This is a genomic window from Nocardioides sp. NPDC000445, assembly GCF_040300245.1.
Taxonomy (GTDB): Bacteria; Actinomycetota; Actinomycetes; order Propionibacteriales; family Nocardioidaceae; genus Nocardioides.
In genome coordinates this window covers 111,514-168,368 of the sequence record NZ_JBEPDH010000009.1, presented here as the reverse complement: position 1 = coordinate 168,368, position 56,855 = coordinate 111,514, and the positions used below count along the sequence as shown (strand labels likewise).

Annotated in this window: 51 protein-coding genes (2 of these 51 only partly in view); 12 read left to right on the top strand and 39 right to left on the bottom strand. The window is 68.7% G+C overall.

Translation table 11 applies throughout. The features are described 5' to 3' along the window. The 4 genes in view from ABT304_RS14390 to ABT304_RS14375 are tightly spaced (at most 1 nt apart) and all read right to left on the bottom strand, a layout consistent with a single transcriptional unit that may run on beyond the window. Positions 1–652: the 5' portion of a branched-chain amino acid ABC transporter permease gene (locus tag ABT304_RS14390; RefSeq protein WP_040755028.1), read on the bottom strand. The gene continues 266 nt to the left of window position 1, outside the view; the window shows 652 of its 918 coding nt (coding positions 1–652); the start codon lies at positions 650–652; its stop codon lies off the left edge, out of view. Further along, positions 649–2,499 (bottom strand): AMP-dependent synthetase/ligase, encoded by a 1,851-nt coding sequence (locus tag ABT304_RS14385; RefSeq protein ID WP_008357866.1) that lies wholly within the window; start codon positions 2,497–2,499, stop codon positions 649–651. Before ABT304_RS14385 ends, ABT304_RS14390 begins: the two co-directional genes overlap by 4 nt. Continuing rightward, entirely contained in the window at positions 2,496–3,311 is an 816-nt protein-coding gene (locus tag ABT304_RS14380; RefSeq protein ID WP_179658593.1) for an ABC transporter ATP-binding protein, read from the bottom strand. The genes ABT304_RS14385 and ABT304_RS14380 overlap by 4 nt, the downstream gene beginning before the upstream one ends. A gap of 1 nt (position 3,312) precedes the next feature. Then, positions 3,313–4,158 (bottom strand): ABC transporter ATP-binding protein, encoded by an 846-nt coding sequence (locus ABT304_RS14375; protein ID WP_502890341.1) that lies wholly within the window; start codon positions 4,156–4,158, stop codon positions 3,313–3,315. A 207-nt stretch (positions 4,159–4,365) separates the two neighbouring features. Between ABT304_RS14375 and ABT304_RS14370 the strand changes: the two genes are divergently transcribed. After that, the gene (locus ABT304_RS14370) at positions 4,366–4,968 is read left to right on the top strand and encodes a TetR/AcrR family transcriptional regulator (protein ID WP_179658594.1); all 603 of its coding nucleotides are present in this window, start codon (positions 4,366–4,368) and stop codon (positions 4,966–4,968) included. A 667-nt stretch (positions 4,969–5,635) separates the two neighbouring features. Here ABT304_RS14370 and ABT304_RS14365 read toward each other — a convergent pair. The 3 genes from ABT304_RS14365 to ABT304_RS14355 form a co-directional block, all read right to left on the bottom strand. Then, positions 5,636–6,496 (bottom strand): alpha/beta fold hydrolase, encoded by an 861-nt coding sequence (locus tag ABT304_RS14365; RefSeq protein ID WP_179658595.1) that lies wholly within the window; start codon positions 6,494–6,496, stop codon positions 5,636–5,638. A gap of 160 nt (positions 6,497–6,656) precedes the next feature. Continuing rightward, complete coding sequence (gene icmF, locus ABT304_RS14360; protein ID WP_350716048.1) at positions 6,657–9,800, bottom strand: fused isobutyryl-CoA mutase/GTPase IcmF; 3,144 nt, start codon at positions 9,798–9,800, stop codon at positions 6,657–6,659. Positions 9,801–9,855: 55 nt separating this feature from the next. Further along, on the bottom strand, positions 9,856–10,344 hold the full coding sequence (locus ABT304_RS14355) for a MarR family winged helix-turn-helix transcriptional regulator (RefSeq protein WP_179658597.1): 489 nt from the start codon (positions 10,342–10,344) through the stop codon (positions 9,856–9,858). 286 nt (positions 10,345–10,630) lie between these two features. Between ABT304_RS14355 and ABT304_RS14350 the strand changes: the two genes are divergently transcribed. After that, positions 10,631–10,948, top strand: coding sequence for a DMT family transporter (locus ABT304_RS14350; protein ID WP_179658598.1), 318 nt, complete (start codon positions 10,631–10,633; stop codon positions 10,946–10,948). A gap of 130 nt (positions 10,949–11,078) precedes the next feature. Here ABT304_RS14350 and ABT304_RS14345 read toward each other — a convergent pair whose 3' ends face one another. The 4 genes from ABT304_RS14345 to ABT304_RS14330 form a co-directional block, all read right to left on the bottom strand. Continuing rightward, positions 11,079–11,591, bottom strand: a complete 513-nt coding sequence (locus ABT304_RS14345; RefSeq protein ID WP_350716046.1) for a PGPGW domain-containing protein — start codon at positions 11,589–11,591, stop codon at positions 11,079–11,081. Then, positions 11,588–12,820, bottom strand: a complete 1,233-nt coding sequence (locus ABT304_RS14340) for a lytic murein transglycosylase (RefSeq protein ID WP_179658600.1) — start codon at positions 12,818–12,820, stop codon at positions 11,588–11,590. The genes ABT304_RS14345 and ABT304_RS14340 overlap by 4 nt, the downstream gene beginning before the upstream one ends. A 109-nt stretch (positions 12,821–12,929) precedes the next feature. Further along, positions 12,930–14,078: a helix-turn-helix transcriptional regulator gene (locus ABT304_RS14335; protein ID WP_350716044.1), complete on the bottom strand. Its 1,149-nt coding sequence runs from the start codon at positions 14,076–14,078 to the stop codon at positions 12,930–12,932. Positions 14,079–14,154: 76 nt separating this feature from the next. After that, positions 14,155–15,321, bottom strand: a complete 1,167-nt coding sequence (locus tag ABT304_RS14330; RefSeq protein ID WP_350716043.1) for a LuxR C-terminal-related transcriptional regulator — start codon at positions 15,319–15,321, stop codon at positions 14,155–14,157. 200 nt (positions 15,322–15,521) lie between these two features. Here ABT304_RS14330 and ABT304_RS14325 point away from each other — a divergent pair, with 200 nt between their 5' ends. From ABT304_RS14325 to ABT304_RS14315, 3 genes are all read left to right on the top strand, one after another. Then, positions 15,522–16,109, top strand: a complete 588-nt coding sequence (locus tag ABT304_RS14325; RefSeq protein ID WP_179658602.1) for a hypothetical protein — start codon at positions 15,522–15,524, stop codon at positions 16,107–16,109. Then, positions 16,106–16,621 carry a hypothetical protein gene (locus ABT304_RS14320; protein WP_179658603.1) on the top strand — a complete coding sequence of 172 codons (516 nt, stop codon included), beginning with the start codon at positions 16,106–16,108 and terminating at the stop codon, positions 16,619–16,621. The genes ABT304_RS14325 and ABT304_RS14320 overlap by 4 nt, the downstream gene beginning before the upstream one ends. A gap of 198 nt (positions 16,622–16,819) precedes the next feature. Continuing rightward, positions 16,820–18,016 (top strand): TetR/AcrR family transcriptional regulator, encoded by a 1,197-nt coding sequence (locus tag ABT304_RS14315; RefSeq protein ID WP_350716041.1) that lies wholly within the window; start codon positions 16,820–16,822, stop codon positions 18,014–18,016. A 7-nt stretch (positions 18,017–18,023) separates the two neighbouring features. Here ABT304_RS14315 and ABT304_RS14310 read toward each other — a convergent pair whose 3' ends face one another. The 22 genes from ABT304_RS14310 to ABT304_RS14205 all read right to left on the bottom strand — a co-directional run bounded on the left by ABT304_RS14310 (position 18,024) and on the right by ABT304_RS14205 (position 41,321). Beyond that, entirely contained in the window at positions 18,024–18,791 is a 768-nt protein-coding gene (locus ABT304_RS14310) for an enoyl-CoA hydratase/isomerase family protein (protein WP_179658605.1), read from the bottom strand. Continuing rightward, positions 18,791–19,003: a hypothetical protein gene (locus ABT304_RS14305; RefSeq protein WP_008357891.1), complete on the bottom strand. Its 213-nt coding sequence runs from the start codon at positions 19,001–19,003 to the stop codon at positions 18,791–18,793. The genes ABT304_RS14310 and ABT304_RS14305 overlap by 1 nt, the downstream gene beginning before the upstream one ends. After that, positions 19,000–20,037: a peptidylprolyl isomerase gene (locus tag ABT304_RS14300; RefSeq protein WP_179658606.1), complete on the bottom strand. Its 1,038-nt coding sequence runs from the start codon at positions 20,035–20,037 to the stop codon at positions 19,000–19,002. The genes ABT304_RS14305 and ABT304_RS14300 overlap by 4 nt, the downstream gene beginning before the upstream one ends. After that, on the bottom strand, positions 20,034–22,322 hold the full coding sequence (locus ABT304_RS14295; protein WP_179658607.1) for an MMPL family transporter: 2,289 nt from the start codon (positions 22,320–22,322) through the stop codon (positions 20,034–20,036). Before ABT304_RS14295 ends, ABT304_RS14300 begins: the two co-directional genes overlap by 4 nt. A 2-nt stretch (positions 22,323–22,324) precedes the next feature. Then, positions 22,325–23,620 carry an MlaD family protein gene (locus ABT304_RS14290; RefSeq protein ID WP_246321483.1) on the bottom strand — a complete coding sequence of 432 codons (1,296 nt, stop codon included), beginning with the start codon at positions 23,618–23,620 and terminating at the stop codon, positions 22,325–22,327. Next, positions 23,620–24,873: an MlaD family protein gene (locus ABT304_RS14285; protein WP_179658609.1), complete on the bottom strand. Its 1,254-nt coding sequence runs from the start codon at positions 24,871–24,873 to the stop codon at positions 23,620–23,622. The genes ABT304_RS14290 and ABT304_RS14285 overlap by 1 nt, the downstream gene beginning before the upstream one ends. Then, on the bottom strand, positions 24,870–26,258 hold the full coding sequence (locus ABT304_RS14280; RefSeq protein WP_350716128.1) for an MlaD family protein: 1,389 nt from the start codon (positions 26,256–26,258) through the stop codon (positions 24,870–24,872). Before ABT304_RS14280 ends, ABT304_RS14285 begins: the two co-directional genes overlap by 4 nt. Positions 26,259–26,317: 59 nt before the next feature. Further along, positions 26,318–27,619, bottom strand: a complete 1,302-nt coding sequence (locus ABT304_RS14275; protein WP_179658611.1) for an MlaD family protein — start codon at positions 27,617–27,619, stop codon at positions 26,318–26,320. After that, complete coding sequence (locus ABT304_RS14270) at positions 27,616–28,986, bottom strand: MlaD family protein (protein ID WP_179658612.1); 1,371 nt, start codon at positions 28,984–28,986, stop codon at positions 27,616–27,618. Before ABT304_RS14270 ends, ABT304_RS14275 begins: the two co-directional genes overlap by 4 nt. Then, entirely contained in the window at positions 28,983–30,161 is a 1,179-nt protein-coding gene (locus tag ABT304_RS14265) for an MlaD family protein (RefSeq protein ID WP_246321484.1), read from the bottom strand. The genes ABT304_RS14270 and ABT304_RS14265 overlap by 4 nt, the downstream gene beginning before the upstream one ends. Before the next feature lie 51 nt (positions 30,162–30,212). After that, on the bottom strand, positions 30,213–31,055 hold the full coding sequence (locus tag ABT304_RS14260; RefSeq protein WP_179658614.1) for an ABC transporter ATP-binding protein: 843 nt from the start codon (positions 31,053–31,055) through the stop codon (positions 30,213–30,215). Between the two features lie 39 nt (positions 31,056–31,094). Continuing rightward, positions 31,095–31,958 carry an ABC transporter permease gene (locus ABT304_RS14255; protein WP_179658615.1) on the bottom strand — a complete coding sequence of 288 codons (864 nt, stop codon included), beginning with the start codon at positions 31,956–31,958 and terminating at the stop codon, positions 31,095–31,097. 9 nt (positions 31,959–31,967) lie between these two features. Beyond that, positions 31,968–32,831, bottom strand: a complete 864-nt coding sequence (locus tag ABT304_RS14250) for an MlaE family ABC transporter permease (protein ID WP_246321485.1) — start codon at positions 32,829–32,831, stop codon at positions 31,968–31,970. Further along, positions 32,831–33,349 carry a flavin reductase family protein gene (locus ABT304_RS14245; protein WP_008357912.1) on the bottom strand — a complete coding sequence of 173 codons (519 nt, stop codon included), beginning with the start codon at positions 33,347–33,349 and terminating at the stop codon, positions 32,831–32,833. Before ABT304_RS14245 ends, ABT304_RS14250 begins: the two co-directional genes overlap by 1 nt. Then, on the bottom strand, positions 33,346–34,068 hold the full coding sequence (ribB, locus tag ABT304_RS14240) for a 3,4-dihydroxy-2-butanone-4-phosphate synthase (protein WP_179658617.1): 723 nt from the start codon (positions 34,066–34,068) through the stop codon (positions 33,346–33,348). The genes ABT304_RS14245 and ribB overlap by 4 nt, the downstream gene beginning before the upstream one ends. A gap of 27 nt (positions 34,069–34,095) precedes the next feature. Continuing rightward, positions 34,096–35,601 carry an aldehyde dehydrogenase family protein gene (locus ABT304_RS14235; protein WP_350716036.1) on the bottom strand — a complete coding sequence of 502 codons (1,506 nt, stop codon included), beginning with the start codon at positions 35,599–35,601 and terminating at the stop codon, positions 34,096–34,098. Between the two features lie 27 nt (positions 35,602–35,628). Further along, positions 35,629–37,185: an AMP-binding protein gene (locus ABT304_RS14230; RefSeq protein ID WP_246321486.1), complete on the bottom strand. Its 1,557-nt coding sequence runs from the start codon at positions 37,183–37,185 to the stop codon at positions 35,629–35,631. A gap of 245 nt (positions 37,186–37,430) precedes the next feature. Further along, positions 37,431–37,916, bottom strand: a complete 486-nt coding sequence (locus ABT304_RS14225) for a nuclear transport factor 2 family protein (RefSeq protein ID WP_179658619.1) — start codon at positions 37,914–37,916, stop codon at positions 37,431–37,433. Between the two features lie 15 nt (positions 37,917–37,931). Next, positions 37,932–38,393 carry a nuclear transport factor 2 family protein gene (locus ABT304_RS14220; RefSeq protein ID WP_179658620.1) on the bottom strand — a complete coding sequence of 154 codons (462 nt, stop codon included), beginning with the start codon at positions 38,391–38,393 and terminating at the stop codon, positions 37,932–37,934. Positions 38,394–38,629: 236 nt separating this feature from the next. Then, entirely contained in the window at positions 38,630–39,865 is a 1,236-nt protein-coding gene (locus ABT304_RS14215; RefSeq protein ID WP_179658621.1) for an acyl-CoA dehydrogenase family protein, read from the bottom strand. 47 nt (positions 39,866–39,912) lie between these two features. Further along, the gene (locus ABT304_RS14210; RefSeq protein ID WP_179658622.1) at positions 39,913–40,326 is read right to left on the bottom strand and encodes an SCP2 sterol-binding domain-containing protein; all 414 of its coding nucleotides are present in this window, start codon (positions 40,324–40,326) and stop codon (positions 39,913–39,915) included. A gap of 167 nt (positions 40,327–40,493) precedes the next feature. Next, entirely contained in the window at positions 40,494–41,321 is an 828-nt protein-coding gene (locus ABT304_RS14205; protein WP_246321487.1) for a hypothetical protein, read from the bottom strand. 285 nt (positions 41,322–41,606) lie between these two features. On the opposite strand from ABT304_RS14205, the gene ABT304_RS14200 reads away from it, so the two are divergent. The 7 genes from ABT304_RS14200 (at position 41,607) to ABT304_RS14170 (ending at position 49,176) form a co-directional block, all read left to right on the top strand. Further along, entirely contained in the window at positions 41,607–42,449 is an 843-nt protein-coding gene (locus tag ABT304_RS14200) for a 3-hydroxybutyryl-CoA dehydrogenase (RefSeq protein WP_179658624.1), read from the top strand. Between the two features lie 12 nt (positions 42,450–42,461). Further along, entirely contained in the window at positions 42,462–43,628 is a 1,167-nt protein-coding gene (locus ABT304_RS14195; RefSeq protein ID WP_350716033.1) for an acyl-CoA dehydrogenase family protein, read from the top strand. 53 nt (positions 43,629–43,681) lie between these two features. Continuing rightward, the gene (locus tag ABT304_RS14190) at positions 43,682–44,719 is read left to right on the top strand and encodes an enoyl-CoA hydratase/isomerase family protein (RefSeq protein ID WP_350716032.1); all 1,038 of its coding nucleotides are present in this window, start codon (positions 43,682–43,684) and stop codon (positions 44,717–44,719) included. After that, on the top strand, positions 44,706–45,854 hold the full coding sequence (locus tag ABT304_RS14185) for a CoA transferase (protein ID WP_179658625.1): 1,149 nt from the start codon (positions 44,706–44,708) through the stop codon (positions 45,852–45,854). The genes ABT304_RS14190 and ABT304_RS14185 overlap by 14 nt, the downstream gene beginning before the upstream one ends. Beyond that, on the top strand, positions 45,851–47,251 hold the full coding sequence (locus ABT304_RS14180) for an amidohydrolase family protein (RefSeq protein WP_350716031.1): 1,401 nt from the start codon (positions 45,851–45,853) through the stop codon (positions 47,249–47,251). The genes ABT304_RS14185 and ABT304_RS14180 overlap by 4 nt, the downstream gene beginning before the upstream one ends. Positions 47,252–47,383: 132 nt before the next feature. Then, a complete protein-coding gene (locus tag ABT304_RS14175; protein WP_350716030.1) occupies positions 47,384–48,154 on the top strand; it encodes an enoyl-CoA hydratase-related protein in 771 nt (256 codons plus the stop codon). After that, positions 48,151–49,176, top strand: a complete 1,026-nt coding sequence (locus ABT304_RS14170) for an LLM class F420-dependent oxidoreductase (protein WP_350716029.1) — start codon at positions 48,151–48,153, stop codon at positions 49,174–49,176. The genes ABT304_RS14175 and ABT304_RS14170 overlap by 4 nt, the downstream gene beginning before the upstream one ends. 1 nt (position 49,177) lies before the next feature. Here ABT304_RS14170 and ABT304_RS14165 read toward each other — a convergent pair whose 3' ends face one another. The 6 genes from ABT304_RS14165 to ABT304_RS14140 all read right to left on the bottom strand — a co-directional run. Continuing rightward, a complete protein-coding gene (locus ABT304_RS14165; protein WP_350716028.1) occupies positions 49,178–50,689 on the bottom strand; it encodes an AMP-binding protein in 1,512 nt (503 codons plus the stop codon). After that, complete coding sequence (locus ABT304_RS14160) at positions 50,689–52,179, bottom strand: class I adenylate-forming enzyme family protein (protein ID WP_179658630.1); 1,491 nt, start codon at positions 52,177–52,179, stop codon at positions 50,689–50,691. Before ABT304_RS14160 ends, ABT304_RS14165 begins: the two co-directional genes overlap by 1 nt. Then, entirely contained in the window at positions 52,176–53,354 is a 1,179-nt protein-coding gene (locus ABT304_RS14155) for a CaiB/BaiF CoA transferase family protein (protein ID WP_350716027.1), read from the bottom strand. Before ABT304_RS14155 ends, ABT304_RS14160 begins: the two co-directional genes overlap by 4 nt. Before the next feature lies 1 nt (position 53,355). Then, positions 53,356–54,492 (bottom strand): NDMA-dependent alcohol dehydrogenase, encoded by a 1,137-nt coding sequence (locus tag ABT304_RS14150; protein WP_179658632.1) that lies wholly within the window; start codon positions 54,490–54,492, stop codon positions 53,356–53,358. Positions 54,493–54,506: 14 nt separating this feature from the next. Beyond that, positions 54,507–55,937 carry an aldehyde dehydrogenase family protein gene (locus ABT304_RS14145; RefSeq protein WP_179658633.1) on the bottom strand — a complete coding sequence of 477 codons (1,431 nt, stop codon included), beginning with the start codon at positions 55,935–55,937 and terminating at the stop codon, positions 54,507–54,509. An 82-nt stretch (positions 55,938–56,019) separates the two neighbouring features. After that, positions 56,020–56,855, bottom strand: partial view of a TIGR03857 family LLM class F420-dependent oxidoreductase gene (locus tag ABT304_RS14140; RefSeq protein ID WP_246321488.1) — the 3' portion only. 247 nt of this gene lie beyond the right edge of the window; only the last 836 of its 1,083 coding nucleotides appear in the window; its start codon lies off the right edge, out of view; it ends in the stop codon at positions 56,020–56,022.

Genomic DNA, 56,855 nt, shown 5'->3' with positions numbered 1-56,855 from the left:
CACCCGATGAGAGCATGGCGCCCGCCAGGGTGCCCAGAGCGCCCGCGGTGGCCCAGGCAGCCAGATGGACCCGGCGTGCGTCGATGCCGGTGGCCAGGGCGGCCTCCTGGTCGTCGGCCGTGGCCCGCATTCCGAGGCCGAGGCTGGAGTATCGGAAGAACAGGAAGAAGGCACCGACTGCAGCGGACGTCACGCCGATGGTCCACAGGTCCGCGACGGCGAGATTGACCGATCCGAGGTCGACCGTCTTGGAGCCCCACGGATCCGGCAGGTCCCGGTCCTCTGGCCCCCAGATCGCGGAGGTGACGTTGTCGAAGACGTACAGCACCCCGATCGTCATCATGATGATCGAGAACGGCCTCTCCCCCAAGAGGCGTTGCAGCAGGGCGGTTTGGAGTGCCGTGCCGATGAGTGCGCCGGCCACCATCGCGAGCGGAAGTGCCAGGTAGAAGTTAACGCCCCACTCAGCGGCGAGCTGCCAGGTGATGAACCCGCCGAGAAGGACGAAGCTCGCGTGGGCGAAGTTCAGGACGCGCGTCGCCTTGAAGACGATGACGAATCCGAGCGCTACAAGTGCGTACTTTGCGCCGACGGCGATCCCCGAGAACAGTGTCTCGATGAGGGCCTCGGTGCCCACGCCCGTCGTACTCATGTGTAGAGCTCCTCGATCAGGGAGGCGTAAGTCGCCTCGATGGACCGCCGCTTGACCTTCTGTGTCGCGGTCACCTCGCCCTCCTCGGTGTCCAGCTCCCTGGGGAGCATGGCGAAGCGCTTGACCGTCTCGACCTGCGCGAACGACTGGTTGACCTCCTCGACCCAATGGCCGACGAGCTCCACGACCGCAGGGTTGGCCGAGAGATCCGTGTAGGTGGTGAACGGGATACCTCGCGACTGCGCCCACGCGCCGACGGTGTCCAGCTCGATGCCGATCAGTGCGGTGAGGTACTTGCGACGGTCGCCGATGACGATCGCCTCCCGCACGTGGGGCGAGACCTTGAGCTTGTTCTCGATCTCGGACGGGCTGATGTTCTTCCCGCCGGCGGTGATGATGATGTCTTTCATCCGGTCGACGATCCGGATCATCCCGTCGTCATCGACCACACCGACGTCGCCGGTGTGCAGCCATCCGTCAGCGTCGATCGCAGCCGAGGTGGCCTCCTGATCCTTGAAGTAGCCGAGGAACGTCGCGGGCCCGCGCGTGAGGATCTCGCCGGTGCCGGGGTCCAGCCGCAGCTCGGTCTCGGGAACGGCACGACCGACAGTGCCGAGCCGCACGTTGTCGACGGCGACGATCGAGCCTTGGGCGGTGTTCTCGGTCTGGCCGTAGCCCTCGACGACCGGGATGCCGATCGACCAGAAGTATTCGAGGACCTCGGGGGCGATCGGGGCCGCACCCGACACCGCGCTGCGACAACGGCTGAGGCCGAGCTTCTCCCGCAGTGGCCGATAGAGCATCAGCCAGCCGAATCCGTACAGCATGCGGTCCACAGGACCGAGCCGGCCGCGCGCCCACCGCCGCCGCGCTATGCCGCGACCGATGCTGAGCCACAAGCGGTAGTTGCTTCGCTTCAGCAAGCCGGCGTCGCCGATCTTGATCGTCGCGGAGGCCATCATCTTCTCCCAGACGCGCGGCACACCCAAGAAGAAGGTCGGCTGGACCTCACGCAGGTCCTGGTTGAAGGTGTCGGAGTCCTCGCCGAAGTTCACGACGTAATCGGAGGCCAGCGCGCACACGACCGAGACCAGCCGTTCGGCGACGTGACACAGGGGCAGGTAGGAGAGGACCTCGTCCCCCGGCGCCACGCCGAAGGACGACTCCCCGTTGCGGGAAGCGGCGACGAGGTTGGCGTGGCTGAGCATGGCGCCCTTCGGCGGGCCGGTCGTCCCCGACGTGTAGACGATGGTCGCCGGCAGCGCCGGGTCGAGTTCTGCCACCGCTGCCGCCAGGTCCGTCAGCAGGTCGTCGGATGACCTCCGACCCTCGGCCTCGAGGTCGTCGAACGACATCAGCATCGAGTCGGCGAGATCCACTCCCCGCGGATCGATGATGACGATGTTGCGCAGGCTCACCAGCCCGGAACGTACGGCGGCGGTCTTGTCGTACTGCTCCTCGTCCTCGGCGATCAGGACGACCGACTCGGAGTGCTCCAAGAGGTAGGCGACCTCGTCCGCAGCAGCCGTGGGATACAGGCCGACGGTAACGGCTCCGATGGCCTGGATACCCATGTCGGCGATGACCCACGCCGGTCGGTTGCCGGCATGGACCGCCACTCGGTCACCGGGCTGCACGCCGAGGCGGCGCAACCCCATCCCGATGGCGGCGGCCCGCTCGGCGTACTCTCCCCACGTGTAGCTGCGCCACACGCCCAAGTGCTTCTTGCGGAGGGCGACCTGGCGCGGGGAGCGGAGCGCTCGATAGAGCAGCGCAGCGGGCAGCGTCGAGATCGTGTCCGGTTCGACAGCGGCGGCTGGAGGTCGAACGTGGGCGGACAGGCTCATGCCGCACCTCCGAGGTATGCGGCGACCACGCCCGGGTGCGACGTGACGTCATTCGGGACACCCGTGGTGATCGGGGTGCCGAAGTCGAGCACCATCACGCGGTCGGCAAGATCCATGACGAGCCGCATGTCGTGCTCGACCAGGATCATCGCGACGCCCAGAAGCCGACGCAGCTCGACGATGTAGCGAGCCATGTCCTCCGACTCCTCGAGGTTCATGCCGGCCACCGGCTCGTCGAGGAGCAACACCTTCGGTTGCATCGCAAGGGCCCGGCCCAGCTCGATCCGCTTCTGGACGCCGTATGGAAGCGTTCCGACCGCTTGCCGACGGAACGGCGTGAGCGCAAGAAGCTCGATGATCTCCTCGACCACCATCCGGTGTGCGAGCTCCTCGCCGCGGGCCCGGCCGAACCAGAGCGCACCACTCAGGAAGCCTGTGCGCATGAGCGAGTGGCGACCCAGCAGAAGGTTCTCGACGACATCGAGGTCTGGGAACAGTCCCAGGTTCTGGAAGGTGCGCCCGATGCCGTGTCGTACCGTCTGGGCCGGACGCATGCCGACGAGCTCGCGTCCGTCGATCTTGATGCTGCCGGCCTCGGGCCGGTAGGCCGCGGAGAGACAGTTGAAGATCGAGGTCTTCCCGGCGCCGTTGGGGCCGATGATCGCGAACAACTCACCGCGATTCACATCGAAGCTGACATCGTTGAGGACGGTGACACCACCGAACTTCAGCCGCAGATTGGCGACCTCGAGCAGCGGGCGTCCCTCCGTCGAGGGCGGCGTCATGAGCGTTTCGAGTCTCGTGGTGGGCATGTCAGGTTCCCCAGTTCTTGCGGCGTCGATAGGTCTTCACGTCGCGGTATGACCGCTCGGCGTGCTCGCCGCCGCCGAGATAGAAGTCCGCCACGTTGCGGTCGGACATGAGCGCGGCAGCAGAGCCCTCACTCACGATCCGGCCGTGCTCGAGGACGTAGGCGTGGTTGGCGATCGAGAGGGCCATGGTCGCGTTCTGCTCCACCAACAGAACGCTGGTCCCCTGCCCGTTGATGGAGACGATGGCGTCCCGGATCTGTTCGACCACGCGCGGCGCGAGACCCAGGGACGGCTCGTCGAGCAGGAGCAACGTGGGTTCGGACATCAGCGCTCGGCCGATGGCGAGCATCTGCTGCTCACCCCCGCTCAGATATCCCGCGATGTCGCGTCGGCGCTTGGCGAGAACCGGGAACATGTCGAGCAGCCGGTCGAAGGTCTCGCTCGCAGTGGTGCCCTTTGCTCCGATCGCCCCGGCCCGGAGGTTCTCCTCCACTGACAAGGACTGGAAGATGCGCCGTCCCTCCATCACTTGCGCCAGCCCCCGGGTGACACGGTGTGAAGGGCTCAGGCTCGTCACGTCTGCGCCTGCAAAGCCAACGCTCCCTTTGGTGATGTCGCCACGGTGGAAGTCCAGCAACCCGGAGATGGCCCGCAGGAGTGTCGTCTTGCCCGCGCCGTTGGCACCAAGGAGAGCCACCACGGAGCCGGTCGGAACCGAGACGGAGATACCGCGCAGCACCAGGACGGCGTCGTTGTAGACGACCTCGAGATTCGAGACCACCAGTTCCCCCGCCTCGGCGGCGATCGGCCTCTCGGACGGCGTAGCCATCGTGGTTCGGCGGGTCACGTCATCTCCCGATGAGCTGGCGGGCAACGAAGCCCTGACTGAGGCCCGAGCCCGGAGCATCAATGTAAACCGCCAATCACTAACTGACAAGACTCTCAAGGACAAATCGTGATTCCGGTCACTTTCGGATCTCTGCCTATCGCGACACCGACCACATCGCCGAGGGCACCCTCCCCACAACACCGCGCCGCGGTGCACACTGGCGCCATGACCAACGAGACCCGGCGGCAACGCGACCCCGACCGCAAGGCGCGCATCCTGGCCGCAGCCGCGGACCTGGCCGGACGCACGAGCTTCCATGACGTATCGATGGCCGACATCGGCGCGGAGGCCGGGATCGTGGGCTCGGGCATCTATAGGCACTTCGACAGCAAGACATCGATCCTCATCGCCTTGCTGGATCGCGTGATGAACCGAATCAGCTCCGGCGCCGAGGACATCGCCAAGGTCACCACCGACGACAGCGAGACACTGTCTGCGCTGGTCAGCGACCATATTCGGATCGCCATCGATGATCGCAACGTCTTGGCGGTCTACCACCGCGAGGTCGACAACCTCCCCGAGGAGGACCGTCGGAGACTGCGCCGGCTGCAACGGCTGTACATCGAGGAATGGGTCCACGTCCTCGCTCCGCTGCGATCCGATCTGACCGACCAGGAGGCGCGCCTCACGGTCCACGCCGCCATCGGCGCCATCCAGTCGATCTTGAACTTCAACCCCGAACTGCCGGATGACCGGCTCACCGAACTGCTCAGCCAGATGGCCCACGCCTGCCTCGGCGTGGATCCGGCCCGGACGCCTCGGGGCTGATCTGGCGAGCACCGGCCCCGGCGGAGTCACGTCCCGGCGCCTCTTCTGGTCACGGGCGGGCGTCCCAATCCAGTATGACCCTCGTCATCCCAAGTGATTGGCCTTTCACTCCAGAATCATGTAGGTCCTCCGGGCTCAGACGCCGGAGGAGCACACGCTCGACCACACCAACAGGACCGCAGCGGAAGGACATCGACGACGATCAAGGATGAAAGGCGCGAGAGCTTCGATGCCGCCGACCACCTCGATGACGTCGTGAGGTCGCCGGCCTCGTCGCCATCAATACCTTCGGCTGGACACTCCGCGGGATGGTCCGCCTAGCCTTGCTCGTCTTCGGATCACCCCTGATGCGTGAGACAACAACCCGCACCGGGCTCCTGGCCTGGGCCAGCGCCACACAAACCGCCTCGGGGCAGGCTGAGGCTCCAATCTCAGACCCCGGCCGCCGGGAAGAGCCCGTCCCACTCACCGAGTTCAGCGAAGGGGCGATGTGGCGGGGCACCCCAATGCCCCCGCTGACGCCGGAAGCGCGTCGCCGATTATGCGAGCGCGTGGACGCCGGACGTCCGATCTCGCATATCGCGGCGGAAGCCGGGATCTCTCGCCGCTGCCTGGTCACGTCGGTGAGCTCGCGGATCTCGATCGCACAGACCCTGAATGTGACGCCTCAGGAGTGGGCCTCGAGCCATTCGATCACGTCCGCGGTGATCGCGTCGCGATTGGTCTCGTTGAAGATCTCGTGGCGCGCCCCGGGGTAGAGCGTGACCGTCACGTCCGTCAGCCCGGCGTCGCGATAGCGCTGGCCCAGCAGCTCGACCAGGGCCCCACCTGCGGCAAGCGGGTCCGCGTCGCCGGAGACGATCGCGATCGGCAGATCGGAGCGGATGCCCTTCAGGGCCGCCGCGTCGCCCAGCCGCGCGGCACCGCCGAACAGCTGGGGCACGGCGGTGTCTGGGAGGTCGAACCCGGACAACGGGTCGGCGACGTACGCATCGACCTCGGCCTCGTCGCGCGAGAGCCACTCGTACCCGGTCCGGTGCTCGAACCCGGCGTTGAACGCCTCCAGTCCGATCGGGCCCTCGGCCTTCGAGAGCTCCGCGGCGAGCACGTCGAGTGCGGTCGAGCCGGACAGCACGACGCCATCGTAGAGCTCGGACCGGTCGAGGATCACCGTCTGTGCCGCGAAGGATCCCATCGAGTGCGCCACGAGGAACATCGGGACGCCGGGGAAGTCATCGCGCAGCGAGGCACCCACAGCAGCGACGTCGGCCACCAGTGCCTCGAAGTCGAAGTGCCCGAGCTGGTCGGCCGACGCGACGGACCCGCCGTGGCCACGGTGGTCGACGGCTCGGACGGCGTAGCCGGCCGCGACGAGGGCCCGGGCGAGACGGTCGTAGCGCTGCAGGTGCTCGGCGATGCCGTGGGCGACCTGCACGACGCCCCGCGGCGCGGGCAGTTCCTCCCCCCACGTCCGGACTGCGAGCGCCGTACCATCGGTCGGCGAGATGAATGTGGCGGTGCTGGACATGCGGCCTCCTGTGACTGGGTGCCCATGGTGCCACTTGCACGTCGGCCGGTCGCGTCATCGCGTGGCCCGGCGAATGGAGAAGTCACCATTCCTGGCGCTGCGCCCGAGGAAGGGCCACACGATGAGGAGCCGACCCGTGCCCGCCGACGGGACCGATCGCTCAGACGTTGCGGCGATACTGCCCGCCGGCCTCGAAGAACGCCTCGGTGACCTGGCCCAGGGTGCAGACCCGAGCGGCGTCCATGAGCACTGCGAAGACGTTCTCACCGCTCGCTGCCGCCTCCTTGAGCCGGGCCAGGGCCTCGGCAGCCTCGCTCCGGTGGGCGTCCTGGAAGTCGCGCACCCGGCGCAGCTGGGACTCCTTCTCCGAATCCGTGGCACGGGCCAGCTCGACGGTTACGTGGTCGGCCCCGTCCTCGGGGCGCCGGAAGGTGTTGACGCCGACGATCGGCAGCGTGCCGTCGTGCTTGCGGTGCTCGTAGAGCATCGACTCGTCCTGGATCTTGCCGCGCTGGTAGCCGGTCTCCATCGCGCCGAGCACGCCGCCGCGCTCGGAGATCCGCTCGAACTCGCGCAGCACCGCCTCCTCGACCAGGTCGGTCAGGTCGTCGATGATGAAGGAGCCCTGCAGCGGGTTCTCGTTCATCGCCAGGCCCCACTCGCGGTTGATGATCAGCTGGATCGCCAGCGCCCGACGCACCGAATCGGCGGACGGGGTCGTCACGGCTTCGTCGAAGGCGTTGGTGTGCAGCGAGTTGGCGTTGTCGTAGATCGCGATCAGCGCCTGCAGCGTGGTGCGGATGTCGTTGAAGTCCATCTCCTGCGCGTGCAGGGACCGACCGCTCGTCTGAACGTGGTACTTCAGCTTCTGCGAACGCTCCGAGGCGCCGTAGCGGTCCCGCATCGCGACCGCCCAGATCCTGCGGGCGACGCGGCCGATGACGGAGTACTCCGGGTCCATCCCGTTGGAGAAGAAGAAGGACAGGTTGGGCGCGAAGTCGTCGATGTCCATGCCACGGGCCAGGTAGGACTCCACGTAGGTGAAGCCGTTGGCCAGCGTGAAGGCGAGCTGGGAGATGGGGTTCGCCCCGGCCTCGGCGATGTGATAGCCCGAGATCGAGACCGAGTAGAAGTTGCGCACCCCCTGCTCGATGAACCACTCCTGGATGTCGGCCATGCAGCGCAAGCTGAACTCCGTGGAGAACAGGCAGGTGTTCTGCCCCTGGTCCTCCTTGAGGATGTCGGCCTGCACGGTCCCGCGGACCGTCTGCAGCGCCTTCGCCGGGTCGATCCCGCGCTCGCGCGCCTGGTCGATCACGGTGTTGAGGAAGAACGCCAGCACGGTCGGGGCCGGGCCGTTGATGGTCATGCTGACACTCGTGGTGGGAGCGAGGAGATCGAAGCCGTCGTACAGCTCCTTCATGTCCTCCAAGGTGGCCACCGAGACCCCCGAGGTGCCGACCTTGCCGTAGATGTCGGGGCGCTCATCAGGGTCGCGGCCGTAGAGCGTGACCGAGTCGAACGCGGTCGAGAGCCGTGCAGCGGGCTGGCCCTCGGAGAGCATCTTGAAACGGCGGTTCGTACGGGCGGGGTCGCCCTCGCCGGCGAACATGCGTGCCGGGTCCTCGTTGGCCCGCTTGTAGGGAAAGACGCCCGCGGTGAACGGGAAGTGACCCGGCAGGTTCTCCCGGCGCCAGAACCGGACCATCTCGCCGTGGTCCTCGTACCGGGGCAGCGCCACCCGCGGCACCCGGTTGCCGCTGAGTGAGATCCGGCCCGGATCCTCGGCGTACTCCTTCACGATGCCCGGCCAGGCAGCGATCCGGCTGGCGATCTCGGCGGGTACGTCTCGGCTGGTCGTCTCGGCCGCATCGCCGATCTCGGGGAGGTCGGCGGCCACCAGTGCGTACGCCTGGGCCCGGCGAGCCTGGGCCACCAGCTGCTCGGTGTCGGCGTGGTAGTCACGCACGGTCGCGGCGATATCGGCCAGGTAGTGCGCCCGGTCACCGGGGACCATCTCATGGGCGCCGCTGGAGTGCTTCACCGCGACCGGGGCGATGGTGCCCTCGGCGATGGCGAGTCCGTTCTTCGCCAACAGGCCACGGAGGTGCTGGTAAAGGGCCGTGACGCCGTCGTCGTTGAACGTCGCCGCAGAAGTGCCGAAGACCGGCATGTCCTCCCAGCTCGACCCGAAGTCCTCCCGGTTGCGGACCAGCTGACGGCCTACGTCACGCAGCGCGTCGTCGGCGCCGCGGCGCTCGAACTTGTTGATCGCGACGACGTCGGCGAAGTCGAGCATGTCGATCTTCTCGAGCTGGCTGGCGGCGCCGAACTCGGGCGTCATCACATACAGCGAGGTGCCGCGATCCTCCAGGAACGGGACGATTGCGGCGTCACCCTGGCCGATGCCGGGGGTCTCCACGATCACCAGGTCGAACCCGGCCGCGCGGACGATCGTCAGAACGTCCGCCAGGTGGTCGGGCACCTCGTGGGCGCCGCGGGTCGCCAGCGAACGGTAGTAGACCGGCCCCTCGACACCGTCCGAGGCCAGCGAGTTCATCCGGATCCGGTCACCCAGGAGCGCGCCCCCGCCGCGTCGCCGAGTGGGGTCGATCGCGACCACCGCGACGCGCAGCTTGTCCTCCTGGTCGACCCGCAGCCTCCGCACGAGCTCATCGGTCAGCGACGACTTGCCGGAGCCTCCGGTGCCGGTGATGCCGAGCATCGGCACGACACGGTCAGCCGCGGCGGCCTCGAGCCTGTCGAGTACGTCGGCCGGCAGCCGACCCTGCTCGGCGCCGGTGATCGCCCGGGCGACCGAGGTACGGTCGCCGGCGATCACCTCCTCGGCGCTCACCGGCCGCTGCGCCCACAGGTCGACGTCGAGGTCGGCGACGACCGAGTTGATCATGCCGGCCAGCCCCATCCGCTGGCCGTCCTCCGGGGAGAAGATGGTGACCCCGGAGGCGCGCAGCCGGGCGATCTCCTCCGGCACGATCACCCCGCCGCCACCGCCGACGACCTTGATGTGCCCGGCGCCGCGCTCGCGCAGCGACTCCACCAGGTATTCGAAGTACTCCACGTGGCCGCCCTGGTAGGAGGAGACCGCGATCCCTTGTGCGTCCTCCTCGATCGCCGCGTCGACGACCTCTTTCACCGAGCGGTTGTGGCCCAGGTGGATCACCTCGCAGCCCTGCGACTGGAAGATCCGGCGCATGATGTTGATCGCCGCGTCGTGGCCGTCGAACAGGGCGGCCGCGGTGACGATCCGGACGGGGTTTCGGGCGGTGTGGAGTTCGGTCACACCAAGATACTATGACGTCCAATCATTTTTCGGTAGTGGTTCGCTCACCAGTTGGTCAGCGGACCGGGTCCCCGGCATCCGCGCGCAGCAACGCCAGCTGCCGGGTCAACGTCTCGACGCCGTCGGGGTCGAGGCCGGGCGCCGTGAAGACCTCAGCGTTCAGCTCGGCCGTGGCGTCCTCGACCACGCGCACGGCAGCCGCGGTGAGGGTCGCCAGTACGACTCGGCCGTCCTCGGCACTACGGACTCGGGCGACGTACCCCTGTCTCTCCAGCCGGGCCACCGCGCTGGTCACGCTGGTCGGATGCACCTGGAGGAGCGACCCCAACCGGGTCATCGGCATCCGCCCGGCGCGCGAGAATGCCAGAACCCGGAGGATCTCGTAGCGGGCGAAGGTCAGGTCGTACGTCCTCAACACGGCGTCGATGCGCTCGATCATCAGCTGGTGAACGCGCACCAGAGAGGTCACCATCGCCATCCCGTCCGCAGCCTCGGCCCAGCCGTGCGCCACCCACTGACGGTGCGCTTCCTCGATCGGATCCATCTGCTCAACCTAGCGGCACGTGAAGCCGAACCCGAAAGAGCCCGCCCGCGAATTACCTGGATGTCCTCGTATCTGCCCGTAGGCACGGTCCTACCCGGAGGGAGGAGGACCTCACCCCCGCGAGGTGACGCTGGCCGACGACTTCGGTTCTACCGTCCATTGACAGACTCACGAGATGGAGTGAACGGATGAGCCGGACACGGCGCACAGCAGCACCTCGACGCGAGGCTCTCGCGTCCAAGCACGCGCGCCTGCGCGGGCACGAGCGACGCAAGGCACTGCGCTGATGTGGGGGTGGCTGGCACTGGCCATCGGCAGCGAGGTCACCGCGACCATGAGCCTGCGGAGCTCCCAGGGCTTCACCAATCTCGTGCCGTCGGTTGTCGTCGTCGTCGGCTACAGCTTTTCGTTCTATGCACTCTCTCAGGCGCTCGTGAGAGGGATGCCTGTCGCCACGGCGTACACGATCTGGTGCGGCATCGGGATCTCCCTCATCACTCTCCTGAGCGCAGTCCTGTTCGACGAGCGGCCGAGCCCTGTCCAACTGGCGGGGATCATCCTGGTCGCGATCGGCGTGGTCACACTTCAGGCCGGATCCGCCTGAGCCGCGTAGCTGACTCGACCGGCGCGTCCAAGTTCTCAAACCAACCCGCTGTTGACCCCGCTCGACCGAGCCGCCGGCCTCCAGGTCCGCAAGGCGCTGCCCGCGTTCACAACGTCACGGGGAAGTAGGTCTAGGCTGCCGCCTCCTCGACAGCAGTCTCTTGCCGCGTAGGGAGCCTGGGCGCGTCCAGCTGACCACGGAAGCGGCAGCAGGAGTATGCGATCGTGCCCAGTCCGATCATGCCCGCGACGATCTGCGTGACGGCCACAGCAACGCCGCCGGGCAGCCACCAGATCCCGGGGACCGGCCACCAGGACGGCGCCGGTGGACTCCAGGCCCAGAGAAACCCACATCCGATGATGCCGAGGGCCAGGGTCGCCGCGAGGACGATGCGCGGCCACGTCGCGACGCTGTGGGCGGCACCCTGGAGAGCGCGTCGTCGCACCGGGGCGAGCCAGCGCTCGGCCCAGGCGTGGTCTCGAGCCAGCAGCGTCAGGCCGGCGCACGTCATCAGCAGCCCGGGACCTGGGAGGACAAGGGCCGCGACGCCGGCTGCGACGAGCAGCCATGCCACCGTCTCGCGCAGCACCCGGCCGGTGCCGGAGCCCATGGCCGGTCCCAGGTCGCCGCGTGGCCGCCTCACTGCACCAGGTCGTCGATGCACTGGTTCCAGGCCAGCAGGTCGAGCCGGCTCACACCCTCCGCCGTGCACCGGGTGATGGCCTGGGTGAGGGTCAAGACCTGATCGACCGGTTCGTCGACAGGGCTCGGGAGCGGCTCGGCGACCTTCTCGAGAGTCCCCTCGACCTCTTCCTGCACCTGCTCGGGCGGCGATTCCGGAGCCTCCTGCGGAGCCGACGGCTCCGGCTTGGCCTCAGGCTGGCCTTCCGTGCCCGTCTGGTCACCAGCATCCGCCGGAGCAGAGCTCGGGTGATCGGTGGAACCGGCGCCGTGGCGGGCCGGCCGCCTTGGGCTCGGCACCTTCTGCCCATCAACAGACCCACCGCGACCCGACTGGTACGAGCCGTCCATGGCGGCCACAGCAGGCGCGATGTCGGTGGGAACAGCGGTGTAGCCGCCCTTGACGTACGCCCCCCGAGTGCGCAGCACCATGTCGGCGTAGGACTGCGAGTGGTTGTAGCGAAGAACCGCTGCACGACGACCGGCCTCGTCGCCAAGGTCACGGGGGCCCGAGCACAGGTACACCGCTGCCGCCAACGCAGCGTCATCGATGTCCTGGGGGTCCCGCCGCCCGTCCCCGTCGGCATCCACGCCGACGGACGACCACGTGGTGGGGATGAACTGCATCGGGCCGACAGCACGATCCCAGACCTCGTCACGGTCGTACTGCCCGGCATCGGTGTCCCCGATCGCCCGGGTCTTGTTCGTCCCGTCCAAAGGGATGCCGTAGATGCCCGGACGCGAGACACCGTCGGTGCCCAGCGTGTTGCCGTTGTAGCGGCCGTGGTCCGACTCCACGTGGCCCACCGCCGCGAGCAGCTGCCAGTCGAGGTTGCACGTCGCGTCGGCGGCATTGATGACCGTCTCGGCGCGCTGATAGGCAGCGAGCGCGGCGCTCGGGATGCCCTTGGCCGAAGAAGCCGCCACGACCTGCGCAGCACGCCTCTGCGGGACACCGACCCCGACGACAGCGGGTCGCGAGTAGCTCGCCGGGTCCTCGAGCGCCGCTGTCGGCACCGAGACATCCTCGGGATGCGCGGTCCGCGGCTCGTTCCCGCTGACGAACGCGTACGGGTTGGCCACATGGGCGGTCCATGCGACCGACAGGACGACCAGTGGGACCAGCGCGGCCACATGCCTCGGCACCTTCGTGGTCGACGCGTGGCTGGAACGGCGATCTGTGGTGGACATGGCGCCTCCGTAGGGGAATCTGCAGTCAGGTTCCGACCGTACGAAGGATGTGGCATCCGTCACATCACTCTGCGGGGGGTTACTCCACCCCCCGCAGGGGCAATCCACCTCAGGCGGGAGCGGTGCCCGCAGCGCGGGCGATCGCCTGTGCCCGGTTGGCTACGCCGAGCTTGCGGAGGATCTGTTTGACGTGCGACTTGACGGTGTCCTCCGCAATGACCAGGCGCTCGGCGATCACTCGGTTGGGCGCTCCCGCGACCATGAGCTGCAGGACTTCGGACTCACGAGCAGTCAGCTCCGACAGGAGCTCCAAGTGGTTGCCCGCGCCGAGCGAGCCGGTGCGCGGGACGACACCCAAGGACTCCGGCAGGGTGCGCAGCGCGGCATCCAGGATCGTGCCGACCTGTGCGCGCTGCGCATGGAACCGCTCCATGAGTACGAGCCGCTCATGGAGGCGGCCGAAGCCGTCGGCGAACGCCCAGACGAGGTCGCGGTCCACCTCGTCCGACGCCCGCGCGGTCGGGAAGTGGTCGCAGTGGATGAAGGCCACGACGGTTCCGCGCGAGCAGACGGGAGCCACGACGTAGGACCGGGACTGGCCCGCCTCCACGATGATGTCCTCGTGGACCTGGGTGCTGGCCGTATCCACGACGAGGGCTGGTCGCCGTTCGGTGAGCAGCCGGGCCTCAGGGGTGTGACCGTGAAGCGGGATCGTTTGGCCCACCCACTCGTCGAACCACGCCGCGTCGGCCTCGGCGAAGAACGCCTTGCGCGGCTTCCACGCGTTGTTCTCCACGCTGGAGATGGTGGCCCGACCGAACCCGCAGCGCGTAGCCAGCTCCTCGCACACCACGGCCACGAGGTCTTGTGCTGTGGGAAGGCCCCTCAGCCGGGCAAGGCCCTCGGCACAGTCCGCCAGGCGCCGGTTGCACTGGACCAGGTTCTCCTCGTGCAGATCAAGTGCCAGGACCTGCAGCTCCAGGGCGAGCCCGAACAGATCGCGGGCTCGGTTCTCGTCCCCCGACTCCTCGACCTGGGCCTCCTCCACGCACAGCCGTGCGAGCACAGTGAGCCGGTCCGGTGAGTAGTCGACACCAGGATCACCGACCACGAGGACGTCGGGCTCGACTCGGAGGGCCTCCGCCACCAGCTTCCGCAGATCGTTGGCACGAGCTCGGTGATAGCCGCTCAGCCGTGGGCGCCCGCTCCGTCCGCTGGAGGCGAAGACGGCGCTCTTCGCGGGGGCGACGACACTCATGCCACCGCCTCCGTACGAAAGGGCGAAGAATACGGACCCGGCGGCCTGAGGCCCGCGGTCGCTCGCTTGCGCTCGCTCATGACGCAACTCCGTTGAGGCCGCCACCGCGGACATACTTCGCGATCGCCTCCGCGCGGTTGCTGACCCGCAGCTTGCGCAGAATGTGTTTGACGTGCGACTTCACGGTCGTCTCCGACACCGTCAGCCGATCGGCGATCTCAGGGTTCGTTGCTCCGGAGACCAGCAACGCGAACACGTCCTGCTCGCGAGCGGTGAGCCCGCTCATCGCCCCGCGGGCAGCCGGCTGGCGCGGTGGCGGCAAGGTCGCGGTCGCCTCACTCGCAAGGATGAGCGGAGCGTCGCACAGATCTCCCACCGCCTGGCCGGCCCGGGCAAGTGCGGCCGAGATCTGCCGGCGCTGCTCGTCGAGCGCCCCGAGCAGCGCAAGACAGTCCAGGATCAACCCGAAACCGTCACCGAACGCACGCATGGTCACCCGGTCCGCCTCCACAAGGGGGGTGCCGGTGGCCCCGGTATCCGCGTGAAGCAAGCCGACCACCGCTCCCCCAGAGACGACCGGCGCGATCACGTATGAGTCACAGTGGGCGACCGTGATGAGTGGCGGGAACGTCCTCGTCTCGCTGGCGGCATCCGTCACGAGGGCCGTGACACGGCGGCGAACGATCTCAGCCTCGATCGACCCGCTGGCAAGTGGGAAGGTCGCACCACGGACCAGCTTGCCGAACGCCACGTCCACGGCAGACTCGGGATGGGCCGTGAACCACGCCTGGGGCGACCACGAGGAACTCTCCACACGCGAGAAGAGCACGCGGTCGAAGTCACCGGCCCAGCAGAGCTCGGAGGGGACGGCGCGCAGGACGTCGTCCAGCTCGGTCCCCGCCTGTAGGCGTTCCAGAGCAAGGCTCACCCGCCTGGCGGCCAAGAGCGGCGCCGGCCGAATGCGCTCACCGACGACGGCAGACGCGGCCTCGGTGGCCGCGAAGAGACTGGACTGTCGCTGGAGCACAGAACCGTCCAGCCCCAGCAGGCCAGGGCCCGACAGCGCCTCCAAGCCCGGAGTCGAGGCAGAAAGCGCGGCAGCAGCGGTCAGCGATCTGAGCCGCTCGGCGATCTCGCGCCGTTGCTCTTCCAGCTCGTCCCCCAAATGGTCGGAACTCGCGCCAGGGCAGCGCACAGAAGTCATCTTTGAATCTCCATCCCAACGTCGATGGAACTTGCGCACTATTTACTTCGCAGCCCATAGTGATGTCCGCCACATTGTTTCGTCAAGCCCTCGAATGCTTGAACTGGGGGAAACTCTCGATTCCAGCCACGTATTCGGCGCCCCGCAAGGATCACGCCGTGGTTACGGAACGTGATGCGTGGTTTACTTAGTGGATTGACACGCCGGACACACGCACGCGGACGGCTCGAGGAGGACTGGTGACGGGCACGAGAGAGACACCGCCAGCGGAGCAGGTCGACCCGGCCGAGGATCCGCCGCGGCTCGACTTCGACCCGCACACGCTCGGCCTCGCCCGAAGGACCGTCACGGCAGCGGTCGTCGCGACCGCAGTCGTGCTCGGGCTGCTCGCATGGTCCCCATGGAGCAGCAGCGGCATGACCGAGGCCGACAGCGACGCCGTTCGCGCCCGCGATCTCGCGATCGAGGCTGCCGCCGAGGCAGCCATCGCCCTCAACACGGTTGATCCCCAGAAGAGCAAGCAGACCGTAGGCGACTGGCTCGAGGTGTCGAGCGGTGCGCTTCATCGTGACTTGGCGCGGCATCCCGCGCAGATCGCGGCAGACATTCGTCGCAAGGGCACAGCGACGGCCACGAAGGTCCTCGAGACAGCCGTCTCGGCTCTCGACCCGAGCGCAGGCCGGGCGACCGTGTTGAGCGTCATCGAGGTCCGCACCACGCCGCGCCATGGAAAGCCCACCGTCGCCGTCCGACGCCTCCGCATGCTGATGCAGCACATCGACTCGGCGTGGCGTATCACCTATCTCGAGACAGTGAGCAGCACATGAGGATCACCGTCCCTCGGCCACGACGCGCCCACGCCGTCCTGATGCTGACGATGGTCGTCGTCATCGGCGTCGCCATCGCTTTGGCCACCGAGTCCGGCAGCTCCACCCCGGCATCAGGTCACAACGTCGCCTTCGTCTCCAGTACGGCCACCGATGAGGTCCTCGAGATCGGGAGAACGACGGCAGCCGAGGTCTTCACCATCCGACCTGGAAAGGTCGCCGCCACCCGGCGACGAGCACAAGAGGCCCTCGTGGGCGACGCGGTCGGTCAGTACGACCGGCTGTACGGATCACATCTACGTGCCGCGGGGGCCCAGCGCCTCACCCTCACCACCACCGTCCGCGACGTCGGAGTCGTGTGGCTGAGAGACGAACGGGCCAAGCTCCTGGTCTTCGCGGACCAAGCAGCCTCAACCCCCTCCGGCCAGTCGGCCGTCGGCCCGGCCCAGTTCGCCCTTGACCTGCGGAACACCGACGGGACCTGGAAGATCTCTTCGATCCGTCTGCTCTGAGACACCCGTCGACCTCTCGAGACACTGCATCGCTCAGGCGCCAAGACGACAGCAAGTAAACGCCTATCGTCTAGGCTGGTGGCTTCAGCACCTTGGATGTGCCGTAAACTGGCGGATAAGTAAACCATGCGCAACCATCAGGTCAGCGACCCTGATGCTGTGGGAAAGTGCGGCTCGGGAGCACTCAGGGAGAGGGCGATGACGGAGCAGTTGCGACGTGCACCACTGAAGAGCACCCCTCGGCCGCGGGACCGCAAGCAACGGATCGTCGAGGTGGCAGGCCATCTCTTCTACCGACATGGGTTTCACAATGTGAGCACCAGCCAGATCGCGGCGGAGGTCGGCATCACCGCAGGTGCCCTCTACCGACACTTCAAGGGCAAGCAGGACCTGCTGAGCCACGCGCTGACCGACGGGTTCGACCAGGCGACGAGATTCGTCCTCGAGGGCTCGCCCGAGGACCTGGGTGAGGTCATCACGGGCATTGCGACCACAGCTGGAGAGCGGCGCTACATGGGTGTCCTGTGGAACCGCGAGGCGCGCTTCCTCGATGACGAGGCCCGTACTGCCATGCGGGCCAGGTTCTTCACCTTCATCGACGAGTTCTCACGACAGCTCAGGTCTGCCCGGCCCGACCTGTCCGCCGGTCAGGCTGACCTGCTCACCTGGGCGGCCCTGGCCGTGCTGACCAGTCCGTCCTATCACAGCACGGAGCTGGAGCCGGACGACATCATCGACATGCTCGAGCGCATGGCGCTCGCCGTATGCACCACGAGCCTCACCGGGAGTGACGATGGCGCGGAGCCGCAGCCCGTCCCGACAGTCGTCGGGCTGCGCCCGCATGGCCGGCGAGAGGCCATCCTGGCGGCGGCGACCCCGCTCATCCACCAGTTCGGCTACCAGGCCGTCTCCATGGAGGACGTCGGAGAGAGCGTGGGCATCAGCGGTGCGGCGGTCTACAAGTACTTCGCCAAGAAGTCAGACCTGCTCTCCGCGGTGATCGCACGTGCGTCCGAACCGCTCCAGCTCGGCGCTTCACGGGCGCTCGGACGGGCCCGCGACAGCGCGGAGGGCGTCACGAACCTGCTCGACGCCTACATCGAGTTCGCTCTCGTCCACCACGACCTCGTCGGCATCCTGGTCGCAGAGGTCACCAACCTGCCCGAGGAACACCGCCGTCAGGTGCGCCGCTCGCAGCACGACTACGTGGCGGAGTGGATCCGACTGGTCCGCGAGACCCGGCCCCAAATCGAGGAGCGACGCGCCCGCTTCCTTGTGCACGCGGTCCTCACGGTGGTCAACGACGTCACTCGTACGGATCACCTGCGCAGGCGCCGCTCGGTCGAGCAGGACCTGCAAATCATGTGCCGGCGGATCCTCGACGTCACGCTGTGACTCACCCTCAGCGCTCCCGAAAGGCCTCGAACGCCGACCGTGCCTTGTCGGAGCCGAGCACCAACGTCTGACTCAAGGCCTCGAGCTCCAGCGCGGACGGGAACGACCCGCTGGCGCTCTGGTGAAGGAGCTTCTTCGTCAGGGAAACCGCCAACCGCGACTCGGCGGAGATCCGGTGCGCCAGCCCTTGGGCGTGACTTCGCGCCTGGTCGGGTGTGTCGACGACGACGTTGACGAACCCCAGGTCGTACGCCGCGACCGCGTCGATCTCGTCCGCCAGCAGTATCAGCTCCTTGGCGCGCTGCATCCCGACGATGCGAGGAAGTATGAACGCCCCACCGAAGTCCGGCACCAGCCCTCGCCGCAGGAACACCTGGCAGAACCGGGCGCTCCTGGAACAGACGACGAGGTCACACGCGATAGCGAGGTTGAAGGCACCACCGTAGGCAACTCCAGACACCGCAGCGATGATCGGCAGCGGGCTCTCCCACACGGCCCTGGCCGCGCGCTGGTACGCCCGCATGAACCGCAGGATCGCGTCGTCGTCCGACGGCCCGTGGGCGCTCAGCACCCCTTCCGCGTCGCCTCCCGCGGAGAAGTGCTCCCCCGCCCCGGTCAGGACGATGGCATGGATGTTCTCGTCGCGCTCCGCCATCTGGATCTGGTCGTGCAGTGCGTTAGCCGTCGACTCTGCCAGTGAGTTGAGGGACATCGGCCCGTTCATCACGAGGGTCCGCACGCAGCCGTCGTCCACCACGTCGACGGTCGTCGCCATCAGCGTGCCGCCAGAGGGACGACCGCGAGGACCGCGAACACCCCAGCCATCACCAGCATCGACCTCGCACCCCGGCGGATCCGGCGCTCATCGCGCGCACGGCGCTCCTCTGAGAGTCCTGGGGGGACCAGGCGGGCCGGGTTGTTGGATCCCCACAGCCCGAGCGCGAGGGAGATCAGGGCGATGGCTCCACTCACGAGCGTCGTGCTCATGGCTGCTCCGTGGCCACTGCCGGTGGCTCGTTCGGGTCCTCGGGGCGGTAGGAGTCGGCGTACTCGACGTCGGCTTTCTTGATGCGGCCCTCGAGCCAGTCGCGCCAGGCCTCGAGGGCGCGCTCGGACCGCACGACATCGAGGGCTTGGTCCTCGACCTGGTCGAACGTCGGCTCCTTGCCGGGCACGATGCGGACGACCTGGCCGACATTCCACCCGAACTGCGTACGTACCGGACCGAAGACCGCTCCGCTCCGGGCTCCGAAGGCCGCCTTCGCGTAGTCTCCGGCCAGCGACCTCGCGGGGACCACGCCCAGTGCTCCACCCTGGTCCCTGGTGGCGTCGTCCAGGCTGTTGGCACGGGCCAAGGCCGCGAAGTCCTCGCCCTTCCGAGCCCGCTGCACCACCGCCTGCGCGTCCTTGTCGGTCCGGACCACGATGTTGCGCAACTCCCTGCCTTCGGGGGTCATGAACCGGTCCGGGTGTGCCTCGTAGTAGTCGCGGGCGTCGGCGGCCGTCACGTCCGCGGCCGCATCCTTGGTGATCTTCTCGAACAGCAGCGCGACGGCCTGCTGGCGCTTCACCTCGTCGAGCACCGCCGCCTCGGTCACCCCGAAGTCCGCGAGCAGCTCGGTGAACGCCTCACGCGGATCCGCGCCCAGTTGCGACGCCACCATCTGGTCGAGGGTGTCGCGGGCACGCTTGTCAGAGACCGCGACGCCCTTGTCACGCGCCGCGTCGTCGAGCACCATGCTGACCGCGACTGCCTTGGCGGTGTCGCGCCGGAAGGCAGCTCGGCCGTCCTTCTTACCGGGTTCCTTGATGCCGTAGAGCGCTCCGAGCACCTCCACACGCTCATCGAGGTCATCCTTGGTGACGACGGTGCCGTCGTACTCGAAGGCCGCGTCGTCCGGGAGGTCGCGGAGCTCGCGCACGCCGAGAACGGCTCCCGCGACCAGCACGGCCAGGACGAGTACGACTCCGACGGTCTTGGTGCCGAGTGGCCGCTGGGTGAGGAATACGGGCAGTTTCATACGAGCACCTCTTCAGGGGATTTCGTGGGTTCGTTGGCGGGCAGGCTCTGTTCCGGCCCCGGGGCTGAGGGGAGCATTCGGACGACGTGGGCCGCGACGAAGGACAGGGCAACGGTCGCTGCGAGGAACAGACCGAAGTCACGGATGACCGCAAGTCCCGAGAACGCCAGCGCGAGGTATCCGCAGGCGGCCGCGACCGCTGCCACCATGACGGACCGCCCGAGCAGGACGGTGCGCGACGCCTTCGCGGCGCCGAGGAGAATGGTAAACTCGCACGCCGTGGCCGTGGCCAAGGACCCGAGCGCCACGGTGAGCGGAGTCAGTGGGACGCCCAGCAGCCATGCACCAGCAAAGCCCCAGCCCGTGGCGAGACCGGCGGCCACGACCGCGCGGAGAGCGTCGGAACGCCGCCGCAGCCCCACCAGGAGGACGAGCCCGGCGGCGGCGATCCCCGCCAGCGCGTCGAGGTAACGGTTCCCGGACACCAGCTCGTAGCTGCGAGACGTCACCACGGGCAGTCCCGCGAGGTCTGCCTCGACTCCCGAAGGAGGGTCGGGGATGGCCGAGCGGAGGTCGGCGAGCAGCGTACGTTGGGCCTCGACGTCCTCCAGCTCGATCCCGAAGCTGAGCACCGCCTGCCGGCCGTCGCTGCGCATCACCGAACCACGCAGGTACGGCGGCAGCTGCTCGAGCCCCGCCCGGATCTGCGCGGGGGTCGGATCGTCACCCAGGAAGCTCAGCAGGCTCGGGAGGCTCACGATCGGGTGCAGCCTGTCACTGAACCGGCGTACGACCACCTCCTGCACCTCCCGCATCCATGCCAGCGACTCCGGGGACGTCACGTCACTGCCCCGGACCAGCACCTGCACCTCGCCGGCCGACCCCACGAGCTCCTCGGCATGGCGTACGTCCTCGAGTGCGGGAAGGCCCGCAGCCAACTGGTCGGGCTGCGACTCCACGTCGAGACCGGGCAGCGCGATCCAGCCTCCGAGGGCACACGCGATGGCTGCACCGACGATCCCGACCCTGGTCGCAAAGCCGTTGCGACCGGAGGGTTTCCTCACGGGTTCGCCAGCATCGCCCCCCGGCGACGGGGCGTCGTCCGGAGACAGAGGTTTGGCCCTGCGGGCCAGGATCAGGCCGACACCTGTGGCTGCCACGACCCCCGAGGCCAGCGCGAGGCCGAGGTCGCGTACGAAGGGCACAGAGGAGACGGCCAGGGCGCCGAACCCCGCGGCGGCCGCCAGAGCAGTGACCACCACCTGACGGCGGTTGGCCCCTCGGACCAAGTATGCGGGGAAGTCGCTGCCTGTGCCCAGCACGATCGGCAGGAACGCCACGACACCGAGGGACAGTGGGTGGTCGAGCCAGCCGAAGGCAGCCAGGACGCCGGCAACCGCCACTGTGGTAGCTACCAGGGGCAGAAGTCGCGCACGTCGAGGCGACAGCCACGGCAGGAGCAGGTAGCAGGCGAGGATCAGGACCAGGCCGATGCCTCCGAGCAGCGGTATCTCCCGCGTCAGCACGTCGCCGAGTCCTGCCGCGACAACCGGCATGCCGGTCACGGTCACCCGACTCGTCTCGAGCCCGGCCTTGTCGACCGACTCTTCGACCTCTTCGACGAGGCGCTCGGTCGCGGCCTGGTCCAGGCTTTCGCGGGGGCGGACGATGATCGCGACGGCGTCCGCGCTGGGCACGACGAACCGCCACTGCTGCCGTGAACGACCGTCCTCGTCGAACACGACTGCCTGGACGAACCGTGGGTTGCGAAGGGTCGGCAGCCCCGCCGGAAGGGCCTTGACCAGAAGGCTGCCGTAGCGAACGTCGTACGCCTTGATGGCCTGCTCCCCGGCCTGCTTGACCTTCGCGGGCGACAGCCCAGCCTTCTCGGCGCGCTGCTCGGCACCCGCGCGCAGCGCGTTCCGCCGGCCGGCGATCGCGGCCATCATGTTCTGCGCTTGGCCCGCCACCTGGTTGAGCACCGTGCCGGGGCCGTAGACGACGGCCACGTCGGGAAGTTGCGCCAATCGGCCCTCGAGGCCGACGAGGCGCTCGATCTGGTCGCCCTGCAGCAACGACCGCGGTTCGTCGGTCTCGGCCAGGATGACGACGGGGTCGCCACCGAACGAGCGGGCAGCCTCCAGGGAAGCCTCCAGACCCGGGTCTTCCACAGGCAGCAGCGACTGCGTGGTCGTGTCGGTGCGGACCTGGGCGAGGCCCGCCACCACCACCGCTACCACGACGGCCATCAGGATGCCCCCACCCAGGAGCCGCACCTTCCCCATGGTTACCGAACCTGCCTCTCGACGCGCGGGTAATCACCCTTGAAGGGCCCGGGCCTCGCGCCGGAACCCGGCGCCGGGTAGGCGTTGGTGTAGTTGCCCAGCAGGTTGTTGGTCGAGAGCGGCAGCTGCGGCGAGTGGGTGTTCACCAGCGGGGTCAGCCGCAGGTAGTAGGAACCGTTCTCGTCGCGATAGTTGAGCACCGCGTTGAAGTTGGCGAAGTACGCGGCCAACTCCGGTCCGTAGGGCTTGATGTAGGAGAGCATCGGGTTGACGTCCGCCAGCGTCGCCTGTGCGGTCGGGATGGTCGCCCGGACGTCGTTGGAGAACGTGGGCACCCGGTCGAGCGTCGCGGGCGCCTGGTCGAGGACGCCCGAAAGGGGTTCCAGCATCCCGCGCAGGTCCTTGGTGGTGGCGGGGAGCTCGCCCAGTGCTGTGGTGAGGCCTGGTCCTGCGGCACGCAGGTCCTTCGCGACCGGACCGAGCGCGACCGACAGGCTCACGAGCGAGTCGCTCGCGGTCTGCGTGGCAGCCAGCGTCTCCGGCGCCTCGCGGAGGGTGGCCTCGATCGCCCCGCGCTGACCCGCAGTCGCACCCGTGACCTGGTTGGCGTTGTCGACGAGGTCGGCGATCTGGCCCTCGCCGGTGTCGAGTGCCTGCAACACCTGCGAGGTCTGCCGCGCGAGCTTGTCGAGGTCCTCGGACTGGGCAGCGATCGCGTCCAGAGCGGTGTGGCCCTCACGGCCGAGATCGCCCAGTCCGGTCATCAGCGTGTCGAGGTCACCCTCCGCGCCGGACGTTCCAGCGCCCAGCGAGCGGAGCAGCTCCCTCATGTCGCCGCGCGATTCCTCGTCCAGGCTGGCGAGGACGTCACGCAGCTGCACGCTGGGCCTCACCATGCCGGCGGGGAGCTCGGCGCCGGACGGGATCTCGGTGCCCTTGCCGGGGGTCAGGGCGAGGTAGGACTCGCCCACGAGCGAGCGTTCGGCGACCCGGAGCTCGGCTCCCTCGTGCAAGGGGGCGTACTCGTCGTCGAGCGCGAAGACGACCTCGGCCCCCTTGTCGCTCACCTCCACCGAACGCACCTGGCCGACCTTCACACCGGCGACCTGCACCTGTGAGGCCTGGACGAGGTTGTCGACGTCGGGGATCACGACCGTGGCGGTGTACTCCTCACTGTCGATGACCGGTCGCTTGGCGCCCGTACCGCTGTACAGGATGAACATGATGATCGCGCAGACACCGAAGAACACCGCGAGCGTCACCATGCGGCCCGTGCGCTGAAGCAGGAGGGTCTTCATCATCCTTCTCCTCTTCCCTGGTCAGGTGAATTGGGCAGTACGCCGGCACCCGGCAGCGGCACGATCAGGTGGCCACGGATGAGGCCGCCGTTGGCATCGCCTGCGCCGAAGACCGAGGAGGTGTTGTAGACGAATGCCTTCAGCGCGGTCAGGTAGCTCATCACTGTGCGGGTGTCGTGACGCAGCGGCGAGGTGATCTTCTCGATGTCGTCCAGCGACGTGGTCACGTCTGCCACCAGCGGCCGAAGATCGGCCACGACCGGACGTGCCTTCTCGAGCACCGGCTTGGCGGCGTCGAGCGTCTTGCCGAGGTTCCCCACCGTCGATCGGAAGCGCTTCAGCGAGCCCGGAAGCGTGTCCGAAGCGCTGCGCAGGTTGTCGAGCGTCGGGTCGAGCTCCTCCGTCAGAGCCTGGGTGCTGTTCAACGCCGCGCGGAGGTCGCCTGTGAGGCCAGGCAACTCCTTGAGGCTTGCCCGCAGGGCTTGATCGCTGTCAGCGAGCACCGCGAGCGTCGCCTGCGTCGCGTCGGCGAGGCGTCCGATCCGCTCATCGTTGCGGCCGACCGCCGCGGAGATGTCCGAGAGCGCGCTGACCAACGCCGCGATCTTCTCGCGGCGGGTCCGCAGCGCCTCGGCGACCGGCTGCACGGCCTGAAGGGTGTCGTTGGTGGCGCCGAGGCCCTGCGGCAGGTTCTGGGGCGCCCGGGCCAGCGCCACATCGGATTCCACCAGCAGATCGGTCAGCGCCAGCTGTGACCGCTCGTCGAGGTGCTCGAGGATCTCGTCGGCCTGCACCGGACGCGCGGTCTGGCTGACCGGGATGGCCTCGCCGTCCTGGAGCCTGCCGGCCGAGGGCGAACCCGGGTTGATCTCGACCTGCATCTCGTTGAGCGGGTTGTTGGGCCGCAGCACAGCACGGGCGTCACGGTAGACGTCGTACTCGCCCTCCAGCTTCATCGTGACCACGGCAGATCCGTCGTCGCTGGCCTTCGCTGTGGTCACCTTGCCGACCCGCACGCCCGCCATGGTGACGGAGGTCTGAGCGCTCGGGTTCAGCCCAGGGACCTCGGCGAACTCGGCCTTGACGAGCGTGCTGTCGCTCCACGGCGTGGTGCCGCCCAGATACGACTTGATGATCGCGGCTGCCACCACGCCCAGCACCATCAGGACAGCCAGGGCCGTCACGTCTCGGCCGAGGCCGGGAACGGTCTTGATCCGCTCCCAGTACGCGGCCAGCCTGCCTTGCTCGTTCATCGCTCACTCCTGGGAACCAGTGGAAGGGTCAGTTCGGACGGGCCTTCGGGCGCTGACCCCAAGGCACCGTCGCTGTGTGACGGCGAGGAACCGAGCGGAGGCGCCAGCTCTCCCTGGTTGGCGCCCTCCTGCGGGCCGGCGGGGAGCTGGTACCCCAGCAGCTCGAGATACTGCTCGATCGAGTGGCCGATGATGCCGCCAGGAGTGCTCAGTCCGACGCCGGCCATCAGGCGACCGTGAGCACCGTTCTTGTCGTGGTACTTGAACACGTCGGCGGTGTCGGAGAGGAGGTAGCCGACCTCCTTGTAGAGCGGGTGGTCGTTGCCACCCCCCTCGTAGACGCCGGTCCCGTGCCATGGAGACAGGACGGCCTTCTTCAGCGGCCCGTCGAGACGCTCGACCACCGGTCCCTCGATGTCTTCGAGGACGGAGGTGGCGCGACTGACTCCGGGCCGCAGGTCCTCGACGAGGGGGCGAGCGTCGTGGGCCACGACGCGCGCGTCCGCGATCACCGGCCGAGCCGTGACCAGCACGCCGTCCAGCTCGCGGAGGGTCGGCTCGAGCTCGCGCGCGGCGGGCCTGAAGTCCTCTGCCGTGGTCCGCAACCGGTCGAGCGTCCCGTCGAGATCGGCAAGGCCGGTCTCGGTCACGCGTAGCGTCTCAGGCGCCTGGTCCAGGGTGCCGGAGATCGCCTTGCGGTGGTCTGCGAGCGCAGTTGTCGTCACCGAGAGGTCGTCGATGATCGTGACGAGCTGACCTCGCTCGCGGGTCAACTCCGTCGCGGTGGCGTTGAGCCCAGTGACCAGACGCGTCAGATCCGTTGAGGGCTGGTTGCCTCGCAGCGCTCCGAGAACCTGGGAGGTGGGTTCCAAGGCGGCAGGAGCGCTGTCGAGCAGCTCCCCGACCTCGCGTTGGCCGCCGCGGTCGAGGGTCTTCTCCAGGCTGCCGACCGTGCCTCGCACCGACTCAGTGGCCTCCGGAGTCACGGCCGAGAGGACCTTGTCGAGCTCGACGGGGACGGTGGTCCGCTTCGCCGGGATGGTGGCGCCTTCCGCGGCAGCTCCGTCCTTGCCACCCTGGACCAGCTCGACGTAGTACTTGCCGCCGAGCACCAGCGTGGGCCGGATGTTGGCCTTCGGCTGCGTGCCCAGCTTGTCGAGGGTGCCGTCGTCGAGCTTCATGACGACCTTCGCGGCATTACCGTCGGCCTGCTCGACGCCGGTCACCTTGCCGACCTCGACGCCGGCGAGCTTGACCACACTCTCATGCGGAACCAGCTTGTAGTCCTGCCGGAACTCCGCGCTGAGCGGCTCCCCCGAGGCGAGCGTCGTCTGCACCTTCGCCCGGTTGAAGGCGAACAGCGAGAAGGCCAGGAGCACCGCCATGACGATCACGCCGACAGTCTTCGGCGATGACAGGACCAACTTCGGACGAGACGTTGTCATCAGTTCACTCCCAAGGGCAGGCCGGGAGGCGTGAGGCCTTCGGCACGGTCGTTCTGCGCCTCGCCCGGGCGCGGGTACATGTTCTGCGGCAGGCTGGCGTCGCCGGATGCGATCAGTCCGCCGGTGACGGTGTTGACCCCTGGCGTCAGTCCGAGCCGTGCGTAGCGGACACCGGGCTGCGGTCCTTGTGAGACGAAGCTCCGGCCACGGAGGAACAGCGTGGCCATCTCGGGGGCGTACGGGGCAAGCACACCCAGCGGCACCTTGAGGTCGGCCAAAGCCTGGCGCACCATCGGGGCCAGCGGGCGCGCATCCGCGACCGTCTGGGTGAGGTCCTCGACCGCCGGGATCGCCGTCTTCGCGACCGGTGGGACCTGTTTCGCCACGGGCACCGACTCACGCAGGAAGCCGCGGAGGTCGCGTTCCGAGCGGCCTAGTGCGTCGGCTCCGGGACGCAGGGACCTCATCGCGTGCCCCGTGTCCGCCAGCGGGGTCTGGAGGCTGCTCATCGCACGCTCGGTGTGCTCGAGCGTCTGCGGCAGCTGGTCCACCGTGCGGCGGAGCGGCTCTCCCGAGTCGACGCTCACGGCGGCGAGTGTCTCCTGGCTGCGGTCCATCAGCTGGCGCATCTCCGACTCCCGGCCACGAAGCCGACCGGAGACGGTTTCCACGTTGTCCAGGAGCCCGACCAGATCTGTCTCGGGGGCAGCGAGGGCGGCAGATACGGCGCCGAGGTCGCCCAGGAGATCGGGGGCAGCCGCGAGGAGATGCTGGATGTCCTTGGCATGCCCGGCGACTCCGCCGCCGAGCGCACGCAGGGTCGAGGTCGCCGCGCTCCGCGTCTTCGGATCGAGCACATCGAGCAGCTGATAGACGTCTGCGGAGTCATCCGTCTGGCTGGCCGGGATCGGCTCGTCACCGATCTCTCCCGCCTCGGGCGTGCCCGGATCGAGCGCGACGAACTTGGTGGCCAGCGCGGACAGGTCCCACAGCTCGACGTGGGCGTCGCGGTATACGTCGACGTCGCCGTCGAGTTCCATGGTCACCAGGGCGGCGCCGTCCTGGTAGTCGATCGAGCTCACCCGGCCGATCCGCTTGCTGAACTGACGCACAGCGTCATTGGCACGAAGCGAGTGCACGTTGGAGACCAGTGCCTGGACCTCGGTGGTCTTGGCGAATGGCATCCCAGTCTGAGCCTTGAACGTCACGAACAGGATGCCGGCCAGCACGACCAGGACAATCAGTCCGGCCTTGAAGGCGAGGGCACGTGTCCGGAACTCCGGAGTCACCTTGATGCTCACTGCAGACCTCCCAGGAACTGCTCCACGAGGCTGCTCTCCTGTTTCGAGGAGAGGCCGGTGGCACTGTCGTCATCGGTTGCGGCACCGCCGAGCAGCCCGCCGATCGCATCGTCCTCGGCCGCGCCCTCGCGCGGTTTCTGCTCGATCTCCGGCGCCGTCGGCACCGGCAGGCCGTGCGCGGTGTCATCGGGGACGACCGGCGCGATCCCCGCAGCCGTGTCACCGATCGAGTTGGGCGAGAGCGGCACCATCGCCTTGAAGTAGTGACTGATCGCGTCGTAGTCGCTCGTTGCCAGCGACCAGCCCTCGGCAAACTCCATGAGGTCGGTCAGGCTCTTACCGCTCAGCGCGGTGCCCATGAGCTGGGCTCCCGATCGTGAGGTCGGGACGAGGTCCTTGCCGGCGGGGCGCAGTGCGGACACGACGGGTGCTGCCTCGGCAAGCAGCTGGTCGGCGCGCTCCAGCACGGGCGGAAGCGATCCGAGTGCCGGGTCTGCTGCGTCGGCGAACTTCTGCAGCTCGCCGCTGACGTCATCGAGGTCGTCGGTGATCGGCCGCAGGGACTTCAGGGTGCGACGTGTCGGCTCGGCTGTGCCGGCGAGCTCGGCGAGGGCCGCTCGGGCGCTGCGCAAGGTCTGCGGCAACCGGGCCAGCGCAGCCTGGAGGGCGGCCCGTTCCGAGGCGACGATCTCGAGGGACTGGGTGGCCGAGTCGACGAGCTGGTCCAGCTGACGGCCTTCGTCGGCAGCCACGGAGGACGCGACCGGCTGGGTGTTGTCCACCAGTCGGGTCAGCAGGTCATTCTGGTCCTCGAGGATCTCCGCCAGGTCGCTCGTCTGCTTCATCGCGGGGGCGAGGGCCGCAAGCGCCTCGTCTGCCTGCTTCCCACGACCCTGCAGACCTTCGCCCGTTTCGGTGAGCAGCGCCGAGAGGGCCACCGATGTCGGCGTGTCCACGGCGTTGAGCACATCCTGGAGATCGACCACCCGGTCCGTGTTCTTCGTGGGGATCGTCATCGCCGACATCAACGGTGCGTCCGGGCTGCCTCGGTGGAGCCGGATGAACCGCTCTCCAAGCAGGTCCTGGGTGGTGATGGTCGCCTTGGCGTCCTCGTGGAGCGGCAGGACGCTGCGGTCGATGCGCATCTTGACCTGAGCCTTCCCGTCGCGGAGCTCGACATCGGTGATCTTTCCGACGTCCACGCCGGAGGCCTTGACGACGTTGCCCGGCACAAGCGGACTGGCATCGTCGAACACGGCGACCAGCTCGGCCTGGTCATCATTTCCGCCTCGGCCCATCAGTACGAACCCGAGAACGGCGACCAGGCCCAGCGCCGTGATCACGGCGATCAAGGTCTTCTTCGTCATTTGATCTCACTCCCATTCGCGTCGGTCCAGGGCTGGCCCTCGGGCTGCCCCGGCGGCGGGGCGGGGTTCTGGCGGGCCGTCGGCAAGGGCACGGGGCTCTCGTTGACCAAGTTGGTGCCTGGGCCGAGCAGGCCTGCCCATGTGTGCCCCGCCCCGTCGTACGGGGCGAATGCCTGGCCCCAGTTGCCGACGCCACCGACGCCTTCTGGGGTGTAGGGACGCAGGAACGCGATCGCAGGTCCGACGTCGTCCACGAAGTTGTTGAGGGTGGGCACGACCTGGTGACTCGTATCGAGCAACCCTGGGGTCTGCGCGAGAAGCTCGTCTGCATCCGAGAGCAACGGGCGCAGCTCGGCCACCGTCGGCCGCAGGTCGACCAGCGTCGGTGCCAGGTTTGCGCTGACGCTCGGAAGCAGCTGCGTGGAGGGACGCAGGTCCTCGAGCAGGTCCACGGTCGGCTCGGTCGCGCCGGGCACCTTGCGGAGGGTGCCCTGCGCAGTCTGGAGGACTCGTGGAAGGCGCCCCAGGGTCTCGTTGAGCTCCTTCTCCTCGCGCGCGGTCGCCTCGGAGATCTCGTTGAGCTGCTGCACCGTGTTCGCGATGCCGTCCTTGCGTGAGGCGGCCGCGCCGGTGAGCTCGCTGAGCTGTGTGACGAGGGCCCGGATGGCGGGGCCGTCCTGGCCGACTGCCTGGAGCACCTCCCCGAGCGCGCCGACGGCTGCCGAGGCGCCCCGGATCGTGTCACGCGTCTCGTCCTCTCGACCGCCCGCGGTGTCGTTAAGCTGACCGATGAGCGTCGTGAGGCGCTTCCTGGTCGGTTCGTCGAGCGCCTGCAGCACCTGGTCGACCTCGACCTGTCGCGAGGTGCCCTCGACGAGAGCTCCTTCCGGGAGCGCGGCATTCTTCGTCGGTCCGGGATAGATCGTCAGGACTCGCTCGCCCACCGCCGAGACCCACTCGACCCGAGTGGTGCTCCCGTCATGGAGCGGCGCGAAGTCCTCGTCGACGGACACCGTGACGATCGCCTTCCCGTTCTTGACGTCCAGGGCGGTGATCTTCCCGGCGTCATGCCCGTTGATCCACACCGAGCTCCGCTCGGACAGCTGAGCCGCCGAGGGCATCACCAGGTCGACCTCGTAGTCGTCCCCACCCATCGTGGCCAGGCCGCCAACCAAGACTGCCCCTACACCTGCCAGGGCCAGCCATCGCATTCGTCGCATCGTCGTTCAGTCCATTCCGAGGGGGCCGACGGAGTCTCCGGACAGGAACTGCCGCACGAAGGGCATGTCCGAGTTGAAGGCCTCCTCCGTCTCGCCGTAGTGAATGAGCTTTCCTTGCCAGACCACGCCCACGTAGTCACTGACCTTGCGGGCGGTCCGGATGTCGTGGGTCACGAGCACGTAGGTTCCACCGTGCTCGGCGTGCATCTTGAGGATCAGGTCGTTGAGCAGGCTGGTGCGCACCGGGTCGAGGCCGGAGTCGGGCTCGTCGAACATCACGACACTCGGGTTGAGGACCAGGGCGCGTGCGAAGCCGGCACGCTTCTTCATTCCGCCAGACACCTCGCCGGGGAACTTCGTGACTGCCCGGGCGAGTCCCACCTCGTCCAGGTGACCCATCACGATCTTGCGGATCTCCGACTCGCGCTTGGTGGTGTGCTTGCGCAGCGGGAACGCGACGTTGTCGTAGATGTTCATGGAGCCGAAGAGCGCGCCGTCCTGGAACAGGATTCCCATCCGCTTGCGGATCTCCTGCCGCTCCTTCGCGTTGATGCTCCACATGTCCTGCCCCAGCACCTCCACCACCCCGGAGTCAGGCTCGAGCAGGCCGACGATGTGCTTGAGCAGCACGCTCTTGCCCGTGCCCGAGGGACCCAGAACCGTGGTGATCGCGTCGTCGACGAAGTTCAGGTTGAGCCCGGTGAGGACGTCGAAGGAGCCGAACGACTTCTTGACCTCCTTGATCCGGACGCTGTGGTCCAGGTTGGGGTCGTGGTCGACGATGACGCCCTGAGAGTAGATCTCCTCGTACGAGCGGTCCTCGTCGAGGCTGGCGGTGTGAGAGGACATGCGGGTTTCCTTTCGGTGGAGTCCGAACCAGACGTGCCGTCAGAAGCTGATCGGTGCTCGTGTCAAGGCGCCGAAGAAGAGCTGTTGGAAGACCGCGCCGAGCACGCTGACGATGACGAGGTTGATCACCATCGACTTTGCGGTGGCCTTGCCGACCCCCACGGGGCCGCCGCTCGCGTTGAAGCCGTAGTAGCAACCGACCAGGACGATGAGGAGGCCCATGATCGTGCCCTGAAGCAGTGAGAGCAGGAGGTCCTGCTGGGTCGTGAACGACCAGAACACCGACAGATAGCCGCCACCAGAAACGCTGTGGAACAGGTAGACGTTCATGTAGTAGCCCAGGATGTACATCAGGCCGGTGCCGGTGACGAACATGAACGGCGTGACGATGATCATCGCGAGCACCCGAGTGTTGACGAGATACGCCCGGGAGTCGAGTCCCATGACGTCGAGGGCGTCGATCTCTTCGCTGATCCGCATGGAGCCGAGCTCCGCGACCAGGCCGCACGCGACCTTGGCCGAGAGGATCCACCCCCACATCTCCGGAGCGACGGTGTAGTCGCCGGTCGAACTGAACACGGCGGTGTAGCCGCCAGCGCCGAGCTGGGCGAGCAGGTAGTGCGCCTCCAAGGCGATCTCCGCGGCGAGCATGCACATCATGAACCAGATGATGAACGTGCTCTTGAGGATGATGATCCCGGCCTGGCGCAGCACCTCCGTGCCGTAGTGCCGGACGTCCGGCATCGACTTGACGATCTGGATGCCGAACAGCGCGATGCCACCGAGATCGGCGATCAGCGAGCTTCCGTCGCTGTAGCCACCCATGCCACCCGAGCTGTTGACGCTGAGCTCTGGGCCCTCGTCCTCATCGGTGGTGGGGTTCGTGACGTGCGTCGTGGTCATGTTCTTCCCCTACCTGCTGATCAGCATCTCGGGGTTGAGCCCGAGCATGGTGGCGTTGACGATGAAGTTGACGACCCAGACGGCGGCGAACGAGAGGACGACCGCCTCGTTGACCGCTCGGCCGACGCCCTCGGCCCCACCCTTGGCGTTGAGCCCCTTCTGCGCGGAGACCACGCCGATGAAGAGGCCGATCAGCGTGCACTTGACCGTGGTGCCGACGAGCTCGGGCACCGTCATGGAGCCCAGCAGGTTGCCCAGGAAGGCGCCGGGAGACGTGGTGCCGAGCCAGGTCGCGGAGATCATCGCCATGCTCATGCCGAGGAGGCTGCCGACGATGTTGAAGGCGACCATCATCACGGTGATCGCGATGACGCGCGGCAGCACCAGGGTGCGGATGGCGTCGATGCCGAGGACGGTGAAGGCGTCGAGCTCTTCGCGGATCTTCCGGGCGCCGAGGTCGGCCGTCATCGCAGTGCCCATGACGCCCGCGACGGCCATGCCGGTCGCGAAGGGCGAGATCTCACGGAGGCTGGCGAAGACGAAGTAGGTCCCGAGCCGGTTGCCGGCGCCGAGGAGGCCGACCAGGTCGTAGGCGTAGTTGGCGATCAGGAACGAGAATCCGCCCACGGCCAGCGTGACCGGGAGCCAGCAGAACTGCAGCATGTAGAACATCTCGTCGCGGGTCGCGGTCCAGTAGCCCCGGGGCTCCTTGACCGCGGTCTTCACGAGATAGCCGAGCAGCCTGCCCGCCTCGCCCATGTCGACGAGGATGCGTTGCACGCCCGCCGGGGCTCGGTGCATCATCCGGCCCGATGGCGTCAGCGGCCGCTGTGGTTGCTCAGCCGCCGGGGGCGGCTGGGTGTCGAGGGCCATCAGAAGGCCCCCTGCATCGGAAAGTGGTCCAGGTGCCGGAACTCACGCTGGAAGTAGAGGAGGGCCGGCCGGTCATCCACATCGATGTCGAGCACCTTGGCGACGAGGATGGTGTGGTCACCTCCGTCGTACCGCTGGTGTGCCTCGCACTCGATGAGCACGGCTGCATCGACCAGTACGGGAACACCGCGGTGGTCGGGCACGAACTCGCCGCCGGCGAACTTGTCCACCCCCTTGGTCGCGAACCGGGTCACGAGGTCGACGTGGGCAGCACCCGCGACCTGGATCGACCACTGGTCGTTGTCGATGAAGGCGTCGTGGCACTGCGCGGTCTTGGCGAGGCAGACCAGCACCAAGGGCGGGTCGAGCGAGACGGAGCAGAACGAGCTCGCCGCGAATCCGCGCGGCTCGCCGTCCGGGCCGGCCGTCGTCATCATGGTGACGCCGCTGGGAAAGGCCGACATGGCCGCACGGAACTTCTGATCGACGTTCGTCGGGGGGGTCACGGTGCTGGTCATGATGCTCTCCGTTCCGGCGCGCAGTTGGCGCCGAGGTCATGGTCGAGTCGGGATCCTGAGCGGTTGGTCACGGCGTGGAACTCGCCGTGCAGGGTCGACATGCGAACCCGCACGACGTCGGCGACCGAGAGAAGCACCAGGCCGTGGTCGCCCGCGAAGCGCACCAGGTCCGGCATCCGCGCCATGGTGCCGTCGTCGTTGGTGATCTCGGCGAGGACTCCGGCCGGCTGCAGGTCTGCGAGCCGGCACAGGTCGACCGCGGCCTCCGTGTGCCCTGCCCGCTGGAGGACTCCCCCGGGACGCGCCCGAAGCGGGAACACATGTCCCGGCCTGGTGAACAGATCGCCCCCGAACCGGGAGTCGGCAAGGGCGCGCGCGGTGGCCGCCCGGTCCAGGGCGGAGATGCCCGTCGAGGCCGGGTTCGCAAGGTCCACGGATACCGTGAACGCGGTCCCGCGTGGGTCGCTCGCGGCCTCGACCATGGCCGGCAGGCCGAGCTGATCGAGCCGGCTGCCGGCCATGCCGACGCACACCAGGCCACTGGTGTGACGGATCACGAAGGCCATCGACTCCGCCGTCATGTGCTCGGCGGCGAAGATCAGGTCGCCCTCGTTCTCGCGGTCCTCGTCATCGAAGACGACGACCCCCCGACCGAGAAGCAGCTCACGGCAAGCCGCCTCGACGAGGTCTTTGCTGCTCGCTGACACGTGCTGGCGCATGACTGCTCCTCGGTCAGAGTTGCGCGGTCAGGCGGGGGTGCCGAGGACGAGGCCGTACGCCTTGTTCTCGACGCCGCCCGAGCGGTCGACGGAGATGTACTTCTGCTCCGTGTACTGGTCCAGGGCGTTGGGGCCACCCTCGCGACCGAGGCCGCTCTGCTTGTAGCCGCCGAAGGGGTACGCCGGGTGGAGGACATGCCAGTCGTTGACGTAGACCATGCCGGCCTCCAGCTGGCGGGCAACGTCGAGGACGCGCGCCTCGTCGGTGCCCCAGACACCCGCGGACAGGCCGTACTCGGTGTCGTTGGCGATCGCCACGGCCTCCTCGACGGTCTCGTAGCTGAGAACACTGAGGACCGGTCCGAAGACCTCCTCGCAGGCGACCGTCATCTCGGGAGTGACGTCGGTGAGGATGGTCGGCTCGACGAAGTAGCCGTTGGCGAACTCGTCGCCAGCCGGGGCGGACCCGCCGATGGCGACCTTGGCGCCCTGCGTCTGGGCCTTGGCGATGTGTGCGAGCACCCGGTCACGCTGCTCGGCGGTGATCAGCGGACCGATGTCGGTGGCGAGCTCGAGCGGGTCGCCGATCTTCATCGTGGCCACCCGGGCGACCAGCCGCTCGACGATCTCGTCCTTGCGCTCGCTCGGGACGAGCAGTCGGGTGCCGGCCTCGCAGGCTTCACCGTTGTTCGCCATGCAGGCGTAGATGGCGCCGTCGATGGCAACATCGAGGTCGGCGTCGTCGAGCAGGATGTTCGGGCCCTTGCCACCGAGCTCGAGGGTGACCCGCTTCATGTTGTCGGCGGAGGCGCCGAGGATGCTCTTGCCGACCTCGGTGGAGCCGGTGAAGCCGACCTTGCGGACGTCGGGGTGCTGGCTGAGGCGGGCGCCGGCGTCGTGGCCGTCGCCGACCACCACGGTGAGGACGCCCTTCGGCAGGCCTGCGGCCTCGAACTCCTTCATGAGCTCGAGCGCGAGCAACGGCGCGTGCTCGTCCGGTTTGAGGACCACGGTGTTGCCGGCGGCCAGCGCTGGGGTGACCTTCCAGACGATCGTCAGCAGCGGGATGTTCCAGGGCACGATCGCGCCGACGACGCCGAGCGGCTCGCGGCGGAGGATGCCCTCAGCCGGGACCGGGCCGATCTCCGGGCCGGCCTTCTCGAACTCGTACTCGAGGGTCTGGGCGGCGACGGACTGCATGTTGGCGATCGAGAGGCCGACATGCAGCGCGCCGGTGACGCGGATGGTCGCGCCGTTCTCTCTGCTCTGCAGGGCGGCCAGCTCCTCGATGCGACCGGCCAGGCTTGCGGCGACCGTGTTGATGATCGCGGCACGCTCGGCCGGCGGCGTGTTGCGCCAGACACCGCTCTTGTCGGCGGCCTTCGCCGCGGCGACCGCCGCGTCGATCTCGGCAGCGCCACCCTTCGCCACGGTGGCCACGAGCTCGCCCGTCGCGGGGCTGCGCACCTCGAGGGTCTCGTCGGTCTCGACGATGTCGCCGTTGATCTGGAGGGGGTAGTGCGGAACGCTCATCGGATACTCCTGTTGGTGGTGGTTGTCTCAGCCGACCTGGCGGTCGCGGCCCTGCCAGAAGGGAGCCCGCAGGGTCTTCTTGTCGACCTTGCCGGCGGGGTTGACGGGCAGCTCGTCGAGGAAGTCGACGGTCTTGGGCGCCGAGACCGGCCCCAGGGCCGCCTTCACCCGAGCCTTCAGCCGCGCCACCAGCTCGTCGCCGGCGGTGCTGCGGTCCTTGACGACGACGAAGGCGTGCACCGCCTCGCCCCACTTTTCGTGCGGGATGCCGACGACGGCGACCTGTGCGACGTCGGCGTCCTCGAGGAGCACGTCCTCGACCTGGCGCGGGAAGACGTTGAACCCGCCGCTGACGACCATGTCCTTCTTGCGGTCGACCAGGTAGAGGAAGCCGTCGTCGTCGAGCCGGCCGATGTCGCCTGTGTGCACCCAGCCGCCACGGAGCGCCTCGGCGTTGCGCGACGCGTCGACGTACCCGAGCATCTGGCCGAGCTGCTTGGAGCAGATCTCGCCGATCTCGCCGACCGGGAGGACGTTGTCCTCCTCGTCCTGGATGGTGACCTGGGTGAACGGCAGCGGACGGCCGCCGGATGCCAGTCGCCTGACGTCCTCGTCGGTGTCGACCCGGTGGTCGGTCTTGCGCAGGCAGGACACGTATCCGGGCTCGGTGCCGGCGTAGGTCTGGATGAAGATCGGGCCGAAGACCTCGAGCGCGTCCTTGAGGCGGTCGGGGGCGATGGGCGAACCCGCGTAGATCATCGTCTGCAGCGAGGAGAGGTCGTAGGAGTCACGCTTCGGGTGGTCCACCAGCATGTAGATGATCGTCGGAACGACCGCGGTCGCCGTGACCTTCTCGCGCTCGACGGCGGAGAGGAGCGTCTCGACCTCGAGCCCCGGCAGCATCACGTTGGTGCCTCCCCGCAGGAACGTCGGGTGGACGAAGATCTGGGTGAAGTGGGTCAGCGGGGCGCCGTGCGCGAAGACCTCCCCCTGCTGGATGTCACCGATCTCGAGGCCGGCGGTGATGCTGTAGTGACACCAGGTGAAGTGGGACTGGACGACGCCCTTGGGCTCGCCGGTGCTGCCGGAGGTGAAGAGCACGTACGCCTCGTCGTGCTCGTCCAGCGCGACGTCAGGCCGCTCGGTCGGCTGGCCGGAGACCAGGGCCTCGAACGCGTGGTCAGCGGAGGATTCGACGTCGCCGCCGACGCGGATGAAGCGACCAAGCTTCGGCAGCTCGGCCCGCATCTCCTCGACCACGGCGTCGAACGAGGAGTGGTAGATCAGCGTGGTGGCCTCGGTCTGGTCGAGGTTGGCGCGGTGGACGGCGGCTGCCGCCCGACCGGGCATCTGCACGAGGACCGCGCCGGCCTTCCAGATGCCGTGCTGGCTCGGGATGAACTCCAACGTGTTGGGGAGCAGCAGCCCGACGCGCTCACCCTTCCGCACGCCGAGGGAGACCAGTGCGTTGGCGATCTGGTTGGACCAGTCGCGCAGCTCGCCGTAGGTGATCCGCCGGTCTCCGTCGACGACGGCGACGGAGTTCGTGTAGTACCCGCATGCCCTGTCCAGGACGTCTGGCATCGTGCCCCACATGGCCCCTGCTCTCTGCTGCATTGTCGCTACTGGTGTTGGTCGCGCGGTGGTGACCAGGTGCTCTTTGCCGGCCACCACCGCGGTCCTCCGAACCTAGATCTGGCGGTGTGACGTGGGCGACACCTCAGGGGAGGAACAGGCCCCTCCCATGGGGTGACCCACTTCACAGAGCGGAAAAATGACTCGTGGCCGGAGACCTGTCGGTCTCCGGCCACGTGGGGGTCGCGCGTAGGTCAGCCCAGCGAAGCCGGGTCGAACCCTTCCTCCCAGTAGTGCGGCGTGATCAGCGCGACGCCGAGCTCCTGGAAGACGGGCACCTCAGCGACGAAACTGGACTCCATCTCGATCTTCCCGTTCGCGTCGAAGTCGAGGAACGCCGATCCCTTGGTCCGGAGCGTCTTGCCGTTGGTCGGCAGGCCGCAGTAGCTGTCGGCGCCCTTGAGTTCCCAGTCGAAGTGGATGAGCATGTGGCCGTTGCCCGGGAGTACGTCCGTGACCGTGAACTTGTGGACCCCGGCACCACTCGTCTCGTCGCTGTTCACGTATCGCGCCATGCCCTCCGCGAACTCAGCGTCGGTCGTGATGGTGTCGAGCTCGTGGTCCTCGACCTTACGGCTGTCGATGGCGAAGTGCCTCGAGGCGGCGTACAGCTCGCGGTGCGCGTCCAGGTCGGTGGTGCGGGTCTCCGCCCAGCGCTTCGCGTATTCGATGTCGGTCATGTCTGTTCTCCTAAATCAGGCCGGGACGGCGGTCTTACCGAGCGGGCGGGGGTTGTCGGCGCCGGGGTACCCGATCTGCTCGAGGATTGTCGAGATCTCCCACCAGGACGACTCGCGGACGATCAGACCGTCATCGTTGTACTGGTGGAAGGTGTGGCCCTGGCACACGAACGGCTTGTTGGCGACGTCAAGGCCGATGAAGTTCGTGCAGTCCTCCGGGCCCCACTCCCAACGGATGAGACCGCTCTTGTGGTCACCCCAGTAGCCGCGGATCCGGAAGTTGTGCACGCCCAGGCCGTTGGTGCGGTCCTTGTTGGCGTACAGGTCGAAGATCCGCCCGAGGTCGCCCTTGTCAGTGATCCCGAACTGGTCGAGGATCGGGTCCTCGAAGACGAAGTCGTCCGCGTACAGCGCGGTGATCACCTCAGAGCTCTCGCGGAATGCCTTCAGCCACTTGATGGCGAACGCGTAGTTCATTGATCTCTCCTCCATTGGGACTTCTCGAAGAGGTTCGACATTCTGCGCGCCGCAACCCCACTTATGAAGGTATGAGCAGGGAGTGACGTACGCCTCACACCACGGGATGATCAGCACTGCCCGTAGGAGTGGACAGCTGGGGTCACGGTGCCGATCTGAAAGCTGCTTCGGAGACCCGAAATCGACGTCGGCCCGCCCCCGGACAGGGGCAGGCCGACGTCGGCTGTGCGGTGAGATCAGTCGTCGAGCTCCTCCGGGGCGAGCAGGTTCTCCCCGATGTAGGTGCGGGACTGGTCTGCGTTCAGCGGCTGGAACATCGAGGCGGCCGAGTCGCGGTAGAGGCGCTCGAAGATGGCACCCTTCTTGAACGACGACCCGCCGACCATACTCATCGCGTGCTTGCTCATGTGCATGACATTCTCGGCGATGAACGTCTTGGCCAGACCGATGTACGGGAAGCGCAGCTCGATCGGCCAGTTGTCGTCATAACCCTCCGAGACCTCGGTGCAGGTGCGGTAGAGCACACGACGGGAGAGTTCGTAGCGTGAGGCCATGTCGCCGATGCCGTCGATGATGTGTCCCACACCGGAGACCTTGACGTCCGATGCGACGACCGCGCCGAACACGGCGCCCAGGGTCTTCTTGGAGAGGACCGCACGCGACTCCTCGAGGATGCGCGCCTGCATGCCCAGGTAGATGCTGGCGAACATCAGCGACGCCCACTCGAGGACGCCGAAGGCACCCGAACGCCATTCGCAGATGAAACCGTCCTCGGGCACGTAGTAGCCGTCGAAGACGATGGTCTGGGTGCCGGTGGCATGCATGCCCAGCGCGTTCCAGGTCTTCTCGATACGGACGCCATCGCCCTGGCCGTTCTCGTCGACCTTGAAGTCGCCGATGAAGAACGACTCGGCGTTGACCCGCTCCTCGAAGTCCTCGGGCAGGTTGCCCTCGGCGTCGGTGATCGTCGCGTTGGTCGTCACGATGTCGGAGGCTTCGCAGAGCGTGCCCCACACCTTCTTGCCGTAGAGCTTCCAGCCACCCTCGGGCTGCGGGACAGCCTTCATGTCAGCGAGGCCGCTGAAGCCGGCGCGCTGCTCGGAGAACGGGCCGAACATGATGTCGCCGTCGACCACGCGTCCCAGCCAGTGCTTCTTCTGGGTCTCGCTCATCAGGCTCATGGTGATGCCGACCATGATGTAGTGCATGTTGTAGGAGAGGGTGATGGCCGAGTCGCCCCGGGAGAGCTCGCTCACCACGCGCGACGTGTCGAGCAGGTCGCCGCCCAGGCCGCCGTACTCCTTCGGAACGGACAGCGCTCCTAGCCCGCTCTTCTTGAAGGCCGCGATCGAGGGGAATGCGAACGTGTTCTCCTCGTCGTACTTCGGGCCGATCTCACGGAAGAACTGCGAGAGCTCCTGCGCCTTGGCGAAGGCGCCCTCGAACTCGTCCTCGGTCATCTTGTCAGTCATGTTGGCTCCTGCTCGTGTCATTGCCGGGAGGGTGGAAGGACCGGCCGTCAGTCGACGAGCAGGTCGGTGCGGCCGGCCTCGGCGAGGATGGCCTTGTACGTCTCGAAGATCGGGTCGGTCAGCGGAAGCAGCGCGAGCGCCGTGGTCCGTTTGCCCTCGAGCCTGACCTTGCGCTGCGCCATGGCGAGGGTGAAGTTGAGCCTGCCCTGCCAGAACTTGTTGGCGTTGTCGGAGCTCATCCGGAGCTGGACCGTGGAGGCTGCCGCCTTCGCCGCATCCCCGGTCAGGACCTTCTGCCCCGGGAAGTCGACCAGGACATGGGCCTCGGGGTCGGTCTGCTGGATCAGGACGACGAGATTGCCGTCCTTGGTGGCTTCGACGAACTTCGGCTCGACGACGCAAGCCTCCATGGCCTTGCCGATGAAGGCGTAGACCTCGTCAGCATCCTTGAACGTACTCAACTGTGTACCTCCTGATCGGGCCCACTGGGCGGACGGGGGCCGGATACCGGCCTCGTTCAAACGTAGGTTCCGCCGCCCTCCGGGGCGTCCTCCCGTAGTGGGGGGTTGACCGTCCGACGGGGTGTTCTTGCTCGCCGTGACCTGCAGAATCGTGCGTCAGGCCCGGGTCAGGCCCGCACCGACGATGCCGGCTCCGGAGCGACCTCCGGCTCGCCGGAGCCGATCGGGTCGGGCAGGAACCTCGTCAGGCCGTTCACGACCGCCGCGCACATCGCGATGGTCAGGAACGTGGCGGCCCAGACGAGGCCGCGCGAGAACTCGGCCCCATCGAGGTGCAGCGCGATGATGATCGGCGCACCGATCCCGAAGTTGGCCGCGAAGAAGGTCATCGGGAAGACGATGAACAGGCTGGTGAGCCCCCACGCGGACTCGACCCGGCGCCAGATGTGCACCGCGACGATCGTGAAGAGCACGACCTGGGTGCCCTCGAGGACGCCGATCACCAGGGGGTAGTTCCAGATCCGAAGCTCGTACGGGCCGTAGTAGGTGTAGACGTCGGTGCCGGTGCCGATGACCTCGAAGACGCACGAGGCGGCGATCTCGGCGGCCCAGATGACGAACAGCCCCTTGCCACCCAGCCTGCCTTGGTAGATCCGACGGCCGGCATAGAGGCAGGCGCTGGCGTAGAGGATGACGTAGCCGCTGTGCGACCAGTTCGGCTGCACCACACCGAACGCCGTGAAGTGCGACCACATCGCGCCGGGCTCCCCGTTGTGGGCGTCGTAGAACCAGAGGTCGAAGGCCACGTCGTAGAGGGGCTCGGCGTAGGCGGCAACGCCCGCAGCGAGACACGCGATCAGGTAGAACGGCGTGCGCTGTCGCACCCACATCGTCACGGCGATGGCGAGCATCACCGCCACGATCGCCCAGCTCGCCCAGGTGAAGATCTGTTGCCACACCAGGCTCAGCTCGTGGTTGATGACATCATCTGGCATTCGACCCATCGTTTCGCTCCTGTCACAGGCTGTCGACGCGACCGGACGGGCCGCGTCACGCGTCCTGACGCTAGATGTGTTGCCTGGGCGTGACCTTCCCTCCACAGGGGTGAACTCGCCATCCCTCGGAGTGGAGTCATGGCGGACTTCATTGACCTCGTCAGACAGGTCCGCTCTATTGGTCGGACGTCCTGGGAGATGTCCAAGAGGCAAGTGAGTCACTGCAAGTCCTGATCCGCTGCCCGTGTGTGACCATCCCCGCTTCGATCAACAGAGAGCAGAACAGTGAACAGGATCGGCGTAGTCGGTTGCGGCCTGATGGGCGCGGGCATCGCGGAGGTCTCGGCACGAGCCGGGATGGAGGTGGTCGTCGTGGAGTCGAGCGCGCCGGCGGCCGAGGCCGGACAGGCACGTCTGACGAAGTCGCTGAAGCGCGCAGAGGACAAGGGCAAGATCGGCTCGGCCGCCGCGGTGCTGGAACGGATCCGGCTCGAGATCTCGCTCGACGCGCTGGCCGACCGCGAGGTCGTGGTCGAGGCGATCGTCGAGGACGAGCAGGCCAAGACCGACCTGTTCACTCAGCTCGACAAGATCGTCGAGTCGCCAGACGCGATCCTCGCCTCCAACACCTCATCGATCCCGATCATGAAGCTCGGCGTCGCCACCACGCGTCCTGAGAACGTGATCGGCATCCACTTCTTCAACCCTGTCCCGGTGCTCAAGCTCGTCGAGCTCGTCCCGTCCCTGATCACCTCGCCCGACGTCACCGAGAGGTCGCGTAGGTTCGTCCAGGATGTCCTCGGCAAGGAGGCGATCGACTGCCCCGACCGCGCCGGCTTCGTGGTCAACGCACTGCTGATCCCGTTCGTCCTCTCGGCGATCCGCATGCTCGAGTCGGGGTTCGCAGATGCTGAGGACATCGACCGCGGACTCGTGCTCGGGGCGGCCCACCCGCAGGGCCCGCTGGCCCTGGCGGACCTGATCGGGCTCGACACCACCAAGGCAGTCGCGGACTCCCTCTACGAGGAGTTCAAGGAGCCCCTGTACGCCGCTCCTCCGCTGCTGCTCCGCATGGTCGACGCCGGTCTCCTCGGCCGCAAGGCCGGCCGCGGCTTCTACAACTACTGAGGCAGGCAGACCATGACGAGTACGTCCGATTTCGACATGTTCCGGATCAGCGAGGAGCACGGCTATCTCCGGGAGGCGGTGCGTGCGCTTGCCGAGAGCAAGATCGCGCCCGAGGCGGCTCAGGTCGACGAGAACAGCACCTTCCCCCAGGCCGCGTACGACGCGCTACGTGCCGGGGACTTCCACGCCCCCCATATTCCTGAGCAGTACGGAGGCGCCGGCGCCGACGCGCTCGCGACCTGCATCGTCATCGAGGAGGTGGCCCGCGCGTGTGCCTCCTCCTCGCTGATCCCCGCGGTGAACAAGCTGGGGACGATGCCGCTGCTGCTGGGGGCGTCGGAGGAACTGAAGGCCACCTACCTCCCTCCCGTCGCGCGCGGCGATGCGCTGTTCGCCTACGGGCTCTCCGAACGCGAAGCCGGCAGCGACACGGCGTCCATGAAGTGCCGCGCCACCCGGGCAGGCGACGACTGGGTCCTCAACGGCCAGAAGTCGTGGATCACGAACGCCGGCGCGGCCGAGTACTACACCGTCCTCGCCGTCACCGACCCCGACGGGCGCCGAGGCGCGAACGTCACCGCGTTCGTGGTGGAACGCAACGACGAGGGCTTCACGTTCGGCGCTCCGGAGCGGAAGCTGGGCATCAAGGGGTCCCCGACCCGAGAGCTCCGATTCGACGACGTACGGATCCCGGAGGATCGGATGGTCGGCCGGGAGGGTGAGGGACTGAAGCTTGCCCTGCAGACCCTGGACCACACGCGCGTGACCATCGGCGCACAGGCCGTCGGCATCGCCCAGGGTGCCCTTGACCATGCGCTCGACTACGTGCGCGAACGCAAGCAGTTCGGCAAGAGGATCGGCGACTTCCAGGGCCTGCAGTTCATGCTCGCCGACATGGGGATGAAGCTCGAGGCGGCACGCATCATGGTGTACGTCGCCGCGGCGAAGTCGGAGCGCAGCGACCCCGACCTGTCGTTCTTCGGAGCGGCTGCGAAGTGCTTCGCCTCCGACGTCGCGATGCAGGTCACCACCGATGCCGTTCAGCTCCTCGGAGGATGCGGCTACACGCGCGACTTCCCCCTCGAGCGCATGATGCGTGACGCCAAGATCACACAGATCTACGAGGGCACCAATCAGATTCAGCGACTGGTCATGGCACGCGCGTTGCTCGCACGCTGAGATTCCGGCCTGCCCTACACGGAACCGGGTGAACGGTGGCAAGATCCGTCGTCGTGGGCATCACGAACACGAGCGGAGTCACCGACCTGGGCGCGCTGGCACACGGTGCGGCAGTGCTGACCGGTGACCCTGACCAGAGTCCGCTCGCCGTCGTCGATCTCGACGCCGCCCGCGACGCGCCTCCCGAGCTGGTCTCCCGCGCCTGCAGCGAGCAGTCCAAGCCCACCGTAGTGACGGTCGGCATCGCCACGGAACCAGTCTCGCCGAGCCTCGCGCCGCTGCTCAAGGCCCTCACGACAACTCTGGCCCCGGCTGGCCCGGGTCACGCCTGGGTGCCTGCCGACACTGACGCACTCGAGCGCATCAGCGCAACCGTTCGGACAGCGCCTACCGCGGCGCTGACCCTTGCGAATCTCCTGCGCATGGCCCCTCGAGGAACGGTGGCCGATCACCTCCAGTTGGAGTCTCTGGCCTACTCGACCCTTCTCGCCGGATCCGAGTTCCGGGCCTGGCGAGCCCGTACACCGACCGCCCCCGTGCCCGACGACAGCCGGCCGGTCCTGCTCGACCGAGACGGCGACATTCTCACCATCACCCTCAACCGACCCGAGCGTCATAACGCGTTCGGCCGGGCGGTCCGCGACGGGCTCATCGAGGGTCTGGAGCTGGCCCTGGCCGACGACAGCCTGAGCAGCGTCGTGCTCCGCGGGGCAGGCCGCTCCTTCTGCTCCGGCGGCGACCTCGCCGAGTTCGGGACCGCCGCGGATCCCGCCGCCGCCCATCTCGTACGCCTCGGACGCAGCGCTGGACGACTGATGCACGAACTGGGAGACCGGGTCCGGGTCGAGGTCCATGGGGCGTGCATCGGTGCGGGGGTGGAGGTGCCGTCGTTCGCAGCCGAGGTGGTGGCGCGCGACGATGCGTTCTTCCAGCTGCCCGAGCTCGCGATGGGCCTCATCCCGGGCGCGGGTGGGACGGTCTCGTTGACGCAGCGGATCGGACCGTGGCGTACGGCGTTCCTGGCCCTGACCGGGGACCGGATCGGGGTGGGGACGGCACTGGAGTGGGGGCTGGTCGATGGCCGGCTCTGACCCGGTGGCAGCGTGGGCGGCCTCCGGCGCAATGGCGCTGACCGGCCGCCCGAGTGGCCCTCCGCTGCTTGCCCCCGGTCGCGCGGCCCTGCAGGTCCGCGAGCAGCTCGCCGGGCTGGGGTTCGAGATCCCCGGATTGCTCGGCGAGCGGGCGGCGTACGCCGGGCTGGGCCGCAACGGGCCGTGGTCGTGCGGCGGAGCGTTTCGAGTGCTGCCGGCGGAGGATGGGTACGTCGGGTTGTCGCTGGCACGGGAATCTGATGTCGACCTGGTCCCCGCCTTGGTCGCCGAGAGCGACAGCCGACCGGCGGAGGACCCCTGGTCTGCCGTGGCAGGCTGGCTGCGCGCTACGACGGCGGCGGAAGCCGAGGAACGGATCCAGCTGCTCGGCCTGCCCGGGGGCGTCGTACCCACGAACCCTCCGGCCGACCGGCCTGGCGTCGTCGTCACGACGATCGGCGACCGGGCGGTGCGCGAGCAGCCGCTCGTGGTCGACCTCACCAGTCTGTGGGCCGGGCCGCTGTGCGCCCATCTCCTCGGTCGCCTCGGCGCTCGGGTCATCAAGGTGGAGAGCACGGCCCGCCCCGACGGCGCCCGCTCGGGCCCACCCGCGTTCTTCGAGCTCCTCCATGCCGGCCATGAGGCGGTCCGGCTCGACTTCACCACCGAGCGCGACCAATTGCGTGACCTCGTCGCCTCCGCGGACCTGGTCCTCGAGGCCTCCCGGCCACGTGCGCTGCGCCAGCTCGGCCTCGACGCCGCCGACATCGTCGCGGGCGGCACGTGCTGGATCAGCATCACCGCTCGCGGGCGGGACTCCGACGCCGTCGGCTTCGGTGATGACGTGGCCGCCGCGGCCGGCCTCGTGGTTCCCGACGGCGGCGACCTGCTTCCAGCAGGCGACGCGCTCGCCGACCCGCTCGCCGGCGTGGCCGCCGCCGTCGCGGCACAGGCGGCCCTGACCGGGGAGGAGGCCATGCTGATCGACGTCTCCATGCTCCATGTGGCCAGCGAGGCCGCCACGGGCGGCACACCCGAGCATCAGGTCGTCCGGCGGCGGGATGGCTGGTGGGTCGAGTACGCGGAGGGTGCGGTCCCGGTCGCACCGCCGATGCCCCGGCAGGCGGACGGATGACGCCCCTCGTCATAGCCGACGTCGAGGTGGATGGCAGGCGCTGCGACGTCCACCTGGCCCACGGGCGAGTCACCGGGTTGCAGCCCCCACAGATCCACCGCAAGAGCATCGCCCAGGTGGTCGGCGGAGACGGCGGCGCGCTGCTGCCGGGCCTGCACGACCACCACATCCACCTGTTCGCCCTGGCCCGGGCCGCCGAATCCGTCGACTGCTCCCCCGCCGCCGCGCACGACACGTCCGGCCTCGTGTACGCACTCCGCCGAGCGCCCGCACAGGCCGGCTGGGTGCGCGGGGTGGGCTACCACGAGTCGATCTCCGGCCCGCTCGACCGGCACACGCTGGACCGGATCAGGAGCGACGTACCGGTGCGGGTCCAGCACCGCAGCGGCGCACTGTGGATGCTCAACAGCGCCGCGCTCGATCGGGTCCAGCACGTACTGGACGACACCGCCGATGTCGAGCGCGACGGCGACGGGAACCCCACCGGACGCCTGTGGCGCTACGACGACCGGCTCCGGCCGGCTCTCCCCCACTCACCCCCGGACCTGGCCGCCACGGCCCGGCGGCTGGCGTCCTACGGCATCACCGGGCTCACCGACGCCACCCCCGATCTCGACCCCGCGGCGGTCGACCTGCTCGCCGTCGCCGCCGACAGCGGCGCGGTCCCGCAGCGGCTCACCCTGCTCGGCGCGCCCACCGGCGCCGCGCTGCCCGCCGGCCTCACCGGCGGCCCGCGCAAGCTGCTGCTGCGCGATCACGACCTGCCCGACTTCGACGACCTGGCCGCGGAGATCGCCCACAGCCACCGAGCAGGACGCCCGGTCGCCGTGCACTGTGTCACCCGCGAGTCGCTGGTGCTCACCGTGGTCGCGCTCGAGGAGGTCGGAGCGCTCGCAGGCGACCGGGTGGAACACGCCGCCGTGGTTCCCGACGGCCTCGGTGCCGGCCTGGCGCGGCTCGGCGTGGCGGTCGTGACCCAGCCGGACTTCCTGCGCACCCGCGGGGAGGACTACCTCCGTGACGTCGACCCCGCCGACCTACCTCATCTCTATCCGTACGCCGGGCTGCTCTCCGACGGTGTTCGGGTCGCCTGCTCCAGCGACGCCCCGTACGGCGACCCCGACCCGTGGCGCGTCATCCGGTCGGCAACCAGCCGCGCCACCTCCCTGGGCCGGACCGTCGGCGCCGCCGAGAGGGTCAGCGCCGCGACGGCGCTCGCCGGCTACCTCAGCCCGGCCGACGACCCCGGTGGCGCACCACGCCGGATCGCACCCGGCCTGCCCGCCGACCTCGTGCTTCTCGACAGACCGCTCGCCGCAGCACTCGCCGCCCCGAGCCGCGACCACGTCCGGGCGGTGTGGATCGCCGGAGAGCCGACTGAGACGGGCCGGGCGTAGATATACGTACCATGTGTCAGATTCGACAATCTGACGGACGGCTTCATGGCCGCGCGTCCGTCTGGGATCGCTCCGCTGACACTGATCGAATATGGCGGTAGTGTCAGAAACAGTCAACTCCAAGGAGTCGCCATGACTGCCAGCGAGGACCACCTGGTCCGGATCGAGCGCGACGCCGACGTCGTGGTCATCACCCTCGACCGGCCCGGACGGCGCAACGCGATGAACGCCGACCTGGCCTCCGCGACCTGTGCGGCGATCGAGGCCGCCCAGGATGCCCGGGCGATCGTGCTGACCGGCGCCGGCCCGGCCTTCTGCGCAGGTCTCGACCTGCGCGACCCAGGGGTCGAGCGGATCACCGACATCCCGCCGTTCATCGCCACCACCGCCGCCTCACGGGTGCCGGTCATCGCGGCGGTCAACGGCCCCGCCGTGGCCGGCGGGCTCGAGCTTGCGCTGGCGTGTGACTTCATCGTCGCCTCCGAGCGCGCCCGCTTCGCCGACACCCACCTTCGCGTGGGCGTCTACCCCGGCCCTGTCGCGGTGCAGCTGCCCCGGCGGGTCGGCTCGGCCTGGGCCCGCGAGATGTCCTTGACCGGCAACTTCGTCGACGCTGCGACCGCTCTCCGGATCGGCCTGGTCAACCATGTGGTGTCGCCCGCCGAGCTGCTCGATGTCGCCGGAAGCCTCGCTGTCGCCATCGCAGACCAGGACCCGGCGATGGTCGCGGCCCTACGCCAGGACTGGCGCGAGAACGATGGCCTGCCCGCCGACGAGGCCCTGGAGCAGCACTACGAGCATGCCGCCCGCGGCGGATTCCACGGTGCCGTCGCATCCACGATCACCGAGCGCCGCGACCAGGTCCTCCGGCGCGCCCACGCCGATGACCGGCACGTGCGATGAAGCTGGGCTGGCACCTGGGCTACTGGGGCGCGACGCCGCCCCACGACGTACCCGCCACTCTCGCCGCAGTGGAGGCGATGGGCTACGACTCGGCGTGGACCTCGGAGGCGTACGGGTCCGACGCGCTGACGCCGCTGGCGTGGTTCGGCAGCGTCACGACCCGGCTGCGCCTGGGCACCAGCATCGCCCAGCTCTCGGCGCGTACGCCGACGGCAACCGCAATGGCGGCGATGACCCTCGACCACCTCAGCGAAGGCCGCTTCACCCTCGGCCTGGGAGTCTCCGGCCCGCAGATCGTCGAGGGCTGGTACGGCGCCCCGTTCCCGCGCCCCCTCGCCCGGACCCGCGAGTACGTCGACGTCGTCCGGCAGACCCTGGCCCGCGAGGACCCGGTCGCCAGCGCCGGCCCTCACTACCCGCTGCCGCACCCCGGCGGAACCGGTCTCGGCAAGCCGCTGCGGCTGATCACCCACCCGCGCAAGCCGGGGCCGCCGATCCTGCTCGCCGCCGAGGGCCCCCGCAACGTCGAGCTGGCCGCGGAGATCGCCGACGGATGGCTGCCGATCCTGTTCTCCCCCACGCAGGTCGACGACGCGCTCGACCAGCTGCGCCGGGGGTGGTCGAGGCCGGGCGCGCGACGCACGCCCGAGGACTTCGAGATACTGCCGATGGTCAGCGTGGCCATCGACGACGACGTCGAGGCCGCCGCCGACCGGCTGCGCCCCGCCATCGCCCTGTACGTCGGTGGGATGGGCGCCAAGAGCGCCAACTTCCACTTCGAGAAGTTCTGCCGGCTCGGCTACGAGCGCGAGGCCACCCGCATCCAGGACCTCTTCCTGGCCGGCCACAGGGGCGAGGCGGTCGCTGCGGTCACTACCGCGATGGTCGAGGAGATGTGCCTGGTCGGACCGAAGGAGAAGATCCGCGACGACCTCGCGGCCTGGCAGGAGTCTCCGGCCACCACTCTGCTGGTGTCCGGCGACCTGCCGCTGCTGAGGACGATGGCCGAGCTGGTGCTGTAGGTCAGACCGCCTCCGAGCGGAAGCGCTCCAGCAGCACCCGGCGCAGGATCTTCCCGCTCGGCAGCCTCGGCACGTCCTCGAAGGCCCACGAGCGCGGGATCTTGAAGCCGGCGACCTGCTGGCGGACGTACGCGGTGAGCTCGGCCTCGAGCTCGGGCCCGGGCACGATCCCGTCGGCGGGCGATACGACGGCGTGGACACGGTGGCCGAACTCCACGTCCGGCACACCGAGGACCGCGACGTCGGCGACCGAGGGGTGCAGGATCAGCGCCTCCTCGATCTCGCGGGGATAGATGTTCACGCCACCGGAGATGATCAGGTCGGTGCGCCGGTCGGCCAGGTAGAGGAAGCCGTCCTCGTCGACCCGGCCCAGGTCCCCGAGTGTCGACCAACCGCGCGCGTCGAAGGCGGCCGCGGTCTTCTCCGGGTCGCCGTGATACTCGAACGGGGACGCGTCGCTGAACCAGAGCTGGCCGACCTCGCCCGTCGGCAGCTCGCGGCCGCTCTCGTCGCAGACGTGCACGACGCCCAGCACCGAGCGGCCCACCGAGCCGGGGTGGTCGAGCCAGGTGGGACTGTCGATGCTGAAGAAGCAGTTGCCCTCGCTGCCGGCGTAGAACTCGACCAGGATCGGGCCGAGCCACTCGATCATCGCCCGCTTGACCTCGACCGGGCATGGCGCGGCCGCGTGGATGACCAGGCGCAGGGAGTCCAAGGCGTACGTGGAGCGTACGTCGTCGGGCAGCTTGAGCATCCGGACGAACATGGTCGGCACGAACTGCGCATGCGTGACCTTGTCGCGCTCGATCAGCCGGAGCACGATCTCAGGGTCGAAGCGGTCCATGATCACCGTCGTGCCGCCGGCGCGGATCGCGCCGAGGCTCCAGCCCAGCGGTGCAGCGTGGTAGAGCGGTCCCGGGCTGAGATAGATGGTCTCCGGCGAGAAGCCGAAGGCGGACTGCATCAGGTGGTCGAACGGCATGCCGGTGCCGAAGGGCGCATCCGGCATCATCGGCAGGATGCCCTTGGGACGCCCGGTGGTGCCCGAGCTGTAGAGCATGTAGCAGCCCTCGGACTGGTCCTCGACCGGCGTCGCGGGCAGCAACTCGACCCGCGGCTCCAGCGGCTCGTGGCCGGGCACCGCACCGCCGAGCGAGAACCGGTGCTCGACCTCGGGCAGCTCGGCGGCCAGGTCGGCCAGCGTCGCGCTCGCGACGACCAGCCGGGCGCCGCAGTTCTCGACGACGTAGGCAGCCTCCCCTGCGGTCAGGTGCCAGTTCACCGGCGTGTAGTAGAGGCCGGTGCGCTGTGCGGCCCACAGCACCGGGAACAGGTCGAGCCGGTTCTCGGAGAGGATCGCGATGTGGTCACCGCGGCTCAGCCCGAGCTCACGGAAGAGGTGGGCGATCCGGTTGGAGGCCGCTTCGAGCTCGGCGTACGTGATCACTGCACCGGCGGCGTCGATCACCGCCGCCTTGTCGGGCTGCTCGCCCGCCCACACGGATAGGTCCATCAGACACGCTCCGCCGAGAACTGCGCGACGACGTGGCGGCGTACCAGCTTGCCGGTCTCGGTGCGCGGCATCTCGCTCCAGAAGGCGATCTCGTCGGGGGTCTTGCTCGACCGCAGCCGCTCGCGGACGAATTCGCGCAGCTCCTCGGCGTCGGCCTCGGCCCCCACGCGCAGCACGACCACCGCGGTGATCCGGTGACCCCACTCCTCGTCGGGGATGCCGACCACGGCGGCGTCGGCAACGGCCGGGTGCCGGAAGAGGACGTCCTCGATCTCGGCCGGGGCGATGTTCTCCGCACCGCGGATGATGGTGTCGTCGCTGCGCCCGCCGATGAAGAGGTAGCCCTCCTCGTCGAGGTAGCCCTCGTCGCGGGTGTCGAACCAGCCGTCGTCGTCGACGAGACGGCCGATGCCGGCGTACTCGGCAGAGACCTGCTCGCCGCGTACGCAGATCCGGCCCGGCTGGCCGGGGAGCAGAACGTCGTCGTCGATGCCGCGAATCTGGATCTCGACGCCGGGGACGGGGCGACCGACCGAGGAGAGCCGAGCCCGGCCGTCGGGGGTGTCGGCGGCCTGTGCCTCGCGGTGGTCCTCGGGGGTGAGGACGGCGACGGTCGAGCTGGTCTCGGTCAGGCCGTAGGCGTTGACGAAGTCGATGTGCGGCCACAGCGCCAGCGCCCGGTTGATCACCGCGCCCGGCATCGGGGCACCGCCGTAGGCGAGCGTACGCAGCGTGGGCACCGACTTGTCGGCGGTGCAGTCCACGATCCGGCTGAGCATCGTCGGCACGACGAGCGCGTTGGTGATGCCCTGGTCGCGAACGAGGTCGAGCCACTCCTCAGGGGTGAACCGCTCGAGCACGATCGCCCGGCGACCGGCGTACAGGTTCGTGATCACGTTCGCCACCGCGGCGATGTGGTAAGGCGGAACGCTGACCAGCGCCGCCTCGTCATCCCCGGCCCCTGCGTACTCCACGGTGCTGAGGACGTAGGAGGTGAGGTTGCCGTGCCGCAGCAGCACGCCCTTGGGCGCCGAGGTGGTGCCGGAGGTGTAGATGACCACCGCCGGGACGTCGTTGTCGACGAACCGCTCGTCCACCTCCCCACCGAAGGTGGTCCGGACGAGCCACTCCTCGACCCCGAGCGCGACGATGCCGCTACGCGCCAGGATCGGGAGCGCCGTGGTGTCGCCGATGCCGAGCGCGCCGGGGTGCTTCTCGAGCAGCCCTTCGAGCTGTTCGACGCCCAGCCGGAAGTTGAGCGGCACCAGCGGCACTCCGGCATACGCGGCCGCGAACATCGCGACGGGGAAGGCAGGTCCGTTGGCGGCCAGGTAGACGACGGCGTCGGCGCCGTGGGCCTCGATCTCCGCGGCGCCGCGCAGGGCCGCCTCACGAAGGCCGGTGGCCGTCAGGCCGTCCTCGCGGCGTCCGATCACGACGCGGTCGCCGAATCCGTCGGCGGCCATCTCCAGCAGCATGGTCAGGTTCATTGCCGGGTCTCCATCAGTTCGTACGTTGGGGTGGGGCGATCGCTCGCCTGACGGACCACGCCTGCGGCGACCAGGTCATCGATCTCGTGCTCGGCGAGGCCGGAGGCTGTCAGGACGGTCCGGCTGTCCTGGCCGGCGACGTGCGGATCGCCGGGAGGAAGGCCGGGCGTGCGCGAGAAGCGCGGCGCGACCCGAGGCCGGGAGCCGTCGGCGTCGGGCTCGAAGACGCCGCGGGCGCGCAGGTGCGGGTGCTCGGGCGCCTCGGCGAGACTGAGCACCGGCGCGACGCAGGCATCGGTCTCGGCGAAGACCTCCGCCCACTCGTCGCGGGTGCGGCTCGCGAACGTCTCCTCGAGCGCGGCCCGCATCGCCGGCCACGCGTCGCGGTCGTGCTGGTCGAAGTCGAGACCGGTGCCCTTCATCAGGGCGGCGAAGAAGTCCGGCTCGATCGCGCCGACCGCGACGAAACGGCCGTCGGCGCACCGGTAGGTGTCGTAGTAGGGCCGCCCGCCGTCGAGCAGGTTGGCCTCGCGCTCGTCGCGCCACTGCCCGAGCGCGTGCTGGCCGTAGATGACGGTCATCAGCGAGCTGACCCCGTCGACCATCGCCGCGTCGACGACCTGGCCACGCCCGCTGGTGGTGCGCTCGTGCAGCGCCGCCAGGATGCCGGTCACCAGGAACATCGCGCCGCCGCCGAAGTCGGCAACCAGGTTGGCCGCCTGCCGCGGCTTGTCGGCGCCACCGGTGACGTGGAGCGCACCGGTGAGTGCTGCGTAGGTGATGTCGTGGCCCGCGGTCCGGGCCAGCGGCCCGTCCTGTCCCCAGCCGGTCATCCGGCCGTAGACCAGGCTCGGATTGACGGCGAGACAGTCATCGGGGCCCAGGCCGAGCCGCTCGGTCGCGCCCGGCCGCAACCCCTCGACGAGGACATCGGCGTCGCGCACCATCCGCAGCACGAGGCCTCGGCCCGCCTCGGTCTTGAGGTCGACCGCAAGGTTCGCGCGGCTGCGCTGCAGCGGTGTCGGCCGCTTGCCCACGCTCGAAGCCCGGTCGATCCGGATGACCTCGGCCCCCAGCTCGGCCAGGAGCAGGCAGGCGTACGGCGCCGGGCCGATGCCGGCGAGCTCGAGCACGCGCAGTCCGGCGAGCGGGCCGGCGGGGGTCGGCGAGCTCATCTCAGGCGCTCGGCTGACGGTCGGCGGCCGGGTAGCGCAGCACGCCCCGTACGTTGCGGCCTGCCCGCATGTCGTCGTAGCCGTCGTTGATGCCGGCCAGCGGGTAGGTGCGGGTGACCATCGCGTCCAGGTCGACGTCGCCCGCGCTGGTGAGCTCGAGCAGGCGCGGGATGTCGTAGCGCGGGTTGGCGGAGCCGTAGAGGGTGCCGACGATCTGCTTCTCCATCAGGGTGAGATCCATCAGGTTCGCGGAGATCGACCGCTCGGTCATCGGGTGGATGTTGGTGACGACGACTCGGCCACGCTTGGCCGTCATCGCCAGTGCCTGCCCGATCAGGTCGCCCTGCCCGACGCCCATCGCGCAGATGAACTTGTCGGCCCCACGGTGCCAGGTCGCCTCGGCGACGACCTCGCGGGCCTCCTCCCAGGAGGCCGCCACATGGGTCGCCCCCATCTTGACCGCCTGCTCGCGCTTGAACTCCGAGGGGTCGATCGCGGTGATCGTGCGGGCGCCGGCGAGCCGGGCGCCCTGGACGGCGGCGGCACCGATGCCGCCGACGCCGGCGACGACGACCGTGTCCCCGGGACGTACGTCCGCGGCGTAGACCGCCGAGCCCCAGCCGGTCACGAAACCACAGCCGAGCAGGCAGGCCCGGTCGAGCGCATGATGCGGCTCGATCTTGATGCAGCTGGCCTCGTGGACCACGGTGTGGTGGGAGAACGAGCCGACGCCACAGGCCAGCGCCAGGTCCTGGCCGCGTACGTGGTGGCGGGCGGTGTCATCGAAGATCTGGCGTCCGCTGTAGATCTTGGCGCCGAGGTCGCACAGGCTCTGGTGGCCGCTCGCGCACGAGGGGCAGCGGCCGCACGAGGGCATGAAGCCGAAGACGACGTGGTCACCGGGCTTGAGCCAGGAGACGTGCTCGCCGACCTCGAGGACGACACCGGCGCCCTCGTGCCCACCGATGCAGGGCAGGCTGAACGGCATGTCGCCGGTGACGATGTGCTCGTCCGAGTGGCACATGCCCGAGGCGTGCAGCTCGACCAGCACCTCCTCGGCCTTGGGCGGGTCGAGCTCGATGGTCTCGATGGACCAGGGAGCGTTGCGCTCCCACAGGACTGCGGCCTGGGTCTCCACGTGTCTGGTTCCTCTCAGCGGATGATGGTCTGGGGCTCGAGGAAGGCGCTGATCGCCTCCGGGCCGCCCTCCCGGCCGATGCCGGACTGCTTGAAGCCGCCGAACGGGCTGCCGAGGTCCATCGGCGACGCGGCGTTGACCGAGACGGAGCCGACCCTCAGCTGGGCGGCGACCTCATAGGCACGCTCGCGGTCGCCCGACCAGACCGCGCCCGCGAGCCCGTAGTCGGAGTCGTTCGCCACGGCGACGGCCTCCTCGACGGTGTCGTAGCCGATGACGACCGCGACCGGGCCGAAGATCTCCTGGCGGGCGACGGCCATGTCGTTGGTGACGTCGGCGAGCACGACCGGACGGAGATACCATCCCGGGCCGGGCTCGTCGCCGACCGCGGTCGCGACCCGGGCGCCCGCCTCGGCGGCCTCCCGTACGTGGCGCCGGACCCGGTCGCGCGCGTCCTCGGAGATCACCGGGCCGATCTGCGTGGCCGGGTCGGCGGGGTCGCCGAGCACGAGTGCGTCGGTGGCCTCGGCGAGCGCCGTGACCACCTCGTCGTAGCGCGAACGGGGCGCGAGGATGCGGGTCTGGGCGACGCAGATCTGCCCGGCGTTGCCCATCACGCCGTTCACGATGCCGGTGACGGTGCGGCGGTCGAGGTCGAGGTCGTCGAGCAGGATCGCGGCCGACTTGCCGCCGAGCTCGAGCGAGACCCGGCGTACGTCTGCCGCACAGGCCGCACCGATCCGCTTGCCCGCGGCGGTGGAGCCGGTGAAGCTGATCTTGTCGACGCCGGGGTTGGCCACCAGGGCCTCCCCCGTCGCGACGTCACCGGGGACGATGTTGACCACGCCGGGCGGGAGGCCGATCTCGTCGAAGAGCTCGGTGAGCTTGCAGACCGTCAGCGGCGCCTCCGGCGACGGCTTGAGCACGACGGTGCAGCCGGCGGCCAGGGCGGGGGCGAGCTTGAGCAGGGCGGTGAACAACGGAGCGTTCCACGGCACGATCGCGCCGACCACGCCGACGGGCAGCTGACGGACAACCACCTCGCCACCCAGCATCGAGCGGCGGGTCTCCTCGAAGGTGTGCTCGCCCGTGAGCTTCTCGTAGGTGCGCAGCACGCCGAGGGCGGTGCCGATCTGGCCCATGGTCGCCCACTTGCGCGGTGACCCCACCTCAGCGGAGACCAGGTTGCCGAAGTCGGCGGCGCGTTTCTCCAGCGCGTCCGCGAGCCGGCCGATCAGCGCACCGCGCTCGACCGGTGTGGTGCTCGCCCACTTCTCGTCGGCCAGCGCGGCCCGGGCGGCTCGCACGGCGGCGTCAACGTCGTCACGAGTGGCGACGCTGACATGACCGATCGTCTCGAGGCTCGCCGGCGACGTCACCGCGAGCGGGTCTCCTGCACTGGGGACCCAGGACCCGGCGATGTAGCTGCCCAGGTAGTCGTACATGCGATTCCTCTCCGAAAGACGGCATGTGACGCCGCCCACACTGCGTGATTCTGGCAGTAATGTCACTTCTGCGCAAGGCCTGTCAGAGATCCCTCCGAAGCCAGCCGAGCTGGTCGGGTGTGCTGCCGTGGAGCACCAGCTCGTCGGCACCAGCCGCGCGATAGCGCTCGAAGGTCGCCAGGCACTCGTCCCGCGACCCGAGGGCCGCGGCGTCCTCGACCCACGGGGCCGGGAGTGCCTGCGCGACCCCGGTCAGCTCAGCCCGCGTACGCACCGAGTCGGCGGCGCCCCTGATGCCCGCCAGGGTCGGGTGCGCGCGCAGCCGTTCCAGGTCGCGGACGTCCCAGCCGTTGACCCGCGCGAGCTGCTCTCCGAAGCCGGGGATCTGGTAGTAGGTGACCGCCCGGGCGCCGACGACCGCCGCCTCCTCCTCGGGCGGCAGGCCCGAGGCCGCCACCACGGTGGCGTAGACGCGCACCGCGTCGGGGTCACGCCCCGCCTGGTCGGCGGCCTCCCGCACCGTGGCGACCGAGCGACCGACCGCTTCCGGCGTCAGGAACGGATGCAGGAGTACGCCATCGAAGTGCCGGCCCGCCAAGGCGAGCCCCTTCGGGCCGATCGCGGCGAAGACCACTGGCGGAACCGGCTGGTCAGGGAGGTCGTTGAGGCGGAGCGAGGGAAAGGTTCCCGCCGGACCGTCGTACTTCACCTTCTCGCCACGGCACAGCCGCCGGAAGATGTCGAGCGAGTCCACGATCGAGGCGTTGGTCGCCTTCGGCAGTCCGACCGCCGACCACATCGCGTCGACCGAGCGTCCCACACCGAGGACGAGCCGACCGCCCGAGAGCGCCTGGGCCGTCATCGCCATCGAGGCGAGCATCGCCGGGTGCCGGGACTGCAGGTGGGTGACCCCGGCCG

What these genes read in the sequence shown, in the direction of transcription:
- ABT304_RS14385 (WP_008357866.1), bottom strand. Translation starts at nt 2,499, where the DNA reads ATGAGCCTGTCCGCCCACGTTCGACCTCCAGCCGCCGCTGTCGAACCG.
- ABT304_RS14380 (WP_179658593.1), bottom strand. Translation starts at nt 3,311, where the DNA reads ATGCCCACCACGAGACTCGAAACGCTCATGACGCCGCCCTCGACGGAG.
- ABT304_RS14370 (WP_179658594.1), top strand. Translation starts at nt 4,366, where the DNA reads ATGACCAACGAGACCCGGCGGCAACGCGACCCCGACCGCAAGGCGCGC.
- ABT304_RS14365 (WP_179658595.1), bottom strand. Translation starts at nt 6,496, where the DNA reads ATGTCCAGCACCGCCACATTCATCTCGCCGACCGATGGTACGGCGCTC.
- ABT304_RS14355 (WP_179658597.1), bottom strand. Translation starts at nt 10,344, where the DNA reads ATGGATCCGATCGAGGAAGCGCACCGTCAGTGGGTGGCGCACGGCTGG.
- ABT304_RS14350 (WP_179658598.1), top strand. Translation starts at nt 10,631, where the DNA reads ATGTGGGGGTGGCTGGCACTGGCCATCGGCAGCGAGGTCACCGCGACC.
- ABT304_RS14340 (WP_179658600.1), bottom strand. Translation starts at nt 12,820, where the DNA reads ATGTCCACCACAGATCGCCGTTCCAGCCACGCGTCGACCACGAAGGTG.
- ABT304_RS14335 (WP_350716044.1), bottom strand. Translation starts at nt 14,078, where the DNA reads ATGAGTGTCGTCGCCCCCGCGAAGAGCGCCGTCTTCGCCTCCAGCGGA.
- ABT304_RS14320 (WP_179658603.1), top strand. Translation starts at nt 16,106, where the DNA reads ATGAGGATCACCGTCCCTCGGCCACGACGCGCCCACGCCGTCCTGATG.
- ABT304_RS14315 (WP_350716041.1), top strand. Translation starts at nt 16,820, where the DNA reads ATGACGGAGCAGTTGCGACGTGCACCACTGAAGAGCACCCCTCGGCCG.
- ABT304_RS14310 (WP_179658605.1), bottom strand. Translation starts at nt 18,791, where the DNA reads ATGGCGACGACCGTCGACGTGGTGGACGACGGCTGCGTGCGGACCCTC.
- ABT304_RS14305 (WP_008357891.1), bottom strand. Translation starts at nt 19,003, where the DNA reads ATGAGCACGACGCTCGTGAGTGGAGCCATCGCCCTGATCTCCCTCGCG.
- ABT304_RS14300 (WP_179658606.1), bottom strand. Translation starts at nt 20,037, where the DNA reads ATGAAACTGCCCGTATTCCTCACCCAGCGGCCACTCGGCACCAAGACC.
- ABT304_RS14295 (WP_179658607.1), bottom strand. Translation starts at nt 22,322, where the DNA reads ATGGGGAAGGTGCGGCTCCTGGGTGGGGGCATCCTGATGGCCGTCGTG.
- ABT304_RS14290 (WP_246321483.1), bottom strand. Translation starts at nt 23,620, where the DNA reads ATGAAGACCCTCCTGCTTCAGCGCACGGGCCGCATGGTGACGCTCGCG.
- ABT304_RS14285 (WP_179658609.1), bottom strand. Translation starts at nt 24,873, where the DNA reads ATGAACGAGCAAGGCAGGCTGGCCGCGTACTGGGAGCGGATCAAGACC.
- ABT304_RS14280 (WP_350716128.1), bottom strand. Translation starts at nt 26,258, where the DNA reads ATGGCGGTGCTCCTGGCCTTCTCGCTGTTCGCCTTCAACCGGGCGAAG.
- ABT304_RS14270 (WP_179658612.1), bottom strand. Translation starts at nt 28,986, where the DNA reads ATGACGAAGAAGACCTTGATCGCCGTGATCACGGCGCTGGGCCTGGTC.
- ABT304_RS14260 (WP_179658614.1), bottom strand. Translation starts at nt 31,055, where the DNA reads ATGTCCTCTCACACCGCCAGCCTCGACGAGGACCGCTCGTACGAGGAG.
- ABT304_RS14255 (WP_179658615.1), bottom strand. Translation starts at nt 31,958, where the DNA reads ATGACCACGACGCACGTCACGAACCCCACCACCGATGAGGACGAGGGC.
- ABT304_RS14250 (WP_246321485.1), bottom strand. Translation starts at nt 32,831, where the DNA reads ATGGCCCTCGACACCCAGCCGCCCCCGGCGGCTGAGCAACCACAGCGG.
- ABT304_RS14245 (WP_008357912.1), bottom strand. Translation starts at nt 33,349, where the DNA reads ATGACCAGCACCGTGACCCCCCCGACGAACGTCGATCAGAAGTTCCGT.
- ribB (WP_179658617.1), bottom strand. Translation starts at nt 34,068, where the DNA reads ATGCGCCAGCACGTGTCAGCGAGCAGCAAAGACCTCGTCGAGGCGGCT.
- ABT304_RS14235 (WP_350716036.1), bottom strand. Translation starts at nt 35,601, where the DNA reads ATGAGCGTTCCGCACTACCCCCTCCAGATCAACGGCGACATCGTCGAG.
- ABT304_RS14230 (WP_246321486.1), bottom strand. Translation starts at nt 37,185, where the DNA reads ATGCCAGACGTCCTGGACAGGGCATGCGGGTACTACACGAACTCCGTC.
- ABT304_RS14225 (WP_179658619.1), bottom strand. Translation starts at nt 37,916, where the DNA reads ATGACCGACATCGAATACGCGAAGCGCTGGGCGGAGACCCGCACCACC.
- ABT304_RS14220 (WP_179658620.1), bottom strand. Translation starts at nt 38,393, where the DNA reads ATGAACTACGCGTTCGCCATCAAGTGGCTGAAGGCATTCCGCGAGAGC.
- ABT304_RS14215 (WP_179658621.1), bottom strand. Translation starts at nt 39,865, where the DNA reads ATGACTGACAAGATGACCGAGGACGAGTTCGAGGGCGCCTTCGCCAAG.
- ABT304_RS14205 (WP_246321487.1), bottom strand. Translation starts at nt 41,321, where the DNA reads ATGCCAGATGATGTCATCAACCACGAGCTGAGCCTGGTGTGGCAACAG.
- ABT304_RS14195 (WP_350716033.1), top strand. Translation starts at nt 42,462, where the DNA reads ATGACGAGTACGTCCGATTTCGACATGTTCCGGATCAGCGAGGAGCAC.
- ABT304_RS14185 (WP_179658625.1), top strand. Translation starts at nt 44,706, where the DNA reads ATGGCCGGCTCTGACCCGGTGGCAGCGTGGGCGGCCTCCGGCGCAATG.
- ABT304_RS14180 (WP_350716031.1), top strand. Translation starts at nt 45,851, where the DNA reads ATGACGCCCCTCGTCATAGCCGACGTCGAGGTGGATGGCAGGCGCTGC.
- ABT304_RS14175 (WP_350716030.1), top strand. Translation starts at nt 47,384, where the DNA reads ATGACTGCCAGCGAGGACCACCTGGTCCGGATCGAGCGCGACGCCGAC.
- ABT304_RS14170 (WP_350716029.1), top strand. Translation starts at nt 48,151, where the DNA reads ATGAAGCTGGGCTGGCACCTGGGCTACTGGGGCGCGACGCCGCCCCAC.
- ABT304_RS14165 (WP_350716028.1), bottom strand. Translation starts at nt 50,689, where the DNA reads ATGGACCTATCCGTGTGGGCGGGCGAGCAGCCCGACAAGGCGGCGGTG.
- ABT304_RS14160 (WP_179658630.1), bottom strand. Translation starts at nt 52,179, where the DNA reads ATGAACCTGACCATGCTGCTGGAGATGGCCGCCGACGGATTCGGCGAC.
- ABT304_RS14155 (WP_350716027.1), bottom strand. Translation starts at nt 53,354, where the DNA reads ATGAGCTCGCCGACCCCCGCCGGCCCGCTCGCCGGACTGCGCGTGCTC.
- ABT304_RS14145 (WP_179658633.1), bottom strand. Translation starts at nt 55,937, where the DNA reads ATGTACGACTACCTGGGCAGCTACATCGCCGGGTCCTGGGTCCCCAGT.